This is a genomic window from Sphingobacterium humi, from assembly GCF_009768885.1.
In the GTDB taxonomy this organism is placed as follows: Bacteria; Bacteroidota; Bacteroidia; order Sphingobacteriales; family Sphingobacteriaceae; genus Sphingobacterium; species Sphingobacterium humi.
In genome coordinates, this window is the sequence record NZ_WSQA01000005.1 from 115,343 (window position 1) to 173,013 (window position 57,671).

The window sequence follows — 57,671 nt, forward strand, 5'->3', positions numbered from 1 at the left end:
GCTCATCGGTCAGCACTGCAACATTTTCGTCTTCTTCTTCGTGTTCGTCCGTTGTTGTTTCTGCTTCCGTTCCGTGATTATGCCCATCGCCCTCTTTATGATTATTTGTACAGGCGTTGAAAGCAAAGAATGCTACGAGGACAAGAATGCCAAAAACTATATTATTTATGATACGTTTCATATATTGTATTATTTGCTGATTAATGAATGGATAAGCGTTACAGCCTCATTGATTTGCTGTATGCTCTTTAAATAATTAAGCTGAATATCGGTAGTTGTCTGCAAGGCAAATAGGTACTCCACATAAGAAATATCTCCGGTACTGTACCCCAGCTTTGCAGCATTGATAATCTCATCAGCATTGGGAAGTGCCTGCTCCTTGAAATAGGTAAACTGCGCTACATATTGTTCGTATTGTTTCAAGGCGTTTGCCAATTCCGTTTTAAGCTGTTGTTCCTGCCATTGCGCATTTAATTCCAATGATTGTTTCTTGTAATCAAGCGAGCGAATTTTTGCTTTGGTGGTTGTAAAAATGGGGATTGTAATACCTACATCAACAAAACTAAACCGCTGTCCTCTGCCATAAAATTGCTCTACACCATTTTTACTGTGCATTCCTATCAGCGATATGTTATTATAGCCGAACGTAAAATCAGGCAGGCTGTTTGCCCGTTCCAATTTCTTGTTCTGTTCGGCAATTTTCGCCTCTTGGTACAATAGCTGGATGCTCGGATGATTTGCAACAGCCGAACTGTCAATGAAAGAACTTAACAGCAATGGTGTATAATCCGGTTGAGGTTCTATTAAGAAATCTTCCTGTGTCTGCATCAGATTTTTAAGGCTTTGATAGGCGTTCTGCCTTAAAACCTCGTTCTGTTGATACAAAAGACTTATTTCCCCTTTCTTGGTAGTTGCAGTATTAACGTCTAATTTACCTATATCTCCCGTTTTATACCGGAGTTCCGCAACACGGATAAAGTCTACATAAATACTATCAAGATACTTTAAAACCGAAGCATTATGCTCCAAATATTCCAACTGATAATAATAGGTTCTTACCTGTTTTTTCAGTTCGTTTTCTGTCAGAGCCTTCGCCCACTGCTGACCTTTTACCTGCTCTTTGACAAGATTTTTCTTTGCCCCAAAGAGTGTCGGAAAGGGAATGGTCTGTGAAATTTGGAAACCGTCATTATATTCAAATCCCTCATTATTCCCGTATTGGAAGTTTACATCGGTCTTCGGTAGTTCATACGCCGTCTTGCTAAGGCTTTGGGCAGATTGAATATCCATATTTTTGGAACGTAGCTGAGGGTTGTTCTCCATAGCTATTTCGATAGCTCTATCTACATTTACCGGATTTTGTGCCTTACTGTTTTGAGAAAAGCCTAAGAACGCAAACAGCAACAATAGTGGTGTTATGGCTTTCATCTTATTATTTTTTGTAGGCTTGTGATTTCTCATAAATACAAGGTATAGCAAAGGCAGTACGAACAGTGTCAATGCTGTTGCTGAAATCAATCCGCCGATAACCACCGTTGCTAATGGTTTCTGCACTTCTGCACCTGCACTTGTACTCAATGCCATTGGTAAAAAACCTAAACTTGCTACCGATGCTGTCATCAATACTGGTCTTAGCCTTGTTTTGGCTCCCTCGATAATCCTCGGGATAATCTCGTTCCAGCCCTCTTTTTCCAATCTGTTGAATGTGGAAATCAGTACAATCCCGTTCAGAACGGCGACACCGAACAGGGCGATAAACCCAACACCTGCCGATATACTGAAGGGCATATCCCTCAACAAAAGGGCAAACACGCCTCCAATGGCACTCATCGGGATAGCTGTATAAACCAAAACGGCTTCCTTGAACGAATGGAACGTGAAATACAGTAGGATAAAAATCAGAAGTAGTGCGATAGGCACTGCAATCAATAATCTGTCGGTAGCTTTTTGGAGGTTCTCGAACTGACCGCCATAGGTAAAATAGTAACCTGTCGGGAGTTTAACCTGTTCCGCCAATTTATCCTGAATTTCATTGACAACACTTGCTACATCACGCCCCTGCACATTGAAGCCCACATATATCCTGCGTTTACCGTCTTCACGGCTGATTTGTGCGGGACCTAATTTGTAGTCGATGTTGGCAACCTGCGAAAGCGGAACCTGCTCTCCGTTCGGAAGCGGAATAAACAGATTACTTACATCCTCGATGGAACTGCGGTGTGCTTCATCAAGCCGTACGACCAAATCAAACCTACGTTCGTTTTCATACACTACGCCTGCTGATTTACCTGCAAACGCTGTACTGACAATATCGTTTATCTCCTGTACATTCAAGCCATAGTTGGCTATTCGGGTACGGTCGTATTCGATATTGATTTGGGGAAGACCTGCTATCCGTTCTACCTGCGGAGCGGTCGCACCTTCTACCGTTTGGATAATGGCATTCGCTTTATTGGCATAAATCAACAGGCTGTCAAGGTTCTCCCCGAATATCTTCACGGCTACATCCTGCCTGATACCTGTCATCAGTTCATTGAACCGCATCTGTATCGGCTGGTTAGCTTCAAAGAATACACCCGGAATAACTTCGAGTTTCTCCATCATTTCATTGGAAAGCTCATCATACGATTTCTTTTTTTTCCATTCGTCCTGCGGTTTCAGTATAATCATCAGGTCGGTAGCTTCCGGAGGCATCGGGTCGGTCGGTACTTCGGCAGCACCTGTCTTGCCTACGACCATTTTTACTTCGTCAAATTCCTTGATTATTTTAGATGCCTGCATAGAGGTTTCCACGCTTTGGCTTAACGATGTTCCCTGTGGGAGGATACAGTGGAAAGCAAAATCGCCCTCGCCTAATTTTGGCAGGAACTCTCCGCCCATCCGTGAAAATAGAAATATACTTATGGTAAACAGTCCAACGGCAACCGCAATAACCACATATTTTATCCGAATGGCTTTTTCTAACAAAGGCTTATAAACCCCTTGAAGATAGTCCATCATTTTGTCTGAAAAATTCCTTTTGGTAATCGGTTTCTTAGACAGACACAAGGCACTCATCATCGGGATATAGGTAAAGGACAAAATCAATGCTCCCAAAATGGCAAAACTTACGGTCTGTGCCATTGGCGTAAACATTTTCCCCTCTATACCGACCAAAGTAAGGATAGGGATATACACGATAAGGATAATAATTTCTCCAAACGCCGCACTTGTACGGATTTTTCTTGCAGATTCATACACTTCCTCGTCCATTTCTGTCTGCGTAAGTTTCTGTGTGGATTTCCGTAAGCCCAAATGGTGCATTGTGGCTTCAACAACAATCAGCGAACCGTCCACTATCAATCCGAAATCAATAGCTCCCAAACTCATCAGGTTGGCACTTACGCCAAATAACCTCATCATTCCCAATGCAAAAAGCATTGATAACGGTATAGCTGATGCGACGATTAAACCTGCCCTGAAATTCCCTAAGAAAATAATCAATACAAATATTACGATTAATGCACCTTCAATTAGGTTTTTTTCGACAGTACTTATCGCTCTATCTATCAGGTTCATTCTATCCAAATAGGGTTCTATGACCACATCATCAGGTAGAGATTGTTGGATAACCGGTATTTTTTCTTTGATGTTTTTTACGACCGTGGCGGTGTTTTCTCCCTTGAGCATCATTACAATACCTCCCACAGCATCTACTTCGCCGTTATAGGTCATTGCTCCGTATCGGGTAGCGTGACCAAACTGTACTTTTGCTACATCTTTGATGAATACCGGAACACTTTCCGTATTTTTAACAACAATATTACCTACATCTTCCAGTGAAGTGACTAAACCAATTCCCCGAATGAAGTATGCATTGGGTTTCTTATCAATATAAGCGCCCCCCGTATTTTGGTTGTTGTTTTCGAGTGCAGTAAAAATATCGGAGATACTGACGTCCATCGCTTTGATGCGGTTAGGGTCAACGGATACCTCGTATTGTTTGAGCAGACCGCCGAAACTATTAACTTCTGCAATTCCCGGAGTACCGTAAAGTTGTCTGGCGACAATCCAATCCTGCATTGTCCGTAAATCCATTGCGGAATATTTGTCTTCACTGCCTTCTTTGGGATGAAGAATATATTGGTACACTTCGCCAAGACCTGTACTGACAGGAGCAAGTTCAGGTGTTCCAATCCCGTCAGGTATCTGGTCTTGTGCTTCTTTCAGCTGTTGGCTTACTAACTGTCGTGCAAAATAAATATCGACATTATCTTGAAAGACAACGGTTACAACAGATAATCCAAATCTTGAAACACTTCTTATCTCTTCTACTTTTGGAAGATTAACGATACTTTGCTCTACGGGAAATGTTACTAATTGTTCTACTTCTTGTCCTGCCAATGTAGGCGACAGGGTAATAATCTGAACCTGATTGTTTGTAATGTCAGGTTGGGCATCAATGGGGATTTGCTTGGCACTCCATACCCCCCAAATGATGAGAAACAAGGTCATCAATCCTATAATGAACTTATTCTTTATAGAGAATTTTATAATACTATTTAACACTTCTATTGTGATTAATGATGAATAATTAATGATAAATTGCAATGATTATGAATACGAGAAATACGAAGTATGACCCAAAACATTCAGCTTGTTGCTGTACGCAAAAAGCTATAATCATTAAAACATTAAAAATTATGCATTAATCTTTGGCGGTTGCCAAATTCCCCCCAGATAGTGGGATATAAAGGTACATTTATAATAAACTTTAGGCTTAGAAAGGTCAAAAGTCTTCGCCTTAACTAAGCTGTATACATTCCATTGAAGCACTATACCTGAAACTATTCCACAACAACCGCATAAACAAAATGGACTGCACATATCAGTTGTTTCCTGATGGTCGTGGCTTCCTTGATGGGTTAATTCTTCCGAATGGTTATGGTTTTGAAAGTTGTCCTTTTCATACATATCGGTACACGGCATTAAAAATACCGTCATCATATAAATTGCCAATATGGAGTAAAAGACTTTCATATTCTTTTGCAAAGTTAGTAAAAAAGTAATGCAATGGCATTGCATTGTTTATTGCAATCGTCTCTTTTTCTTCTTCATCCGTTTAGCAAATGTTTCTTCTTTATAATCCACGCCTTGTGCATCAGGTAAAAGGCTGAATAATCCTATATCGAAATTCTGAGAATGTTCCTGTGGGATAAACTCAAAAAGGTCTTTCGTTGGTTGGTTGTCTATTGTATTCGTTTTGGAAAGAGGGTTATCCTGTGTTTTCAGTTCGGGTTTGTTGCCGTTGTTCCACCAATCGTTAAAAACATTTGCAGACAGGTTTCTGTCTAACTGTGAACCATTCCATACACTACGGCTCTCGTGGTCAGTGAAAGTTACTCCGTAAATCCGTCCGTTGTCGTTTCTGCGAACAATCGTATTAATACCGTGTTCGGTCAATTGTTTTCTAAATTCTATTTCGTTGCTTGTCGTGTGCATAGCCAATTCAACAGTATTCTTTAAAACTGACCTTACAGGATTGGTTTTCATTTTCTCTTTTGACTGTTCAAAATGCTTTTGTAGTTGTGCAACTCCTGCGTCTTTTCCGAAAAGCGATGCCTTAAACGGATTGCTTGCCTTGTTTCCGTTTTCGTCCACTGCCACATAGACCAATCCGTTTACCGGCTGACCGTTCCGCTCGCCTTTGACTTCTTCCGCTGTGATGTTGAACAGCGACAATAAAGCATTATAGCTTCCCATAGTCGGAAAGCTGTAATACTTCGGCAAATGCCGTACTACCGAAGCAATCTGACTTTTGATGTCGCCTTTGTGGTAATCCACAGGTTTGAAAACTTTGTTGGCTTGTTTCTGCTCCTGCTCGGTTGCTTTGTGCAGGTTGTATTTCGTTTCAAAATCCCGACAGATTGCCATTGAACGTGGGTGGTCGTAATCATCGGGGATTTTCTTACCGTCAATGCCTACACAGGTCGAAACGATATGGATATGCATTCGGTCAATGTCCGTATGTTTGAAAACAATATAAGGCTGATTTCCGTAGCCCATACGTTCCATATATTCCTGTGCCATTTCCGTAAACTGCTCATCGCTTACCTCGTCTTTCGGGTCTGGGTTCAATGAAATATGCCGTACCGTTTTTTCTGTTTTGATGTTTGCAGACAAATACGGCTCAAAACATTTATTGAAATACGCTACGGAATACCTGCCGTCCATTGTGTCGGGTATTTTGTTCAGCAACAAAACCGCTCCGTTTTCCCTGTCCACTTTCTGCTGATTGTACAAAATCGCTCCGTACATATTGCTTCCCTTTCCGATTTTTGCAATCATAATTTTACTCTTTATGTAGATATTGCTTTTCAAATCTGTCGGTAAGAATTAAAACCTTTAGCAACAGTTCTTTCATTTTTGCGGTCTGTTTTTCCAATTTATAGAGATATGCAGATGCTTTTTTCTCCGAAAAATTGGCGTTCAATAGCCTTACAATCTGATTGTAATTGGTTGCTATTCCTCGAAACTGACTGAAAAATTTGGTCAGTCCTGCGTGGTATTCTACCGCATTCATATCAATTTTTACGGTCTTTACGGTCTTTTGAAAGATGCAAGCCGTAATGAAATGTGCCTTTACACTTATCCCCGATTGGTCAAAGAGGGCAAGGAACTTGGCGTTTTCCTCTGCATTCAGGTTAATAGAATACCGATGTACGGCAGGGTCATTCTTCGGTTTTCTCCCTGTTTTCCTAATTTGTTTACTGTTCTTTTCTTCCATAATAAATCCATTTCTAATGTTAAACAAAACTGCGACTTCGGAGCGGTTTTCAGCTCCCTGCAAGGGCAAGTGCTTTTGAGTGCCGAAATTCATTTCGAGTACCTCAAAAGATAACTTGCTCTGAACAGGGGTTCAGAAAAATCCGTTTTGCAAACGGATTAGGGTTAGCCGAAAAAATCAACCGTTTCTATTACAAAGTTCGGTAAGAGTGTTTGAATAACAGCTATTTATAAACACGACAATAAACGCCAAATAGTGCCACTGAATGCCCCCTTATGGCAGATTTGGACTGCTTTTATTTCCTTTGTATATGGTTAGCTGGCTGATTGGTTATACCCTTAATGAAGTAACTAAACAGCATAAATTTAGATAGCAAATCAGCGTGAGTGATTGCTGGAAATCCACTGGCTTTTTAGCTAATGAAAAATATGTAGGTACATAGATAGTTGCATCTGTCCAATGATATGTATAACTAATTGTTCATCTAACCAAACAACTAATTTGAAACAATATTAAAAACGATAGATATGATACACGAAGAAAACAAAAAACAGCAACCCAAAACAGAGGATTTTTCTATTGAAAATTTCCTAACTGATGAAAAGAAGCAACCATTCACGGAACAACAGGTAGTAACACATCGGGAAGACTTTGCCAAACCCGAAGTAGATGAGGAAGCTATTATGCGTGTAATGGCAGGCGAAGAACCTTCGGAAACTGAAACGCAACATACAAAAATACCTGCGAGTAATACAAAAAAGATGATTTATAAGCCAAAGAAGCTGACCAAAGAGGATTACTACGGACAGTTCTTTAAAATTCCGAACAGTACAGCAAGCAGGGGGAAATCGGTCTATGTACGGCAGGAACACCACGAAACATTTAACAGGCTCACCAATATTATGGGCATCGACAAACTGACGATTTATGCGTATCTGGACAATATTATCGAATACCACTTTCAGGAGTTTGGTGAATTGATTAGGGAAATCTACAACGAGAAACACAAACCGTTATTCTAATAAATATACGTGGTGGGTGGTACGTTCTCTCTCCTAAAATTATTTTCCAAAACAAAAAAACAGAAAAAAAAGAAAGCCATTCAAACAAGGCGGACAGGCGTTAAAACCAAAAGGAAACGGAATAAGTCCCGAAGGGTGGCAGGGCAACAAAAAAACTCGGCGAAGCCACCTTATCTGCCCTGCCATTATGCCGTAGTCTTTTGGTTGGGCGGTGCGGTGGGTGTCCGCCTTATCTTTGCTACCTTTTGTTCTTTTTTTAATCCCATTCTAATATAATGAAAGGGTACAAAAAACACGTGTGGGCTAACGATGGGGTGTTTTTGGTATGCTTTCCCTTATCCGTACAAAACTTTTTAAATGTGAAGGGGCTTTGCGAGGAAAATTTAAAGTGTTTTGAGGATTGCTTTCCATTTACATTGTGCCAATACGAGCCAAATACTGCCACATAAAGCCAAAGGAAAAAATACATTCCCTTGTGTTCTATATTGGGGGAAATTTTGAAACTATGGCACAAAAAGCAACAACCGACAAGGAGCGGAAAGAGAAAGTACAAATCAAGGAAGAAGAGCGTAGCCCTTTGATGCAGGTTGATAAGCAGGGCGACCCGATTTCCAATTTCATCGCCAATTTTAAACGCCAGTTCAGGGAAACAAAAGGCTTAATAAATTGGAACAGGCTGTTCGGTGGCAGACGTGCCGAACAGCCAAAACAGCCTGCCCAGCCCGAAAGCGTAATTGGTGCTACAAAAACGGTTATGCGTTCGGATTTCAAAAACGATGAAAAAAGCCAGACTGTACAGCCTAACAAAAAGCCTGCCTTGAGAATGGACAATACAGTCAAAACACAACAGGCTCGCCCGAAAAACAATAAACCAAAACTGGGATTTTAATACCGCATTTGGCAACTGTACGCCAAATACCGCCATCAGATGCAACATTAGGATGACCTATGTAAATAGCTTTTATTTTCGAGGTTTAAATGATGCAGATATGGAAATAACAGTTTTAGACATTCAGATTTTAAAAGCACTGAACAGGGAAGTTAAGGAAGTTTCTTTATTGATTAAGGAAATGACCGCACCCTACAAGGCATTGCAACAGGCAACGAAATGGCTCGACCAGCAGGAAGCCTGCCAACTGCTGAACATCAGCAAACGAACATTGCAGACGTACAGGGCAAAAGGCATTCTTGGGGCAACGCAAATCAATCGGAAGACGTATTTCAGATTATCCGAAGTGGAATTACTGATGCAGGGAGAGCGACCATTAAAAAAGCAGAAGAAATGAAACAGATTGGAGATTCAAACGAAGATATGTTTGCACTGCTCGAAGCTGTGGTAGGCATCAAAAATGAACTGCTGTATATCAGGGAATATTTCCACCCACTTTTAAAAGGGGAAATCTACCTGTCAGGCGAACAGGTCTGCGAGATGCTTCACATCAGTAAACGGACACTGCAACAGTACAGAGATGACGGACTGATACCGTTTATTAAACTCGAACGGAAAATCCTTTTCCGTGAAAGCGATATTATCAAGGTATTGGAAGATAACTATCAGCGTTAGCCGTTAAAAAAAAGAATGCTCTGAAACTGTAACCGTATCGGTCAATTAAACAAACAGCCCACCGCTTAAAAAACGGTGGGCTGTGCTGTTTCAAGGAACTATGATATAAGTTACAGGCTTGCCACAAAAGACTGTTCCATACCCTTAAATTTATGCGATACCTTCTGCATATCCTTACCAACTTTCTCGTTGAGAATTTTGGCGTAAATCTGTGTGGTGGCAATATTCTTATGCCCTAACATTTTGCTTAAACTTTCGAGCGGAACACCCTCACTTAAAAATAAAGTGGCAAAGGTATGGCGTGCCAAATGAAAGGTTACTTTCTTTTCTTTTAGGCAGTCAATCAATTGGGATATACGCTTTAAACTATCATTGCAAACTGTATTTGATGGTACAGGAAATACCTTTCCGTCCTTTGTAAATCCTGCATATTTCTCAATAATCATTTTCGCTATATCCAAGAGCATCACATTTGATGATGTAGCCGTTTTCTTCCTGCGTACAATAATCCACTGGTTGCCGTCAAAGAAATCCTGAAGATTGCTGTTTCTAAGCCCTTTCATATCGGAATAGGAAAGCCCTGTAAAGCAACTGAAAACAAACAGGTCTTTAACCAATTCGTCTTTCTTTTTCTCGCAGTTGAACGTTACGAGCTGTTCCAATTCGTTCCGCAACAGATAGCCACGGTCTTTGTCCTTTTTGGTATTCTTGTACTCGCTGAACGGATTAAAGGCAAGATGCTTTCTGCTCATTGCCAATCGGCAGAGCGTGGTAAATCCAATCATATACAGCCAAATGGTGTTGTGTGTCAAACCTTGGTCGTCACGCAGGTAATAATCAAATTCCTGCACAAAATCAGAAGTAAGGTCGTTGAATGATAAGTCAGGGTAGCCGTATTTTGTCAGTGCAAAATTACGCAGGTGCTTTAAAAGTATTTTGTACTTACTGCGTGTGCCATTTACCCGAAGTCCGCTGTTTACCTTTTTTTCATAATCGGAAAGGAACTGTTCATAGAACTTGAAAAAAGTCAGTTCTCCGCTTTCCATACCGAGAAAGGCGTTTTTAAGTTTGGCACTGTTTACAACCCCCTCGTTTTTTAAGATTTTGGAATAGCATTCCTCGATACCCAAACGGATTTTATCAAGTTTGCCGTTTACCTCTTGTGCTTCTCGGCTCTTGCCCAAAACCCTGCCGTACTTCAAATCCCAATTTGTTGCGGAAATATCCAGTTTAGTACTGAATGCAGACTGCTTGCCGTTTACAGTAATCCTGCACATAACCGTAACCTTTCCGTTTTTCTTCGGAGCATTCTTTTTAAGGTAGAACAATACCTTAAATGTTGATTTTTTTGTCGTTTCCATACTCACAATTCTTAATGATAAAATTAAACTTATGTGAGCTACGGAACAATATGAAAAATTATGCAGAAAGCTGAAATACAGTATTTTATTAGGGTTATTTTCTGTTTTCAAAAGTAACGTTTTAGTAACCTTACTTTTGCCAAACCTCGCTTTTTACTGCTTTTTACCTCATTACCAAAAAATCATAAAACGGCTGTAAAGTCTTTATTTACAACCGCTTTGCCTGTTTCTAATCTTTGATGTATTTTTACTGAAAATTTATTTTATATAAAGCTAAATTAAGCGCGCTTCCAGCGCATGATATACAGCATTTCTTCTTGTTCTTTGTCGGCTTCAATACGAATCTGCCATTCCATTTCCTGCTCGCTGAGCTGGAGGATGTCATACTCGGCAACAGCAACCAGGTTGTCTTCAGCAATGTTTTCCAAACGGATTAAGGTGTTGTCGCGCAACTCCCAGGCGAAACTTCCTTTTTCTTGTTCTTCACAGTTCCCGTCTTGCTGGATGTAGAACTGATCTTCACCGGTTTGATCGGCATGGAATTGATAATAGGTCTTACCTTCGCAGTCGGGATGAAAATCTTCTTGCATACTATCGCCTATTTGAGCACCCCGAAAGGAGAGGTGCCACTTACCCAATAGGTAGTTGTAAAGCTTGTTCTCTGTCATCATGCTCGATTAGAAGTTTGGTTTTAACAAGTACTTATCGTAGAACCTAAAGATATGCTCAGTAGCTTCTTCCGCGGTATCGACCATGCGGTAGAGCATTAAATCTTCCTCACTTATGTATTTATTATGCAGCATGGTGCCTTTGATCCATTCGAAAAGGCCATGCCAATACTCCGAACCTACCAATACAATCGGGAAGCGGGCAATCTTGCCGGTTTGGATGAGGGTAATGGCTTCAAACAATTCGTCCATGGTGCCAAACCCGCCAGGCAATACAATGTATCCTTGGGAGTATTTCATAAACATCACCTTGCGCACAAAGAAGTAGTTGAATTCTAATAGCTTGTCGCGGTCGATGTACTTGTTGTGGAACTGCTCGTGCGGTAATTCGATATTTAACCCTACGGACTTACCACCGGCGGTATAGGCGCCTTTGTTGGCGGCTTCCATAATGCCGGGGCCTCCACCTGAGATAACACCGTAGCCACGCTCGGCCAACAGGCGGGCGATCTCTACGGTCATCTGGTAATACTTATGCTCGTCGGGGGTTCTTGCAGACCCGAAGATGGATACACAAGGGCCAATTTTTGCTAATTTCTCAAAGCCATCTACAAACTCGGACATGATCTTAAAGATCTGCCAGGAGTCTTTTACTTTTATTTCCTGCCAGGTTTTATTGGCAAAGGAGTTTCTGATTTCGTCGTCTTTTGTCATACTGTTTTGTTAATGGTAACTAAGCCCTAAAAGCCGTCACTTTAATCGTAATATAAGATTTATCCCGAATATTATGGAAAATAAGTTACGGAAACTTTAAAAAAATAAGAGCTAAAGTAGCGACCTGATTTTGAATTTTGTTGGGCAATAGCTACATTTAGTAAATTAAACCTAACAGATCAAACAACTAAACCTCACATGAATAGAAGAAAATTTATCAGTTCTGCTGCATTAGGAGCAGCTGCATTTAGCATCATGCCGCGCCATGTGCTCGGAGGGCCTGGCTTTATTGCCCCCAGCGATCGGATTAACCTAGGATATATTGGCGTTGGAAAACAAGTGGGCACCCTGTTGAATGGTTTGATGGGGCAACCCGAAACCATGGTGCTGGCCGCCGCAGATGTGGATAGCAGCAAACTGAATAGGTTTTTGGACAAAGCCAATAAAAAGAATGCCGAGAAATCGGGTCATCAGGTGCAAGGGTATAAGGATTATCGGGAATTGTTGGAACGCAAAGATATTGATGCGGTGGTGGTGGCTTCGCCTGACCATTGGCATGCTCTGCATGTAATACATGCCGCCAAAGCAGGCAAGGATATCTATTGTGAGAAACCATTATCGTTAACCATCGATGAGGGCCGCGCTATGGTCAATGCCACCCGAAAATACAAACGGGTATTGCAGACAGGCAGTATGCAACGCTCTTTTTATAACTTCCGCCAAGCGGTTGACTTGATTCGTAATGGTTATATCGGCGATATAAAAGAGATTAATGTTCATGTTGGGGAGCCTGTAAAGGAATGTGATTTGCCTTGGCTGGAAGCTCCGGCGCATTTGGATTGGGACATGTGGGTGGGGCCATCGCTATACCGTGGTTATCATCCGGTATTAAGTCCATTAGTAGATAGTAAGGAATGGGCCATGTGGCGCTTATATCATGGTTTTGGTGGTGGCTATATCACCGACTGGGGAGCACATATGTTTGATATTGTACAATGGGCGTTGGATATGGATGATTCCGGTCCGGTTTCTTTTACCCCTCCAGAGACAGCAAATGCCAAAGAAGGCTTGTATTTCACCTATAAAAACGGCATAAAGGTACATCACAGAAGCTGGGGCAAGAATAATGCGATTCAGTTTTTAGGAACGGAGGGTAAGATTGAGGTGTCGCGGGAATTGCTGGCATCGGATAAGGCCGATTTACCGAAGCTACAGATTGCCGAAAAGGATCGTAAAATCTATTATTCGGAAAACCATTATAAGGACTTTATCGATGCGATTAAAAAACGCTCGAAGCCTATTTGTGATGTCGAGGTAGGCCATCGTACGGCTTCTGTATGCAATGCGGCAAATATCGCCTATCAATTGCAGAAACCCTTGAAATGGGACCCTAGGAAAGAGCAGTTTGATAATGCCTATGCCAATAACCTTAAAACCAGACCTTATCGCGGTTCCTGGAATTACATGGATTTCTAGATAAAGGCGTATACTTTATTAAAAATATAGGCTTGCGGTTGTATGTTTAAGTTTACAACCGCATTTTTTTGCTTTATATTTTCGTAATTTTGGCGAATGAATTTTTCATCAAAACTTTTAGAACAGGCTGTAGAAGAATTTGGAAAGCTGCCGGGCGTGGGAAAGAAAACCGCATTGCGCTTAGTATTGCATTTGTTAAAGCAATCCGATGCCGATGTGTCGCGCTTTACCCAATCCTTGGATCGCTTGAAGAGCGATATTAAGTATTGCAAAACCTGTTTTAATATTGCCGATCTGGAAGTTTGTGAAATCTGTAGCTCGCCGAAGCGCGATCATAGCTTGATATGTGTCGTAGAGGATACCCGCGATGTGATGGCCATTGAAAATACCAATCAATTCAATGGGGTATATCATGTGCTGGGTGGCTTGATTTCCCCCATGGAAGGGGTAGGGCCCGCCGATTTAAAGATTGAAGGCTTAATCGAACGCTTGCGCAACACGGAAGTAAAAGAGGTGATCTTAGCCTTGAGTGCAACCATGGAAGGGGATACGACCATCTTCTACCTCTACCGCAAGCTGCGGGAATTTCAAGTGCAGATCAGTACGATTGCACGCGGAATTTCTTTCGGGGGCGAACTGGAATATGTGGATGAGATTACCCTTGGCCGCTCCATCGCGACCCGCGTTCCGTACGAACGTAATGTGGGTTAACGCGTTTTCATCTTCCCGATAATCCAATAGAATCCTACTCCACATAAGATCAGGGTACTTCCTGTAACCCACCACAGGGTGTTATAGCCAAAGTGATCGGCTAGGTAAGTGCCGATATAAGCCGCGAAAATATTGGCAAAGGCGAAGGACAGGGAGTTTAATCCCATGTAGGCGCCTTGGTTATTTTTTCCTGCCCGCTGTATCGCCACGGTGGCTGTAAATGGAAGGGTGAGCATTTCTCCGGTAGACAGCAGGAACATCGCACAGAATAGCCAGAAGATACCGAAATCCAGGTTTAACATCAGGTAAGAGAATCCGGAAATTGCCGTTCCCCACAGCATAATCTGCCTAACACTGAAGCGGTGCTCTACCAAATGCACCAATACCATTTCAAAGAGAACAATCACAAATCCGCTGAAGCCCAATAATAAACCGATTTGACTCGTTTCCAAAGCATGCACTTCCTTATAGAAGAGGGATAGGGTGCCTAATAACTGGAAAAATGCCATGGAAAAGAAACAACATATAATACTGAAGATGATGAATAAGCCATCGGTATAGGCATTCTTTTCTGGTTGGGAAGGTTCTTCCAGGGATTTGGTATGGACGGCTTGTAAGTCTGTTTTCGGACTTCTATTGCGGAAGAAGTAAACAAACACGATAGCAGCACCTGCGGCACCGATTGCATTGCCGTAGAATATCCAGTCGTAAGAAAATCCAGCTAAAAACCCGCCTAAGGCTGGTCCGATGGAAAAGCCTAGGTTAACCGCCATCCGGTTTAAGGAATAGGCACGGGTGATGTTCTCAGGTTTTGCATAGCGTGCAACCGATACCGAGTTGGCAGGTCGGAAAACATCAGCTACCAAGGATAAAGCAAAGATCATAAAGGCTAAGCCTTCAAAGGTCTTGAAGTTAGGCAGGATCAGGAAGAGCGGAATAACACCTATTAAACTCCATACCTGCACATGGTAGTTTCCGAGTTTATCTGTTAGCCAGCCCCCAAGCCAGGAGCCGCAAACGGCACCCAAGCCAAAGCAGCCGAGTACAATACCGATCTGGGGCTTCGTAAAATGCAACTCCGACGACATATAGATCCCTAAAAAAGGAATAACCATAGAACCTGTACGGTTAATTAACATAACCAATGCAAGCAGCCAAGCGGCTGGCGACAGACCTTTGTAAGAATTAATGTAGATTCGGAGTAATGCTTTCAATATAGATGATGTTTATGTCGTATTATGCGTAAGATTTTCGATCGAGGGAGGCGTCAATCACGTAATTGTGAGCGACAAACTTTTTCGTGCCTTTTTGTTTATCGAAGATAAAGTCGACCCGACCCAGGTTCACGCCTGAGCGTCCGGTTTGATTTACCAAGGTGATTTGATTATCGAGGTTCATTACTTCCGTAGGTTTATCTAAGAAAGTATGCGTATGGCCACCGATGATTAAGTCGATGTACCTGGAGTTTTTAGCAAGCAAGAGGTCTGAAACCTTCTCTGTGTCATAAGCGTAGCCAATATGAGAAAGGCAGCAGATTAAGTCGCATTTCAATTCTTTCTTAAGGAAAGGCGTGAGGCGATTGGCTGTTTCTATAGGGTCGGAGATCGTCATCCCTTCATAGCTTTTCGGATCAACTAGCCCATTGAGGTCTACACCTACACCGAATACCCCAATTTTGACACCCTGCTTCTGGAAAACAACATAATCTTTGGTTTTGCCTTCCAGCACCGTGCCTTTAAAATTATAATTCGAAGTGATAAACGGGAAGTTTGCCTTATCAAAATGTTTCAATAGACCTGTTAAGCCATTGTCGAACTCATGGTTGCCGAAAGTGCCGGCATCATAACCTAGCTTCGACATCAGTTCTAACTCAACGCGTCCATCGAAGACATTGAAATAGGGCGTGCCCTGGAACATATCTCCCGCGTCAAAAAGAAGGACGTTGCGTTCTTCGGCTCTAATCTTATTGATTAAGGTACTTCGGCGGGCGACACCGCCTAAACCTTGAAAACGAGAACCATCCATCGGAAAAGGCTCAATACGACTATGTACATCGTTTGTGTGCAGAATGCTCAGCTTTACCTGACTTGCTTTTCCAAAACCATCCATGGGTAAAGTGCTTAAGCCGGCCGTGGCACCTAGTGCCATCAACTGCTTGAGGAATCCTCTTCTATTCACTGATTTTAACTCTTCCATCTAATGCTGATTCAACTTTTTTACCTGCTTTTGTTAAAGATTCTACATAGCTGATGAGGGCTTCGCGCACGCGCTCCGGGCTGGTGAAGGCGTGTACGGGGTTGCTGAGGCCTTCAACAAGGTCGCCACCATTAGCGACAAAATCGTAGGTCGCTAATTTGTAAGTCTTATTGGGATCGATCGCTTTGCCGTCGATTTTAAAATCAACCAGCTTCTTGTCTTTGATGATGATGCTGCTATTCCCGATCGGTTGGCCGTTTGTTTTCGCAATAAAGTGTGCCAAGGTCATCACATCGGAGCCTTTTAGCTCCAGGATGCAGATGTAATTCTCAAAAGGCATCAACTCGAAAATAGTGCGAACCGTTACATCGCCTTGCTTTATGCTGCTGCGGATACCGTCTTTTGTGGCCATGGAGAAAGAAACCTCCGGGTCAATCTGGCGGCCAATCTGCAATAGCGCATCCACGAAGAAGTTGCTGAGCAGGGTTTCTGGGAGATTCCGATTATGAATCATAGGTGCTGCAGCAGTACCTATTACCCTGTTCATTTCTTGGTCGAGCTTTACTTTAAAGGGTTCGATGTAATTTTTGATGCTGCTATCTTCAGCGATTGTGCTGTCGATGGCAATCATTTGTTTGTTATTGACTGCTGCTTGGTAATACGAGGATTTACACGAAGCAGTCAGTAGCAGGCTGGAAAACAACAGAAGGTTAACCACCCTTAGCTTAAATACTCCCATAGCGTGAAATTAATACGCAAAGGTATTAAGATTGGCGTAGAATAAGAATTTATGCAGATTTAAAATCGCGGAAATGATAAAATATTAATCTTCTAGTGACGGGAATTTAATGGAGGAACGAGGAAAGGCTTAGAAATCAATTGTTTTCTCCCATTTTAAGCTTGTCTTCAAAGTAGCGTTCAATAAAATACCTGGAAAGCCCTAATACCGGACCGTTTTCACCGAGCTGTGAGACATGAAGTTCGCAGTTCTTGGAAATCTTACCCATGCTGTAGGTCTGGATCTGTTGCTGAATAGGGTTGGTGATTAAGGATGCGGCATTCGCGAAGGTTCCGGCAAGGATAATGCATTCAGGGTTTAACACTTGCAGGAATTGCGCAATGGCCTTGCCTAGCTGAGAGCTGATATCCGATATTAATTCGATGGCGTATTGATCTCCGTCTGCGGCAGCACGTAGGATGTCGGTAGGGCGGAGGTCTTGGTCTTCAAACATATTCGTAATCAAGGTCGGGATGCCATTGGCAATGTCGGCTTTCGCGCGTTTCACCAGGGCAGTTCCGGAGGCTACCGTTTCCAGGCAACCACGTTTTCCGCAATAGCAGAGTTCGCCATCTTCCACAAAGCTGATATGTCCCATTTCTCCGGCGAAGCCATTTTTGCCGAGGAAAAGTTTTCCATTGGCGATAATACCTAAAGAAACTCCCCAATCCATTAAGATCACCAGACCATCGGCTCTGTTTCGCATGAGCCCGAAGTTCATTTCGGCGACCGATGCAATATTGATGTCGTTAGAGATTAAGATTGTTTTTCCGAATGCTTCCTCCAGGTGCTGTTGCAGGTTGAAGTTAGGTTCGTAAAAGAAGGTGTAGTTTTCCCCGTTGTCCTTATTAATAAGACCGGGCATCGAGATGGATAATCCGGATATTTGATTCCAGTCAATTTTCTCATCGCTTACATATTTTTTTACCAGATCAATAAAGGCAGGGAGGTTGCTTAAGTCACGACTTAAGCTCAAGGGATAGCGTTTTCCTTTTCCTAAGAAATTACAATTATTATCGATATAGTTTATTTTAAGGCCAAAGCGGTCCATTTCTATACATAATACACGAAAAAGTTCATCGCGCAATTCGTATAAGTTAGGTTTTCTTCCGCCGATCGATTCTCCACGTTCATGTTGAGTGATTAGGTTTTGGTCTAATAACTCAATGAGTAAGCTGTTTAAGGTGGGGAAGCTGAGGTCAAGGCTTGTCATTAATTCATTTACAGAAGCCTTGCCTTTTTCGTAAACAGCTTGTAACACCTTAAATTTCTTTTTTGCTGTTCGCGCTAGTTTTAGATTTTTATTCGTTGGATTAATAAATAGTTTTTCAACTGAATTCATTGTATTTTTTGCTAAATATAGGATGGGTATTTATAGTATACGCCCTCACGTTGCTTAATATAGGTTGTAATATTAATGATTTAAATTATAAAAATAGTTATATAATAATATTTTAATCATTATCAGGTGAGTAGTTTTTGATTCAAATATAAGTAAAAATTAAACGAGTTTAAGTCTTATAAATTTAAAAATAACATATTTGTTTCTTAATATGAAAATATTAAGCATAAAGCCAGTTCTGTTTTCTTGCTTAGATTTGATTTCATTCTTTAACTTTGTTAATAATTGTGTCAATAATACGGATTAAATATTAATTCCTACGGATAAAAATGAATATTTGAGCAATGAAATTAATCTCAGTTTAATATTTTTAAAATATTGACAGGGTTTATTGTTTTCAACGCGGGAAGAGTTACGTTGAATGGGAATTGTAATATTATCAGGATAATCGGATATAAAAGTCTTTTTTAGAATGCTAAATGCAAAAAAGCCCGGGAACACCGGGCTTTATGGTAGCTTTTATAGCCTAATTATTTTTTGTCAATTTTGTATAATTTTCCTGCGTCTGTAACGGCGTATAGGGCGCCATCCTTACTTTGGATAATATCGCGGAAGCGTTGGCCTTCGGAAAGTAATAATCTTTCTTCACCTACCACCTTATTGTTTTCAATGACCAATCTGGCGATATGGGTGCTGCTTAAACCGGCAATAAATAGGTTGTTTTTCCATTCCGGTACATTGCTGCCGGTGTAGAAAGTCATACCGCTAGGCGATAATACCGGATCCCAATAGTAAACAGGTTGTTCCAATCCTTCTTTTTGTTGTAGTGGAGGATTTCCTACCGGCCCACCTTTGTATTCAATACCGTAAGTAATGGTTGGCCATCCGTAATTCGTTCCGGCTTTAATGAGGTTGATCTCATCACCACCACGTGGGCCGAATTCTGAATCCCATAAATCACCGGTTTCCGGATGGAAGGCCAAGCCTTGCACATTACGGTGACCGTAGCTATAGATTTCAGGTTTTGCATCGCCTTTTCCTTCAAACGGATTTCCAGCAACCGGTTTTCCATCTTTCGTTATGCGAAGGATTTTTCCTAATGCAGAATTGAGCTGCTGTGCTTGCGGGCGGGTTTCCAAATCGGAGCGCTCACCGGTTGATACAAATAGATTTCCAGCCTTATCGAATAAGATGCGTCCACCGAAGTGCAGATTTCCAGCATAGGACGGAAGCGCTTGATAGATCACTGTAGATCCTTCTAAGGATTTCTCATCTGCAGAAAGGGTCGCTTTGGCTACGGCTGTATGGTTTTTGCCATCAGCTGTAGGTTCTGAAAACGTATAATATACCGTTCTGTTTGAGGCGAAATCAGGGTCGATGGTAATGCCTAGTAAACCACCTTGACCATCTGTTGCTGGTTTTAGGGCACCGTTAATAGGCTCGCCGAGCTTTCCTGCAGCCAGGTCCATTAAACGTAATGTACCGTTCTTCTCCGTGATCAGGAGTTTGCCGTTCGGCAATTCCACGATTCCCCAAGGCTGTTTAAGGCCTTCGGCAATCACTTTGCCCTCAAAGGGGGTGTTTGTTTTTACGCCTGCAATGCGGGTTTGCCCCTCGAAAGCAGGTTTGTAGTCTGTATTGGCTTTATTCTTTTCTACGGGAGGCAGCTTGGTCGTGTCTTGTGTAGTGCTATCCTGCGGGTTATTTGCCGCAGAGTTTGCTCCATTACAAGCCATGAAGCTCGTCGTGACAGCGCAGAAAAGAATTTTTGAAAGATGTTTATTCATGTGTAATGTGTTTATATGGGTTTAGTTGAATTCAGGTCTCTTCGGGAAATTGGCCACATGCGCATATTTAGGGCCCATGCTAATGATGGCTTCCTTCCAAAGGTCTTCTCCGTCGGTAATAAAGGCCAAGTCGATATTAAAAGAGTTGTGTACCGCCCAAGAGTTAAGCTTTATTTCTTCGTTCAGCTGTCCCGGCGACCAGCCTGAATAGCCTAAGAATAATTTTACCTCTTCGGATCCTATTTCCTCCTCCTTTAGCAATTCTTTCAGTTTTTCAAAGTCGCCACCCCAATACAGGTCGTCTTGAATATGATTGCCACTTAATAGCTTGTCATAGGCTTTATGCACAAAGAACAGCGCGTCTCCCTCTACGGGGCCGCCGAAATACAAAGGGATATCCACATTTTCCATGCCATCGAGTACATCAGAGAGGTACAGCACAGAGCGGTGGTTCAATATTAAGCCGACGGTTCCACTTTCTTCTTCGTGTTCACAAAGCAAGACAACCGAGCGCTCAAAATTCTGATCCAGCATAAAGGGTTCTGAGAGTATTAAGCTTCCGCGTTTTGGTATGAATTCGTTGAACATAAGTATGAACCTGTTAGTCTATCAAATTTATATAATATTGTTGTAAATCGTATAAAAAGGTCAATTATTTTCTGTAATGAAGCCTTAAAAGCTAGAGAATTGGTTAAGTTTGTATGAAATAATTTGTCACTATGTCTATTCAACACACCGCCATAGCGGCCATTCGGCAAGACTATGCGCTAAGCAGTTTAAGCGAGCTGGACGTTTTGGGAAATCCCCTAAATCAGTTTGAGAAATGGTTTAATGAAGCTATCCGTAGCGAAGTTGTGGAAGTGAATGCGATGGTCCTTTCGACTGTCTCCAGCGACCTGCAACCTTCCTCGCGGATTGTGTTGTTGAAAGACCTGAGTGCTGCAGGTTTTAGTTTCTTCACGAATTACGATAGCCGTAAGGGTGCCGAGATGTTGGAAAATCCGAAGGTCAGCTGCTTGTTCTTCTGGCCTGAATTACAACGTCAGGTTCGCATCGAAGGGGAGGTGTCGCGCCTTCCGGAGGCCGATTCGGATGAGTATTTCGCTTCTCGTCCGCGCGGTTCGCAGATAGGGGCGGTGGCATCGGCGCAGAGCCAGGTGTTGCCCGATCGGCGTACCTTGGAGGAGCGTGTTGAAGCCTTAACTGCCGCCTTTGGCGATGGGCCCATTCCACGTCCTCAACATTGGGGAGGCTATTTGCTGAGTCCACATCGTATGGAGTTTTGGCAAGGCCGCAGCAGTCGTTTGCACGACCGCATTGTGTATTTAAAAAATCAGGAAGACTGGACCATTAAACGAATTTCCCCTTAAGCAATGATAGAAAAAATCTATTCCAGCCTGGAAAAACACATCCATCCCGATGCGGTACAGTCCCTGGAAACCAGCGGGCTGCAACCGGCCATCTACCTAAACCCGCAGTATCTGAAACAAGTATGTTATTTCCTTCGGGATACCGAGGGTTATTATTTCGATTTCCTAGCCGATATTGCTGCGGTTGATTATTATCCCGAGCCTTATTTCGAGCTGGTGTATCACCTCACGTCCATTCCCTATCAACAGCAGTTGGTTTTAAAAGTGAAACTGGAGAACAATCGTTCCTCGGAAGAGCTGCCGACGGCGCCTTCGGTTTCCGAGGTTTGGCGAACAGCTGATTGGCATGAACGAGAGGCTTTTGATTTAATGGGGATTTATTTTGAAGGGCATCCTGATCTACGTCGCATTTTAATGCCCGACGATTGGCAAGGCTATCCCTTACGGAAAGATTATCAGGATCCGGAAACCTATCATGGTATTTCAGTAAAGTAACATGGGCAACGAAAAGTATCAAGCCGGTCTCGCGCAATACCGGGAAAAAATAGCCGCTGTTTCCGCGCAGGAAATGGTCATCAATATGGGGCCACAGCACCCCTCCACGCATGGTGTATTGCGTTTAGAGCTGATCACCGACGGGGAAATTGTTAAAGAAATTATTCCGCATTTGGGCTATCTGCATCGCTGTTTTGATAAGCATGCCGAATCCATAAATTATACCAAGAGCATTCCCTTTACCGATCGCCTCGACTACCTGGCATCGATGAACAATAGCCATGCCTTTGTGATGGGCGTCGAGCGGATGCTGGGTTTGGATCAAAAGATCCCCAAGCGGGTTGAATATATTCGGGTGTTGGTCTGCGAATTGAATCGCATCGCCTCCCACCTTATTGCCATCGGTACCTATGGTATCGATATTGGCGCTTTTACGCCTTTTATGTGGTGCTTCCGCGATCGGGAACATATCATGAATATGCTGGAATGGGCTTCCGGCTCTAGGATGTTGTATAATTACATCTGGATTGGTGGCTTGTTCTACGATGTGCCCGTGCAGTTTGAGGAACGCTGTAAAGAGTTTATCCATTATTTCAAACCCAAGTTGGTAGAGCTGGATGAGCTCCTTTCCAATAATCAGATCTTTATTTCCCGTACCGCCAATATTGGTGTATTGCCTGCCGATGTCGCTATTAATTACGGTTGTTCCGGACCTATGCTTCGCGCATCCGGTATTAAATGGGATTTGCGCCGCGTCGATGGCTACTCGGTATACCCCGAGCTGGATTTCGATATCCCGGTTGGAAAAGGGGAGATGGGAAGCCTTGGCGACTGCTGGGATCGCTATCAAGTGCGCGTCGAAGAAGTGAAGCAATCAGTGAAAATTATCGAGCAATGCTTAGATCGTTTGCTAAGTGATTATAAGCGGACGGTTGATTTTGATCCGCGCGCTTTAGTGCCGAAAAAGGTCAATTTAAAAGCACAGGATTATTATGTGCGTGCTGAAAATCCAAAAGGCGAGCTCGGGTTTTATTTTGTGACTGCCGATAAAACAGATGTTCCGAAACGGGTAAAGGCCAGAGGGCCAAGCTTTAATAACTTGTCGGTATTGCCGGAGTTAGGCAAAGGGGTATTGATTGCAGATTTGATAGCCATCCTGGGTTCCATCGATATTGTGCTTGGTGAGGTCGATAGGTAAATAAAACACGCAAAAAAACGCAAAAAAGATTAGGACTTATTAGTTTTATTCCTATCTTTGCTGTCTCATAATTTAAGTTTATAATTGGTTAATAGTTAGGGTTGCAATTGCCAGATTGCAACCCTTTCTCTTTTTATGCGTGTTTATGACGGATGTTGATTGTCCCTTTCCCTTACTTTGCTAGCTTCCTTTTTCTGATATGATTATTTTATAAGCTAATTATCTCCTTTTTTTATTCCCTATATGAGCCCACTTGAAAGGGGCTTGATACGGGTGTGAAAGGGGAGTGAAAGGGGTGAGAAAGGGGGATGTGAGATAGGAGGTATGAGCATGTCGTGACGTCATCGTTTTTGTCGCCGTTTTGTCATCGTTTTGATATCGTTTTGTCATGGTGAGCGGAGTCGAACCACGAACGACTGGTACGTCAGTGCAATCATTAATATTAATACCTCTGCTTTTCAGTTTAAAAAAGTATGATTAATAAACGTGCTAAATGTTGTTGATCATATTGATGCACTAATCGTTCGCTTCCGGTACCAATGACATGTTTGTGGAAAGCGCTGTAAATAAGGTTGTTATATATTTTGGTTTGTATTGACGTACCAATCGTTCGACTCCGCTACCAATGACATGTTTTTGTAACGGGCTGTTAATAAGATTGTTAGGTATTGCTGATTGTATTGACGTACCAGTCGTTCGACTCCGCTCACGATGACAGCACCATGATAAAACGGTGACAAAACCGTGGTAAACTGATGATAAACTGATGACAAAAGGGTCCCAGCTAACGACGACAGCACGATGATCGCATTAAAAAATGCCTTGGCATTTTACATCCAAGGCATTTCATTTTAATATTTTTCTTTAACCCCTTTTACTGTTTTTTGAATTTGGCATACGCATCCAAAATATAAGCGGTTAAATCTTCTTTGCGGGCCTGTTTAACAAACTCATAGCTAGGTCTGTATTTATCTTTAAATAAGGCCAGTTGATCATTTGGGAGTTTTATTAAGGACAAAATCAGCTCATTGGTAAATACGCGATCAACCATGCGTTGTTCTTGTTCCAGTTCCAACACGCGGATGCTGTTGCGGGCAATCTTGGCTTCTTTGCCAAATAGGCGCGAAGGAGAGATGCGTAAGCCACCTCTGGTTTTACTGGTTTCTACCGCCTGACTATTGTTTTTCGCTTTGGCGATTTCCATGTTTAAGCGGCTGTCGGTCATTCTGCTTACGGTTACTTCATCGATACGGATGATGCTCTTATCGCGAATCAGGTAGATTCGTGACACGCCATCCTGGTATACGAAAGCGGTATCTCGCTCGTAGCCTTTGGCGTGCAGCACCAGGTAATCATTTTTCTGGCCGGGAATGGTAAAACTACCATCGGCATTACTACGTACAGATTTCTTGTTTTGCAGGTTCTCAATTAATACATCAGACAGGCGTTGGCTGCTTTGCAGATCGAAAACCAGGCCTTTTATTTCCTGGGCGGAACCATACATCCAGCTGCCTAACAACAACAGGGTACAGATGAGGATATGTTTGCTATTTTTCATTGCTATTTTGATTTCCAGACGTTATTTTCCGGATTGCTATCGGGATATACCTGATCTGGGTCTATTTTTACGGTACTTAGTTTCTCTGTGCTATTTAACAAAAAGCGCCAGCTTTGGTTTCTTTCCCAGATTTCTGCAGGCAATTTATGTCTTATTTTCTTTCCTGAAACAGTGGTTGCTTCAACTACAACAGGCATGGCCATTTTTTGCAGGTTGCTAATGCTGATGATGGCTCCTTTTGTAGGATCCAAATCCGGATAATGTACATCGAAAATCGCCTGATCCAATTGCCAGTTATTTAAAAACCAGCCGCGCCAAAACCAAGCTAAGTTTTCGCCGGTTTCATTCTCCATCGTGCGGAAGAAATCATCCGGTTGTGGGTGTTTATAGGCCCAGTATTCAATGTACTTCTTGAAGGCAGCATCAAATCGCTCGGCACCTAATACTTCATCGCGTAACATATGAAGCGCATAAGCAGGCTTGTAATAGGCCAATACACCAATATTTCTTTCCTTCATGCCTTGAGGGCTACTCATAATGGGTTCCAATTTAGGGTCCATGAGCACCGGAGTCATGGCGTTCTTGCTGCCCATCGAGCGGTTGTATTCGCCCTTGTTAAAGGCTTCGGTAGATAGGTCGTTAATGAAGGTATTAAAGCCTTCATCCATCCAGGCATGGAGTCTTTCGTTGGATCCGACGATCATAGGGAACCAAATATGGCCAAACTCATGGTCTGTTACGCCCCATAGGTTAGCGGCTTTGGCGCGGTGGCCACAGAACACAATGCCGGGGTATTCCATACCGCCTACATTGGAGGCCACATTAACGGCAACCGGGTAGGGGTATTCCATCCATTTTTTGGAATAATATTCAATGGATGCTTTGGTATATTCGGTCGACCTCTCCCAGGCATTACCACCGTTACTTTCTTTGGGGTAAGCCGATAGGGCCAAAGCTTTTTTCCCGCTAGGCAGGTTTATCTTTGCGCCATCGAGAATGAAGGCTTTGGAAGATGCCCAAGCGACGTCGCGGGCGTTCTCCAAGCGATACTTCCAGGTTATGGTATTCTTTTGGGGGCGTGAGTTTGCTTGGGTCACCTCGCCCTCCGAACGAATAAGAACCGTATTATCGCTATTCATAGCCTTATTATAGCGTTCTAACTGATCTTTTGTCCACACCTCCTGCGGGTTCAATAGCTCGCCACCCATCACCACGATGTGGTTGGCCGGCGCGGTAATTTCCACATTGAAATCGCCGTATTCCATGTAGAATTCCCCTGGTCCGGTGTAGGGAAGGCTGTTCCAGCCCATGATATCGTCATAAACAGCCAGCTTAGGATACCATTGCGCAATGGCATAGATATTTCCGTTTTGGGTTTTCAGCACTCCGGTACGATCGGCACCGTATTCAGGAACCGTATAAGCGAAATCCATGCTGAATTCGGTTTTTCCCCCATTGGCAGCAAGAGGAGTAGGCAGATCGATACGCATCCGCGTATCATTTACCTGGTGTTTTAAGGCTTTGCCCCCTTTATCGACCACTTGGCTCAGCGTATAGCCTCCATTAAAGGCGGTTGCGGCCGAACCGTAGCGACTATTGGTTAAAGGCACGGTGGCCTGGCCGATGGAAGCCTGGTTGAATAAATTTTGCTCGACCTGCAGCCAGATAAAATCAAGCTGATCCGGACTGTTATTGGTGTATTGGATTTTTACCGTTCCTTTTACTTGGTTGGTCTGGTCGTCTAAGCTTACTTTAATGTCGTAGCTGGCGGCGTTCTGCCAATATTGATGCCCCGGTTTGCCGGAAGCAGATCGGTAGGGATTGCCGAAATGGGTGTAGAACTGAGGGTTAAAAGCCTCTTTATAATCGTATACACTTTCTTTGCTTTGCGCATAAGTTTCGCTGATGCCTTGGAAACTTAAACACAGTCCCGCTAAGGCAATAGCCATCATTGAAGTTTTCTTCATATTAGAGTTTATTTTGGTATTCCTGTTCATCAAATCCGACGATAATTCCTTTCGGCGATTCGATAAGCGGGCGTTTAATCATGCTGTTGTTAGCCAGTAAAACGGTATTTGCCGATTTGGCATCGGTAACTTGTGCCTGTTCTTCCGGACTTAATTTACGCCAGGTTGTTCCTTTTTTGTTCAGTAGTTGCTCCCAGGAAACTTCCTTTTCCCATTCTTCTAATTTCGCGAGTTGGGCAGGTTCTTTTTTATAATCGTGGAAGACATATTCCTTCTTATTTTCGTTTAACCAATCCAATGCTTTTTTTACACTGTTGCAATTCTTGATGCCATATACTTGTAACATAGGTTTTCCTGTTTTTTGGATAAAGATATTAAATCCTGCCTAATGCCTTTGTAAAATACTGTTAATTTTAGGTCATTTGGCGCTAATCATGGGCATAGCCGCTTTTTTTTTAGAAGCAAACTTCCCGAGGACAGAGGCATGCTGTTGATTTTAACGGCATTTCTCCGGCTGAATTTTAGTTAGTGTAATTTTTACACTATATTTTTTCGATTGATAATTATTCGCTATCTTTAGAGCCTATAAACAAATACTTAGAACAGATAAACTATGAGCCTAAAAGATTTCAAAGGTGTTTTAACAGGAGATCAAGTACAAGAGTTATTTGAGATCGCTAAAAGAGAGAAGTTTGCTTTACCAGCGGTAAACATTATTGGCACAAACTCGATCAATGCTGTGATGGAAACGGCAAAAGCAGTTAATTCACCTGTCATTATTCAGTTATCGAATGGCGGAGCACAGTTTTATGCAGGGAAGTCCTTAAATAATGATGGCTTGCAAGCTTGCATTTTAGGCGCTGTGTCAGCTGCTCAACACGTACATTTATTAGCAGAGCACTACGGTGTTGCTGTTATTTTACATACAGACCACGCTGCCAAGAAATTGTTGCCATGGATTGATGGTTTATTGGATGCTGGCGAGAAGTTTTTTGCGCAACATGGTAAGCCTTTGTTCTCCTCGCATATGCTTGACTTATCTGAAGAGCCTATTGAAGAGAATATTGAGATTTCTAAGAAATATTTAGAGCGCATGAAACCACTAGGTATGACTGTAGAAATTGAACTAGGTGTAACTGGTGGAGAAGAAGATGGCGTAGATAATTCCGATGTAGATAGCTCTAAATTATATACCCAGCCGGAAGAAGTGGCTTATGCTTTTGAAGAACTATCTAAAGTTTCTGATAAGTTTACCGTTGCTGCAGCCTTTGGTAATGTGCATGGTGTTTATAAACCAGGGAACGTGAAGTTGCAACCGGTAATTTTGCATAACTCGCAAGAGTATATCCGTGAGAAATTCAACTTGAAAGAAGAGAAACCTGTAAACTTTGTATTCCATGGTGGTTCAGGCTCTTCGCCAGAAGAAATTACCGAAGCAATTTCTTACGGTGCTATTAAAATGAACATCGATACAGATATGCAATGGGCATTCTGGGATGGCGTGCGTGCATACGAAGCGAAGAACCACGACTACTTGCAAGCACAGATCGGTAACCCAGAAGGTGCTGATTCGCCAAATAAAAAATACTACGACCCACGTGTTTGGTTAAGAAAAGGAGAGGAAGCTTTCGTTACGCGTTTAAAACAAGCGTTCGAAGAGCTGAATGCCATTGATATCAACAACAAACTCTAAGCAAAGCGTTTGTCATATAATATGGAAAGGCGAGGATCATCCTCGCCTTTCTCATTTTGGTGTCAAATGAATCCTATCAAGAATATTCTTGTCGATAATCACATTTTTATTGCTAAATAATTCCTAATATTACTTCAAAGGGAAGGAGCTATGTATAAAGATCGTTTTATAAATTATCTGCAATTTGAGAAACGCTATTCGGAGCATACCCTCTTGGCCTATGAGAAAGAGATTCAGCAATTGCTGGATTTTATGGAAAAGGAAGGATGTGCTTTTTCCGACGCTGACTATCGGTTTTTACGGTATTATTTTTCGAGCTTAAAGGAATCGGGTTTGGAAGCCAGTACGGTTAATCGGGCCATCTCCTCGATTAAATCCTACTATAAGTTTCTGCAACGCGAAGGCTTGCACAGCGCCAATCCGATGGGTTTGATTAAAGCCTTAAAGATGCCCAAGAAACTGCCGACGGTGGTGGAAAAGGACAAATTGGTGAACCTGTTGGAAACCTTGGAGAAACAGGAGCAGAGCTTTATGGATTTACGCGATTTTATTGTGTTGGAGCTTCTTTTTGGAACCGGTATCCGTTTGGCGGAATTATTAAAAATTAAGGACATTGATGTTGACTTTTATAATAAAAAAATACTTATATTCGGAAAAAGGAGCAAAGAACGTTTCGTTCCTATTCACGCCAATTTAGCTGCCGAGTTGAAAAGGTATATGTTAGAAAAAAAACAACAGGGTTTTCAAAACATAATACCCGAATTAATCGTTAGCAAAGTAGGGAAGCCTGCCTATCCCAAACTAATCTATAAGATTGTAACCCGGTATCTAGGGCTGATTACTTCGCAACAAAAAAGAAGTCCTCACGTACTTAGACATACCTTCGCTACAGCTTTATTAGACAATGGGGCAGATTTGAATGCGATAAAAGAATTATTAGGTCACGCTGGGTTGTCCGCAACGCAAGTATATACGCATAACTCAGCAGAACGTTTGAAATCAATTTATAAACAAGCCCATCCAAAGGCTTAAAAAAGGAGGAAAAATGAACATTACAGTGCAATCTATTAAATTTAATGCAGACCAAAAGTTAATTGAGTTCATTAAGAAGAGAACCGAGAAGTTGAATCAGTTTTTGGACAACATTATCGAAGGTGTTTGCTACCTCAGGTTGGAAAATGTTGATGACGAAGCGAACAAGGTAGTCGAGTTGAAATTTAATGTTCCTGGAAATCAGATGTTTGCCAAAGGACAGGCAAAGAGCTTTGAAGAAGCAACAGATATTGCTATTGAGTCAATCAGGCGCCAGATTAATAAGCACAAAACAAAAACCCGAACTAATGTCAGTAACCACAAGGAAATTTTAAATCAAGAAGAAGAATTCTAAGAAAATAACAGATATAGAAGGAAAAGCTGCCCTCCCGGGGCAGCTTTTTTTATGTAAAGCGCTAAAGTTCTAATTTGTAGCGAAATAACTATAGCAACTGTGGCCTTAATTGCTTTATCTATAAGAAATTCTAGGTAACTTTAGGTTAAGGATAAACCTCCGTCTCATGTCGCTAGATAAACTCAAAATTCTGGAATCACTGATTAAAACAGTGGATGGTAGAACCATCATGCAAAATTGTGACTTTTGTATGTGGTTGGATGAATTGGCTTCCCCCTTTGAGATTACCCATAAACTGGAAAAGATGCTTCATTTAGAAGGCTTAACCACCGCACCTTTCCAACCCAATGGGATGCTGATTCGTTATAAACAACAAACTGTCCATCTGCACAATATCGAAGAGAGCATCGATCTGGATCAATTTCTTTATTTTCTGAACGAGTTATTACATCCGGCTTATGAAATCCGCTTTTGGAATGGTTCCTTAGGCATGAATACCCTAGCCTTTATTCCCTTGGAGCGCGAATTATGGGATGCTTTGGAAGAAAATATGGGCATTTGTCCGGTGAATGGCGAGTTTTCACGCCTGAATAGGGGGGCGCATCTGTTTCAATTGGACGAGCTGACCAGCATTCAGCTGTTAGATAATTACACGAAATTTAAAGGAAATTTATAGCTTTTTTACAGTGGATTTATGACTTTTATTAAAAAATTAGCTTATAATTCCTCCTGAAAAACAGAGTTAAAACCTTTAAAATTAGCTTGTTGTAATATTGTTGGAATGGCGAGTTACTTTCTTCAACTTATTTATTTGGAATCAATCTTATTATTATTTAGATTTGTTCCAGATTAAAAGAAGGTACATGATTTGTCCATTAGCAAACGTTGAGGAAGTTTTTCAAACCGATTATGCATCGGTTTTTCAATGTAGTCGTAGAAATTGTTATTGGTTAGAGTTCCAGGGGAACACGACATCTTTTACTGTTCGTGATTTCTTAGCATTTAAAAAGAAGATTGATGACGTAGACGTGGAACGGATGTTGGTGAATGCGGCGCGTACCTTTGATTATGAAATTATTATGCCTTTTCGTACCGAGCGTTGTTTTATCCTATCGGTAGAAGAAGTTCTTCAACTTCGGGAGGTTTTAGCCGGTGCTAAATTTATGATTGAGCTGAACAGCGAAATCAAGAAGTGCCTGCAAATTGGAGCCGTTATGGCTTATTAGTCTTAGCTGTAATTATACTAGTTCTAAATTAACTAGCTTTTAAGTGGTTAATTTAGACTGAATTTGTATAGCAGAAAATTAACATTATTTTCTTATTAACACCGTATCTTTGTGTTATAGCAAAAGGGTAGTCAATCTATCTTTTCGCTTCACACTTAAATATATATTGTTATGAAAGATCTATTGAAATTAAAAACATCTATCTCTGAAGAGATTGAAAACATATTAAATGAACAAGTAAAAATCGAAGGACATGCATCCGCTTTATACCTAGCGATGTCAGCATGGTGTGATGATCAAGGTTTAGATAATGCAGCTTCATTCTTCGCGAAACAATCTGACGAAGAGCGTACGCACATGTTGAAAATCTTCAACTACATTTCTAACCGTGGTGGTCGTTCAATTTCTCCGGAAATCACCAATGTTCCTGTAGATTTTGATTCCTTCCGTGGCGTATTCGAGCAAACTTTAGAACAAGAAATGTTTGTGACGGAGCAGTTTAACAAAATTGCTGAGAAATGTTTTAAAGTGAAAGATTTCGTAACGTTCAACTTTATCCAATGGTTCTTGGCCGAGCAAGTAGAAGAAGAATACGTAGCTCGTCGTATCCTAGAATTATTTGATGTTATTGGAGAAGAAGGTACTGGACGCTGGGAAATCGATCGTCATTTGGTAAAAGTGACCTTTGACGGCGAATAAGTTTAGTAAGAATTAAAAAAAAGGGGCTAAAATATAATTTTTAGCCCCTTTTTTTATACAAAAATTTTAAGTTCCTACGTTTTAATGTTAAATTTCATTTGTTGAGAATTAATAAGTTTAAATCACGTTTTTAGGATCTTAATCTTGCGGTACCTGAATTACTTTTTGACCCTGGTGTTTTTATGCCTTACGTCCTTGCTGCGGCTCTCCGCACAGGAACAGCTGCGAAGCATAGAAGGCTTAGTGGTCGATTCGGTGGGCATGGGGCTTAAAGGGGTTTCGGTGCGCTTAAGCAGTGCCAAGGATACCTTGGTGGTAACCACCAATAATGATGGATTCTACAAGATCAACAAAATTAAAGGCGAATCGTTCAGCATTACCTACAGCATGCTGGGCTACCAAATTGTGAAGAAAGGCTTTCCCAGCAATACCTTTATTCGCCAAATCATCGCGCCTAAGATCACCTTATTTCCACAAGCAAACGTGATTCCCGAAGTGCGGGTAATGAAATATATTCCCATGCAGCACAAAGGGGATACCATTCAATTCAATATGCGAGCATTTTCCTTTCCGCCCCGATCTTTGTTGGAGGAAGCCCTGAAAAGTTTGCCGGGATTCCAGGTACTGCGTGATGGTACCACCTTTTATAATGGGCAAATGATTAGTAGTGTCCAAGTTGATGGCCGTAAATTCTTCGGTGGTGATTTATTGACCGCCACGCGAAACCTACCATCGGAATTTGTGAAGCAAATTGAAGTGATTAATTATTACGGGGATGTTTCAGAGGAAAAAGGAATTAAGAATAATGATCCCGAGAAGATCATTAATATCATTTTGGAGGATAATAAGAAGAAAATAACCTTTGGCCAGGGCACGCTAGGTGGCGGAACGCGAGAACGGTATTTGGGAAGCGTGGGGATCAATAAGTTTAACGATGGACAGGAACTATCGGTCGTGGGTTCTTTAAACAATACCAATACCAGTTTATTTGCGTTTGGCTCTCCGAATGGCGCTGGAGGACGTAGTACCGCCTTGGGGGAGTTTGGTGATTATGCCGACCAATCGGATGGCTTGAATAAACTGGGTTCCTTAGGCATCAGTTTCTCCGACAACTGGGGGAAGAATGTGCAAATATCAGGAGGGTATAACTTCCAGAATAAACAAAATATTACGGAAGGTAATTCCTTACTGACTTCTTCCTATTCCAGTTATAAAATCCATAAGACGGAGGAGTTTATGACCATTAGCGATGATAACTTCCATAAGCTTTATTTTGAAATCAATAGTAAGTTTAAGAATAACGATGTCTTGAAGATTTCGCCGACGGTAACCTACAATAGAAATGGGAATTCAAACAATAAATACAGTATCCTAAGGAACTATAAGGTACGGGAGAGCGGACGTTATCGTGATAGTTCCGTGAATACCAATCCTACGGCCGATGTGCTGATGTTTTATTCGAAGTATTTCCAGAAGCCCGGGCGTAAATTAGTAGGTGAATTCCGGGTGAATTTCCAAACCCTAGATAAGGATGAACGGGTTACGGAGAACTACGTTATCGTGGACTCCTCCACGATTAACCCTTCGATCAGTCGGTTTGAACAAGAGCAAATCGTAGATGCTCGGAACGAATTAAATACGATTAAATCTTCTGTGTCCTATGTAGAGCCTTTCTTTAAACACAGCTTATTGGAAGTGTCTTATGATGTGGATATCACGGATATTGAAGCCAAGCGGGTGGTGCGCAAGCGTCCCTTTGAATTTATTGATTCCCTGGGGGTTGATTATGCCTACCAGTATAAAAGCTTTAAAACAGGTTTAAATTATCAGTATGAACCCAACAACAGGTTTCGGGTAAATTTAGGCTTTGCTGTGCAGCCCTTAAGTCTGGAAGGAAAGGTGAAAGGGGATACCCTAAACTACAGCTATAATAATGTGAATTTAATCCCGACAACGAATGTGCGCTATAAGGTCAACGATGAGTTGGACCTGCAGTTGAGTTATATGGGAAAGAATAATCAGCCTAATTTCTTGCACATTTCTCCGGTTCGGGACAACTCGAATTCGCGGAATATTATCGTCGGAAATCCATCCTTAAAGGCGGAGTTTTACAATAAGGTTTCGACCAGTCTTCGGAAGTTTGTGACCAGCAGGGCGCAGTATTTCGAGACCAGCTTGGCCTATACGTTTATAAACAATAAGATTGTAAGTTCAAAGAAATCCTTATCGAATGAAACGACGGTGCAGGAAACATCCTATGAAAATACGAATGGCTACTACGATGTGCGCTGGAACTATTTGTTCAATACACCGGTATTTAGCGATGCTTTCCAATTGGATTTATCGGGCGATGTGGAATATTATAATAATCTGTCCTTTGTGAACGGTTCGAGAAACACCACCAAGCAATTGCTGTTCAACCAGAACCTTCAATTTCGCTATAATTGGAACGAGTATTTTGAATCGGTTTTCAATTCGAATTATTTCTTAAATCAGGCCACTTATCAATTGCCATATAAAAATCAATTATCGGCACATTCCTTCTTGTTGAGCCTGGGAGGTAAAGGCTATTTAGGAAGCAATTTTGTGATGGGTGCAGAGATGTCGCAGAAGTTTTATAAAGGTTATGTGAGCGAATTAAGTGATATTAACCCAAGTATTATCAATGCTTATTTAGAGTATACTTTCTTAAAAAACAACCTGGCATTGATTCGTTTACAATGTTTTGACCTGTTGGATCAAAACAAAAACGTAGGGGTTATGACCGAATATGTTGGGAATGATGTTTTTGAAACGCGTAATAACCGTTTAGGCAGGTACTTGATGCTGACCCTGAATGTGCGCTTACAGTCTTATCCGAAGAAAAAATAATGAAAGCTATCGTAATTACAGAACCGGGTGGCCCGGAGGTGTTGAAACTGCAAGAGCGGGCCTTGCCCCAAGTTGGACAGAATGAGGTGTTGATTGAGGTAAAAGCAGCAGGGATCAATCGGCCTGATATTTTTCAACGGAAGGGGAATTATCCGGCACCAGCCGATGCAGTAGCCGATATACCGGGATTGGAAGTTGCGGGTATCATTCGCGAATTAGGAAGTGAGGTGACGCAATGGAAGCTGGGCGATGAGGTGATGGCCTTAGTTTCTGGCGGTGGTTATGCGGAATATGTGAATGCAGCAGCTGCCCTGTGTTTGCCGAAGCCAACGACATTGAGTTTTGCACAGGCTGCTAGCTTGCCGGAAACCTTATTTACGGTATGGCATAATGTTTTTCAACGTGGGCAATTAAAGGCTGGGGAGAATTTCTTGGTTCATGGTGGCGCCGGAGGAATCGGCATTACGGCCATCCAATTGGGGAAATTGTTCGGCGCAAAGGTATATACCACGGTAGGTTCTGCAGCGAAAGGGGCCAAGCTATTGGAATTAGGGGCTACGGCCATTGTCAATTATAAAGAGGAAGATTTTGAAGAAGCACTAAAACCAATCGGGATGGATGTTGTTTTAGATGCAATTGGAGGTGATTATTTCGAGAAGAATATACAGATTCTAAATCCAGATGGCCGCCTGGTTTATATTAATGCGGTGGCTGGGGCTAAGGTAGGTTTAAACCTGATGAAACTGATGCAAAAGCGGATTCAGATTACGGGATCGACTTTGCGTGCACGCGATTTAGCGTTTAAAGCAGCTTTAACCGCATCTATTTTTCAGGAGGTATGGCCTTTATTAGCCGATGGTTCCTTTATACCCCAGGTAAGTAAAACCTTTCCTTTGCATGAGGCTGCTGCCGCACATCAGCAAATGGAAGAACCTGAACATTTCGGAAAAATAATATTGATTACAGATAGCTAAATACTTTTAGCAGGCGTGAATCCTCGAAATATTACTATCTTTAGTGCTGAATAACCAACGAAAACACATGATAATAAAATTTCTCGGTACGGTTTGCCTCCTTGCGGCAACCGTATTTAGCGCCTTCGCACAGAAAATTGGGAAAGTCGATCGACCGATTGATCTGGTGAGTACCTTAGTCGGCACGCAATCCACTTATTTTTTATCCAGCGGTAATACCTATCCGGCCATTGCCATGCCTTGGGGCATGAACTTTTGGTCGCCCCAAACGGGTAAAATGGGCGACGGCTGGATGTATACTTATACGGCAGAGAAAATTAGAGGAATTAAACAGACCCATCAACCATCCCCATGGATGAATGATTACGGCCAGTTTTCTATTATGGCCATGGTGGATAATAAGACCTTCGATCAGGATAAGCGAGCGAGTTATTTTTCGCATAAAGCCGAACAGGCAAAACCGCATTATTATTCGGTGTATTTAGCCGATTATGATACCAAAGTGGAGGTGACACCGACAGAACGGGCTTCCTATTTTCGGTTTACTTTTCCTAAAACAGATGCTGCCTATGTATTGTTAGATGCTTTTGATAAAGGATCTATGGTAGAGGTTATTCCACAGCAGCAAAAGATTGTAGGCTATAGCACCAAAAACAGTGGGGGAGTGCCAGATAACTTTAAGAATTATTTCGTCTTGCAGTTCGACCGCCCTTTGGCCGCCATTGCTACTTTCGCTGATTCTTCCTTAAAGGATGGTCGTTATCTGGTGAAAGCGGATCATGTGGGTGCCTTAGTGGGTTTTAAAACGGCGAAGGCCGGAGAACAAGTGTTGGTTAAGGTAGCTTCCTCCTTTATCAGTTCGGCACAAGCTGAGCTGAATCTGAATGAATTAGCGGGGGTAAGTTTCGATGCGCAAGTGAAAAAAGGAGAAGAACGTTGGAATCAGGAATTATCCAGAATTCAAATTGAAGGCGGAACAATCGATCAGATGCGTATTTTTTATTCCTGCCTTTACCGCTCTTTGCTGTTTCCGCGTATGTTTTATGAGATCGATGCACAAGGACAGGTGCAACATTATTCGCCTTATAATGGGGAAGTACGTCCGGGATATATGTTTACCGATACAGGATTTTGGGATACCTTCCGCAGCCTATTTCCGTTTTTGAACCTGATGTACCCGGATGTGAATGAAAAGATCCAGGAAGGCCTTGCAAATGCCTATCGTGAAGGTGGATGGTTGCCTGAATGGGCAAGCCCGGGCTATAGAAATATTATGGTGGGCAATAACTCGGCATCTATTGTGGCAGATGCCTGGGTAAAAGGCGTACATTCCAAAGATATTGAAACCTTATATGAAGCCCTTAAAAAGGGAGCTAATCAGGAAGGGCCGATGACCGCTGTAGGCCGTGCGGGGGCTTCTTATTATAATGAATTGGGCTATGTGCCTTACGATGTTAAGATTCATGAAAATGTGGCCCGTTCGCTGGAATATGCTTACGACGATTTCACCATCTATCAATTGGCGAAGGCCTTAAATAAACCGCAGGCCGATCAGGACTTCTATAAGCAACGTTCGTTCAATTATCAGAAGTTGTTTGATCCGGCAAGTGGCCTGATGCGTGGAAAGTTGAAAAATGGAAATTGGGCGCATCCCTTTAATCCGTACAAATGGGGCGATGCCTTTACCGAAGGCAACAGCTGGCATTATAGCTGGTCGGTTTTTCAGGATGTGGAAGGCTTGGCTAAATTGATGGGAGGCCATCAAGCCATGGAAATAAAGTTAGATTCTATTTTTCATCTTCCACCTGTTTTCGACGATTCTTATTATGGTTTTCCAATTCATGAGATCCGGGAAATGCAGATCGCTAATATGGGACAATATGCCCATGGGAATCAGCCTATTCAGCACATGATTTACCTGTATAACCATGTAGGAGCACCCTGGAAGGCACAATACTGGCTTCGCGAAACAATGAACCGGATGTATTCGCCAAATCCGGACGGCTATTGTGGGGATGAAGATAACGGACAGACCTCGGCTTGGTATGTATTTTCAGCTATGGGATTCTATCCTGTTACTCCAGCGACGGATGAATATGTGCTAGGATCGCCCATCTTTGATAAGGTGACGATCCATTTGGCCAATGGCAAAAAGATACTGCTGGAAACAAACGATAATTCAGATGAAAACCGCTATATCCAACGCTTACGCATCAATGGGAAGAATTACAGTAAAAACTATATAAAGCATAGCGAATTGATGAAAGGTGCGCATTTACGTTTTGATATGGGATCAAGCCCGAATAAGCAGCGCGGAACCTTAAAAAGTGACCTGCCTTATTCTTTAAGCTTAGCCGAAGAGAAATAGGGGTAAAACCTGTTTAAAAATACACCCGCGCGAGTGGGTGTATTTTTTTTATTAGCAATCTGTTGCGTTTTTAATTAGAAAAAAAATATTGTAATATTGAATGACAATAGCGATTCATATCTTCTACAGAAATTGATTAACAATTCTACGAAAAACACCTATCATGCAGGCGAATGAGCAAAGCATATGGCTTCAGCAATTAAAGCTTGGGAATACCGAAGCTTTATCGGCTATCTATCGCTTTTATGCTGATCAGGTTTATGCCGTTGCTTATTCCTTTTTAAAAGATGAAGGCTGGAGCCAGGATGTGGTGCAAGATGTGTTTTGGAAATTCTGGGAAACACGCGAACGCGTAGATCCGCAGGCAAATCTTTGGAACCTTTTGTTTGTGATGAGCAAACACCGCTCCTTAAACAAACTTCGGGAAATAAAGAATGCAAAGGCTAGTTTCGATCGCTTATTGCTCAATTGTAAAAATAAACAGGCCGCACAACAGGAATTTGTTTATGAAAAAGAACTTATCGGATGTATTGAACGTGCGAAAAAGAGCTTTACCACCCAACAGCTCTTGGTGTTTGAGCTTTGTAAAATCAATGGGTTAACCTATGCTGAGGCTGGTGAAAAACTTAATATCGCTCCGAATACGGTAAAGAATCACATGGTTCAATCTTTAAAAATATTAAGAAAACACCTGAAGAATGCAGGATACTTATCCTTTTTCCTCCTTATTCTAAAATAATTTAATTTTTATCTAGTCCTATCCCCAGGTTGCTGTGTTCTTAAGCCAAAGACCAATACCTGAATTATGGAAAGGAACCACCTAAAAGACCAACTCAATAAGTATTTCCGGAATGAACTGGAGCTGGATGAGTTGAAAGCCTTTTTAACGGAAATCGACAACCTGTCGGATGCCGAGTTGGCCGAATGGTTAGATCAAGAGACTTTTGATAGCTTGGAACATGCTAAACTGGATAGCTTGGCCAAAGCTGCGATGGAAGAAAAGCTTTTAGCTAAAGCGCAAGCACAGGCAAGGCCAGTACCACAGCTTTCAGGAAAGCGTCGAATGTTGCCTTGGGCTGCACTGGCTGCGGCTGTACTCTTGTTTGCTCTGTTTTATGGACTTTACCAGAATAGGGTTAAGCAAACTGACCTAGTACAAGAGCATGCGTTGCTGAATGAGATCAACTTAAACGAAGCAGCTCCACTTATCAAGTTTAAAGACGGTAATATTTTGGAATTGGATAGCAACCAAAGCTATCAACAAGCGCAAATGCAATTCGATGTTGACTCAGCGGGCTTGGTTTCTTATAAAGCCAGTAAACAGGCCGAGCAGCAGGTATTGACCTTCTCTTCGCCCAAAGGTAAAGTATCGAGTATTCAACTTTCCGATGGGACGCTGGTTTGGCTAAATAGTGCCAGTACCATTTCCTTTCGTCCTAATTTTGATAGCAAACAAAGACAGGTTCACTTAACTGGTGAGGCTTACTTTGAGGTGGCTCCTAATAAAGATAGACCATTCTTGGTGCAAACTAAGCAATCGACAACTCAAGTTTTAGGAACGGGCTTTAATATCGCCAGCTATCCTAATGAACAACATACCGTAACCCTGATGCATGGTTCCATCCAGATGCATACCGATAAAGGGGATTTATTGCTAAAACCAAACCAACAAGCGTCCATAACTTCGGATGGAAAGATTGCGACCCGCAACGTCGATACCGATCAAGTATTGGCCTGGAAAGAAGGCGATTTTATTTTCCGAGATAACAGCATCCAGGAAATCATGAGCAGCTTACAGCAATGGTATGATATCGATGAGGTTGTTTTCGAAGGGAAATCCAGTGAGCTGTTTACCGGGTCGATTAAGCGAAGCAAGAGGCTATCCCAATTGCTGAAGCAATTGGAATTAATATCCAGCATGAAATTCCGCATTGCAGAAAGGAGGGTGTATGTCCAATTAAACTAAGCCTAAATACCATCAGATAACACAATTCTATTTTTGAATTTATTGATATAACCAATATACCTTAATGAAAAGTAATACCCACATTTACCGTATTCCATGGCGGCTGATGCGCAAAAAATGGCGCCATAGTTTGCTCATGTTCTCCGTAGTGATATGTTACACTTTGTTTTCAGCATTTTCTTACGGTCAACGCATAACCTTTACTTATAAAAATGTAAGCTTAGAACAGGTATTGAATCATATTAAGAAGAGTACAGGCTACGACTTCTTATACAATTCCAAGCTTATTCCGAACAACAAACGGATTACCCTATCGGTGAAAGATGCCGATCTGGAATCTGTATTGGACCAATGTTTAGCACCTTTTCAGCTGAGTTATGAAATTCAGGATAAAACGGTTTTAATCCGTCCTGCGGCTAAGCAAGCTAGTGCAAACCAACCCTCTATTATGACTGCCCAAACGCAGCAGAGCGTGCAAGGGACAGTGAAAGATGCACAAGGGCAACCTATTCAGAATGTCACGGTTCGCATCAAAGGAACCTCTATTCAAACGAAAACAGACCAGCAAGGGAATTTCCAATTGACGTTTCCTGCAGGCGGAGGTTCGACGGTAGAATTTACCTCCATCGGATTTGCCACTCAGGAACGTCCTGTAAGCACGGCGGCCATGCAGATTATTCTGGAAGCGGCTACAGACGAAATTGATGAAGTGGTGGTGGTTGGATATGGTGCGCAAAAGAAAATCCATGTAACTGGATCTGTCGCTCAGATTAACCAAGAGGAATTAACCCGTGCACCGATGACCAACGTATCGAATATGTTGACCGGTAAACTTCCGGGTTTAATTTCCCGTCAAACTTCAGGCTTGCCCGGTAGCGACCAGGCAAATATGACCATCCGTGGTTTTGGAACCTTTAATGATTCTTCGCCTTTACTTTTGGTTGATGGCGTGGAGCGCCCCTTCAATAATATCGATCCGAGTGATATCGAGAGTGTCACGATTCTGAAAGACGCGGCAGCAGCCGCAGTTTACGGGGTGAAGGCCGCCCATGGTGTTATCTTGGTGAAGACTAAAAGAGGCTCCGCCAATGACGATGTCACCATTCGCTATAACAATAGCTTTTCCTTTTCGAATAACACGCGTTTTCCAGAATTTTTAAATGGCGTAGATTATGCCAAATGGCATAACCGCGCTCGGGAATTGGATGGCTCAAACGGCTATTTTTCCGATGAGGACATCGAGAAAATCAAAAATGGTGATCCCGATGGAAAACTTGGAAATACAGATTGGTTAGGCCTACTCTTTAAAGACTACGGCTTAAACAAACAACACAATATATCTGCCTATGGGGGCAATCAAAAAACACAATATTATATCTCCGCAGGTTTAATGGATCAAGATGGTATTGTGCCGAATGCGAGTTTTAAACGCTATAATGTGCGCTCTAATGTGGATGTGAATATTCGTAATGAGGTGAAATTAGCCATTAACGTAGCTGGCCGCAAAGAGGATATTGCTCACCCTGGTTTTGCAATCGCCCCTAATAATGGCTATAATCCGATAACCCAGGCAATTCGCGCCTTACCTATCATTCCGGATACTTACAACGATATTCCTACAGCCACAGGATCTAGTGCCAGTACCTGGAATCCGATAATGGCGGCTAATGAATCCGGATTCAATAAAAATAACCGCTATGTATTCGAGAGTTCTCTCGATCTTTCCTACGAAATCCCCTATATAGATGGCTTACGGGCTTCGATTTTCGGAAACTATGACCATAACTTCACGGAGAATCGCAATTTCTTACAGTCTTACTACCTCAATAAATACAATGTTGCAACAGGACAGTATGTTCGTGCGCGTGCAGATGGTACCTCGGAACTTTCATCCCTGTTTCAGGGATCTTCCAATGGTGCTTTGATGACGGTACGTCCAACTTTGCAGTATGATACGAAGATCAATAACCACAGCATAGGCGCCTTATTCCTGTATGAATACCGCCAAACCCGTGGTTCGAGCTTTCAAGCTAGCCGACGTGATTTTCTAATCAACGATATTCCTGAACTTTCCTTCGCACAGGAAGATGTTGCGAATTCCATACGAGGCAGTAGCACACAAACCAAGATTGCCGGTTATGTAGGTCGTTTTAACTATGGCTATGCCGATAAATACCTGGCGGAGTTTTCTTTCCGTTACGATGGGTCTTATAAATTCCATACGGATCATCGTTGGGGATTTTTCCCATCGCTTTCCTTAGGTTGGGTGTTATCGAAAGAGAACTTCTTCCAATCGGATAAAGTGGATTACTTAAAACTACGGATGTCCGCCGGGGAGTTGGGTAAAGATAATTTAGAAGCCTTCCTGTATAAAAGCTTCTTTGCTTTTACCACAACGCCAGTGTATGCTTTCGGAACCTCTCCTTTAGCAAACTATGCCCTTTATGCCACCAACTCGGTGCCTTCCTTTGACCTGACTTGGGAGAAAACCCGCGTCATCAATGCAGGAGCGGAGGCTACCTTGTTTAATGGGAAATTAAATGCAGAATTCGATGTATTCTATAAGTACACCTACGATATTTTACAGGGAATCGCGGGTGTTTACCCACCATCGATTTCTAATAATTACCGCACCTTAGAGAACTCGGGAGAAGTGAGTGCACGCGGATTTGAGCTTGCCCTAACGCATAGCAATCGGATTAATGATTTTGGTTATTCCATCAAAGGAAACCTCTCTTGGGCAAGAAATAAGGTGTTGAAACGCACGCAGTCTGAAAATGTACCCTCCTGGCAAAATATTATTGGCCAGCCTTTAGGTGGTGTATATGGTTTTGAAGCATTGGGATTATACCAAACGCAAGAGCAAATCGATAACCGTCCGACAGGACCTGGAGGGGTACAACGCCTAGGCGATTTAATGTACAATGATTATAACGGAGATGGTAAAATAGACACTTATGACCAAGTGCGTATCGCCCGTTCAGCAACTCCGGAAATGATGTTTGCCTTAGCACCAGATTTCTCTTGGAAGAACCTCCATTTTGGTTTCCAATTGCAAGGGGCTGCCATCAGTAATGTATTGATATCCGGGCTGTATCCGAATGGTACCATGGATCAGACAGAGTTTGCCAGAGCCTTCTATGGTGGTGGTAATGCGCCATATTATTTGGTGGAAGGATCTTGGACACCAGAAAATACAAACGCTAAATATCCGCGTCTTGGAGAAGCCTGGAATGGTAATAACGGCTGGACCAGTAGCTGGTGGGTATATAATGGTGCTTATTTGCGCTTGAGACAGGCTTATTTAGCCTATTCATTACCTAAGCAGGTGATCGAGAAGCTTCGCTTTAAAGAGGTAAAATTATCGGTTTCCGGAAATAATCTATTCACTTTCGATTATTTGAAATACATGGATCCGGAAATGCCAAGCAACAACAATGGCTATTACCCTCAACAGCGCACAATTAACTTTGGTATTGACGTAAGCTTTTAATGTTATGAAAAAACTATTTTGTTTAAGCCTTATTTGCGCCGCCTTAATGCAATCATGCTCCTTGGAAGTCGATCCATTGGATCGCTATTCCGATGTAGTAGCCTGGCGCAATGAAAAGAACATGGATATGTATGTTAAAGGCTTCTATGCTGGCTTAAGAGATAAATCAGATATCTATACGAATACCTTTTCCGATGCCTTGTCGGATATCTTTAAGTACAGTGTAAACAACCTAAATGGAAGTACTTTCCAAAATAAAACCCTCTTGCAGGAGAATTACATTACCGCCGGTAATGGTGTTTTAAGTGAGTGGGGGAATTATGGCCGTATCAAGGCTCTGAATGAGTTTTTATTCAATGTGGATGAGAAAGCAGCAGGAATTGATGAAGCGGCTCGCGCCATCCGTAAAGCGGAAGTTCGCTTTCTACGGGCCTACTTGTATTATCGCATGATTCGTAATCATGGCGGTATTATCTTGCGCCTAGAAAACTCCGGTCAGGATGGGGGCTTAGATAATGAGAAGGATGCGGTAAAAGCACGGATCTCTGAAGCCGAGAGTTGGGATTTTGTGATCAAAGAATTACAGGAAGTCGCCACAGCCTTGAAAGGACACACCTGGCCGGCCGCTGATTTTGGCCGCATAACGGAAGGTGCGGCTCAAGCCTTATTATCACGGGCAGCTTTGTATGCGAAGAATTACGCTGTCGTTATTCAAGCAGGCAAGCGCGTGGAGGAGTTGGGCTATACCTTAGATCCAAGCTATGCCAATGTATTTAAGAATGCACAGAGCAAGGAAGTTATCTTGCCGGTTCAGTTTGAGGCACCGGATTATGTGCACTATGTAGACCGTTACTTTGGACCATCAGGCGATGTGCCGAATCGTGGAGGTTGGGGTGGACCTACGGAAGAGTTAGTGTCGCAATACCAGATTAAGGAAGGTGCTGCTTTCGTAGATTTCAATTGGAATAATCCTGCACATAAAGCGAATCCTTATGTCAATCGGGAGCCTCGTTTTTATGCTTCTATTCTGTATCATGGTGCTGCTTGGAATAAGCGGACGATTGAAGTTAATGCTGGCGGCAAGGATGCTTTTGCGACCTACGATCAGAATGCCGATATCCCAGGCAATATAACGGGCTATTTCATGCGGAAATTCCTAACGGAAAGCAATCCGGATGTTGATTTAGGATCGGCAAGCTATTGGGTGGAACTGCGCCTGGCCGAGGTTTATTTAAATATGGCCGAGGCTTATGCGCAGACGAATGATTTTACCAATGCCTACAGCTACCTGAATAAAATCAGAACCCGTGCAGGTGTTGCTAATCGCACGGTAGGTTCTACCTTGACCGTATTTATGGATTATCTATCCAAAGAGCGCATGGTAGAATTGGCTTTCGAGGGCTTCCGCTATTGGGATTTACGACGCTGGAAAAAAGCCGTCGATGTTATACATGGGAAAAGAGCAACAGGGGTAAAAGTAACCTTGCAGAATGGAACAGCAGTTTTTGATCGGGTTACCATCGAAACAAACAACCGTTATTTCCCGGATAAATACTATTTGATTCCTATTCCGCAAGGCGAGCTCGCCAATAATTCCGCGGCATTACAAAACGAAAAATGGTAATATGAAAACGCTTCAACACTATATAATCATAGCACTCTTCGGGCTGTTTAGTTTCAGCAGCTGTACGCAGCAAGAGGTGAAATTTAACAGCGAAAATGCGAAGTTTCAAGCTATACAGATTCAAAAATTTGACTATCAAAATAGCCGGGGATCCGGGAATATTTACAAAGGGGAGTACAACAAAACCGGGGATACGGTCTATTTTCATGTGACTTATTATCCGGATGAAACGGCACCTTCTTTTACCGACTGGCAGATTCAAGCAACCTTGGCTTCAGGGGTCATGGTGCAACCATCGCTAAGCTCCATTCAAGATCTTAGCCAACCTAAGTCCTACGAAATTACAGCATCTGATGGCGTGGCGAAAAAACAAGTCGTATTGAAGCTGCTGATTTATGAGATTGAGTATGGCGACTTGGAACATGGATTCGGAAGATACAGCAAGCTTTTTGAAAAGAAAGCAGCTGATCTTGGGTTAACTGCCGATTACCAACGGAATATGGCCGTGTCCGGCGATTATTTAATTGTATCCAATGGCGTAAATAATCTATTGGTATATGATAAACGCACCGGTGCGAAGAAGGATGTGGTGATTCCAAAGCCTGCCAATTTTAATATTTGGAGTGTCTTTGCCGATGAGGATGGCGTATTACTGGCCAGCAACAATGCAAACTTCTCGGCTACTTCGCTTGGAACCGTATCGATTTATCGTTGGAAAGATGGGTTGGATAAACAACCGGAATTGTTCCATCAGTTTACGTCGGCAGGAATTAGCCTTTCAGGTGCAGGCTTTATTTCAAATGCTGCCGTTAAAGGATCGACGGCAAAAGATGCCAGCATCATGTTCGATGTAGATGGCCGCGGGCGTGCTGAGAACAAAGCAATCCGCGTAGCGATAGCGAATGGCAAAGCAGATCCGACTTTGGATGTCTTCAACAAGCCGGTAACTTCGGTATGGAATGGTAAAGTAGTGCCAATGTCTAGCACAAGTCGCATTCCTTTCGTTGGGGCCATGCTCGGGTTCCCACCAAGCATGGGCGTGCAAAGCAATGCCGGAATAGGCATGTTTACTGTAGATCCAGCGAAGTCCAACTTTCTGAATATGATTATTGCAGGATTGCATTATTTCGAATTTAATCATGCCAAGTACTTGGCGGTTGCTACTTCAAATTGGCCTGGCGATTATCGCTTGTTGATCTTTAACATGGATGATTTGAGTTTAGTGAGCAGTACAAAAGCGAATGCGGCTGAATTTGAAGCCTTTAATCCATTTAGTGAAGATTTATTATTTAAAAATGTTGCATCCGCCGGTGATGTCACGGTACAGGTTCAACCAGATGGAAAGACAGCCTTGGTTTATGTACTTGCCGCAAATGCAGGCATAGCGGCCTATGAATTAACCATAATTGGAGGAAAATAAGATGAAGAAAACGATAGTAAAGAGTTTATGTTTTTTAGGGGTATTAGTTTACCTGATGCAAGGATCTTCTTGCTCAGCAAGCAATCGCTTAGAAAATGAATCCGATAGTACGAAAGAGGAAGTCACGGTGAAGCCAAAATACTTATGGTTTGATGCTGAAGCTAATTTCGAACGCTTTTCGAATAAAGACTCTATTATTTATTATGTAAAAAAAGCAAAAGATGTAGGCTTTACGGATATTGTGGTCGATGTAAAACCTATTTATGGCAAAGCACTTTATAAGTCTAAGCTGATTCCTGAGCTTACGCAAGTAGGTAATTTTTCCAGAACCATTGATTGGGATTACCTGCAATTCTTTATCGATCAAGCGAAGGCGAATAAGCTACGCGTCACGGTGTCAACCACCTTTTTCCCAGCAGGAAATCCGGTCAACCAATCCGGATTGGTATACGAAGATGCTAAATGGGATGGAAAGACAGGTATTGAATACCTGCCAACCAACGAGTTGAAGGACATCCGACATGATAAAACTAAGGTTGCCGCATTCCTAAATCCATTGGATCCGCAGGTGCGTACATTCGTTATGGATATGGTGAAGGAAATTGTAACGAATTACGATGTTCAAGGCTATATCTTAGATTACTGCCGCTTTTCCGGGATAGAGACCGAGTTTTCTGAAACTACACGTAAGGCCTTTGAAACCTATATAGGGGAGAAGGTTCCTAATTATCCAAGAGATATCTTCTATTATGAAAATAACCAACGTGTGGAAGGGAGATTTGCCAAAAAATGGTACGAGTTCCGTGCTATGGTCATTCATGATTACGTGAAGGAAATCAAAGAAACAGCGAAGCGCATCAAACCAGATATTCATATCGAATACTGGGCTGCTTCTTGGTACAACGCGTTATACGCCAATGGGCAAAATTGGGCAAGTAAGAAGTATGATACCCATGCAGAACACAGCTGGGCAACAGAAAATTATAAGAATGCTGGATTTGCAGAGCATCTTGATGCCTTCCAGATCGGAACCTACCTTACCAAGATTTACGGAAAGAATGATCCGGAAAGTATTGAGTATGGCTTAGCCCGCGGAAAGCGACTGCTAAAAGGCGATTGTAAGCTCTATGGCTCTATCTATGCGCTTAACCATAAGGATAACATTGAGCAAGCCGTAGACCTTTGTTTAAAGGAATCTGAAGGCTTAATGGTCTTTGATATTGTTCAGGTCATCGGTTTCAATCAATGGGATGCGATAAAGCGTGGAATTGAAAAATCAGGGTTCTAAACCTAAACCACTATATGTAAAAAGGGGATAACCGATGTTATCCCCTTTCTTTTTGATAAATTTCTTTTTCATTTTTTGGACGCAGCTTGCCCACACAACCCGATGTAATTGGTAAAAAGAAATGCGATTTACCTACTAAAAGTCGTCGTCTTCGTCGTCGAAGTCGTCATAGCCTCCACCGATAGAATCGATTTCATCTAATTCGAAACCATCTTCATCATCATAGATGTCATCAGAATCATCGTCTGGGCCGTTGAAGTTGTACACTTGTTCTTCAACCATTACATCATTTTCAATTTCTTGCATTGTCGCCATTTTGTTAATTATGATATTGTAACTTTATCTTTAGTATCGTAAAATTATAGAAGAAATTTTAATTCAAAAATATTTTTTAAAAATTATTTAAACATGTAATAATCTTCTATTATCCAAATTTTATTCAACAATTTCCCCAATGCTATTTTCCTCTGCTACAATGTCTTTCAGTTGCGGTAGATCTTTCATGCTACGTAAACCAAAATGCTGCATAAACTCAAAACTCGTTGCATAAAGTAGGGGTTTTCCGATACTATCTGCTTTCCCTACAATACTGATCATGCCCTTGTCCAATAGCCTTTGCATGGTATAGTCACAATTTACACCCCGAATCTGTTCCACCTCCAATTTGGTAATCGGTTGGCGGTAGGCGATAATCGCAAGGGTTTCCAAACCCGCTTGTGACAGTTTCCTTTTTTCCTTGTGTAATTGCAGTTGATTAATCGCCGGATGGTAACTAGGTTTTGTTAGAAACTGAAATTGCTCGTTGATATCGTGCAATTCAAAAACCTGATCATCGGCGGCATATTTCTCTCTAATTTTCGCGACGAATTCTTCCAACTCCTGCTTGCTGATTTCAATGGCCATAGCATCTTGCAATACCACGCGTAAATCGTTCAGCGCGATGCCATCGCTAGAGGCGAAAATGATGGCTTCAATATTTAATAGGATCTCTTTCAAAGCAGGGGTTTAATAGTTTATCACTTGCTCTTCCATATCTTGCGGAAGGGTTCTGAACTGATAGGTTTGCGTTCTTAGCTGCGGTTCAAAGCCAGCTTCGGAAATCGCATCCTGAATAGATTTGGAGGTAAAGCGGTGTGGTGCACCTGCTGCCGATACCACATTCTCCTCAATCATGATGGATCCAAAGTCGTTTGCACCGGCATGTAAACACAGCTGCGCTGTTTGTTTACCTACGGTTAACCAGGAAGCTTGAATATTCTTTACGTTAGGCAACATGATGCGACTTAAGGCAATCATGCGGACATATTCGTCGGAAGTTACATTATTGGTGATGCCACGCAGGCGTTTTAGCAAGGTGCCATCATCCTGGAATGGCCATGGAATAAAGGCCACAAAACCATATGCATCGTCAGGTTTTTCATCCTGCACTTCCCGAATCCATACCAAGTGCTCAAAACGCTCCTCAATGGTTTCAATATGGCCGAACATCATGGTGGCCGATGTTGGCAGGTTTATTTTGTGGGCAGCCCGCATTACATCCAACCATTCTTGGCCGCCACATTTTCCTTTGGAAATCAGGCGTCGCACGCGGTCGTTCAATATTTCAGCACCAGCACCCGGCAGCGAGTCGAGTCCGGCTTCTTTAAGGGCAGTCAATACTTCCAAGTGGCTGAGGCCTTCCAACTTAGCCACATGGGCTATTTCCGGCGGCCCTAATGAGTGTAACTTTAAACTTGGGTACAATTCCTTCAGCTGCTTAAATAAATTGCTGTAGAAGGCGAGCCCCAGGTCTGGGTGGTGTCCACCTTGAAGTAAGAGTTGGTCGCCTCCAAATTTAAAGGTCTCCTCAATCTTCACTTTATAGGTTTCGATATCGGTAATATAACTATCGTCGTGGCCGGGTCTGCGGAAGAAGTTACAGAATTTGCAATTGGCAATACACACGTTGGTGGTATTCACATTGCGGTCAATTTGCCAAGTTACTTTGCCATGGGGCACTTGCTTCTTGCGAAGTTCATTGGCCACATAGGCTAAATCGGCAGTAGGGGCATGTTCATACAAAAAAACACCTTCCTCTTTACTGAGGAACTCAAAGTTTAATGCCCGTTCTAATAAGCTGTTCACATTCATCACTAACAAAGATACGTAGCTTTTTATGAAATCAAAAGAAGAACCTAAACAGCCCTATAGGAATCTATTTCTGCTTATTTTTTTACAGGTTGGTAACTTTCTCTTAATAAATAGTTGCCTTAAATTTCATAAATTTATAAAACACTAAGGAGGTTACCATGCGACCGGAAACAATTCATATTGAACGTACTTACCCCATTTCCATTGCCGACCTTTGGCGCGCGCTGACGACCAAAGAAAACATGAAGGAGTGGTTTTTCGAGATTCCAGACTTTACGATGGAAATAGGGGGCGAATTCCAGTTTTTCAGGCATCAGAAACAACAGAACCTGTTGCACAAGTGTCAGGTCATAGATGTGGTGCCCAAGCAGCTTTTTAAGTTTGCATGGCGCCATCCGCGACAAACTGGCGAGTCTTCCATTGTTACGTGGCGATTAATTCCCCGAGGCGAGGCGACCACCTTACACCTGACTCATGAAGGCTTAGAGAACTTTAAGGGCGCAGGCGAACAGTATTCCCAGGAAAGTTTTGAGAACGGTTGGAATTATCTTCTTGGCGAAACCCTCAGTAAGTTTCTCGACAAACAGAAAGTTTCCAGCTGAGCCGACAGCAGTAGCCTACCGGTTCCTATGAATAATTTATAAATTATTTGTAGTACTCCTTTTTTTTCCTTTAAATTTAACGATTTGTAAACCTAAGCAGCTCAAAATTTAAGCGGAATAAACATCCTTTATGAAGAAGATCCTTTCCAGTTTATATGTTCAAGTAATTATTGCCATTGTTATTGGTATTCTTTGCGGGATTTTTTACCCCGATTTTGCAGTCAAGATGAAGCCCCTAGGGGATGGCTTTATCAAACTTATTAAAATGGTCATCGCACCATTAATCTTCAGCTCCATTGTGATTGGCATCGCTGGGATGCAGGATATTAAAAAAGTAGGTAAAATAGGCCTCACCGCCATTATCTATTTTGAAATCATGACCACAGTGGCCTTGCTTATCGGATTGGTCTTCGTGAACTGGATTCAACCGGGCACCGGCATGAATATCGATCCAGCCTCTTTGGATCCATCGGCGGTATCCGAGTATGTATCCAAGTCCAAAGAGCAGGATTCCATCATGGACTTTATCATAGGCATTATTCCAAGCAATGTCATTGCAGCTGTAGCCTCCGATAACCTCTTGCAGGTATTGGTATTTGCTGTGCTGTTTGGTGTGGGCTTAACCAAGATAGGTGAGAAGGCTGCACAACCTGTTTTAAATGTCTTAGATTCCTTTCTAAAAGGCTTATTCGCCGTTATTAAAATCATTATGTACTTGGCACCTATTGGTGCTATGGGCGCCATGGGCTTTACCATCGGAAAGTATGGTATCGAAGCCTTGTCTTCTTTGGGCATGCTGATGTTGAGTTTTTACCTCACATGTGTCATCTTTATCTTAGTGGTCATTGGGGCGGTTCTGCATTTTTATGTCAAAGTCAATATTTTTAAATTCTTAACCTACATCAAGGAGGAACTATTAATTGTGTTGGGAACCTCCTCTTCAGAATCGGCCCTTCCCGGCATTATGAAGAAACTGGAAGATGCAGGCTGTTCAAAACCCATAGTAGGATTGGTTATTCCAACGGGCTATTCCTTTAACCTGGATGGCACCTGTATATACCTAACGATGGCTGCCGTTTTTATTTCGCAGGCTTTAAATATGCACCTTAGCTTAGAACAAGAAATAACCCTGTTACTGGTGCTTTTATTAACGTCCAAAGGAGCTGCCGGAGTAACCGGTAGTGGCTTTGTCACCTTAGCAGCCACCCTGCCCGTAGTAGGGCATATACCGGTGGAAGCAGTCGGTATCATCCTGGGAATCGACCGTTTTATGAGTGAAGCACGTGCGCTAACCAATATTATTGGCAATGGTGCTGCCACCTTAGTGGTTGCTAAATATGAAAAAGGATTAGATCAGGAGAAGCTACAGGAAAAATTAGGCTAAAAAAATCAAGGGGTAATACTTTCGTACTACCCCTTTTTTTATAAAGTTATTTCTTTTTTGTTGTTAGCATCGCTGCTATCTTAAAAATAACCTTATTTGTACTATATATAACGGCAGTGTTAAGCGAATATTGTGTAAGTATTAAAATAAATTAAAAAATATTTTAAGGCCTATTTTAGACCCATTTATAATTTTGCATCGATTAAACCGTTTTTAAAAAGGACTGTCTTATTTGGAAAATGACGAAAGAACGAATGAAAAAAAACTATTTTAACAGAGCATTACTGTTATTCAATACCTTTAAAAATCGAAAGTTAACCCAAGATGATTTGGAGGTTGCTGAAGATAAAGCCAAGCATTTAGGCGCAAAAACCAATGAGTTTTCGCTCTTGCTGGATATGGTAAAAGATACGTTTGCCGGTCGTTATAAAATGAATAAATGGAATATGTCCGTCATCATCGCGACAATAGCCTATGTGGTATCACCAATCGATGCTATTCCGGATTTAATTCCTGTATTAGGATGGGTAGATGATGCTTCCATTGTGGGTTATGCCATTGCCAAATTAGCGGATGAAATCGAACGCTATCGAAAATTTAAACAATTGAAATCAACAGAGCTATTATAAATCATAGAATGATTATATAGTGAGCTAGCCAGATAGGCTAGCTTTTTTTTGTCCTTAATTTTTAGTAGCATTGATCATGAACCGGAAGACCTTTATTAGTTTGTTTTGTTTGCTAGGCAGTTTTGTTGGAGCGCTCGCGCAAGATTATACCGCCACGCTCGATGCGCTTATCCAGCAGTATTATCCCCATGCAGATCATCCGGGCATATCGTTGCAAGTCATGCATACCGCTAAGCCCGAGCGGCTATACCAACGGACAGTAGGCCTAGCCGAATTGGTAAAGCAGGAAAAAATTCTACCGCAGAGTAATTTCCGATTGGCATCCGTTAGTAAGCAATTTACGGCTTATGCCATCTATTTGCTGCAGCAAGAGGGCAAGTTATCATTTACTGATCCCTTAGCAAAGTACTTTCCGACCTTAAAAGGCAAGGCGCGTAAGGTGCAGATCCTCGATTTGCTAAACCATACTTCCGGATTAAAGGACTACGAGGATGAAATCCCAATCCAACAAACCGAACAGCTGTCCGATGCAGATGTGCTCCGATTGATTCAACCCTATTCTGAGGCTTATGCCAAGCAGAAGTACTTCAAATACAGCAATACGGCTTATTGTTTATTAAGCTTAATTGTCGAGCAGTGCAGCCAACAATCCTATGCAGCTTTTATGCATAATCGTGTATTTCAAGCTCTTGGCATGCCCCACACCCAAGTCAAGGAGGCGAACGCTGTAATAAGCAGCCGTGCTTATGGTTATCATTTATCCGGTGGTGAATTTGTCTTTGCCGATCAAAGCATCACCTCAGCAACTAAAGGTGATGGTGGGGTATATTCCTCTGCTAAAGATTATGGGGTATGGGCTGCACATATTATCCAATCCTATATGCAAAAAGAGGCCTATTATCAGTATTTGCAGCAAGGCAGTAAAGTAAGCCCAGTTATAACGTATGCATTGGGATGGTTTATGATGAAAGATCAGCAGGGTAGGACTTGCCTGATCCATTCCGGCGAGAGTACCGGCTTTCATAATATCGTATGTATTCAGCCGGAAACAGGATTAATCATCAGCTTATTCAGCAATCGGGATGATCAGCAGATCAGTCCTTTCTTTGAAGGGGTATTAGCCGCATTGGATATCCAACCGCAAGGTATGGAAGGAAAAGACTTGTTTCAATGGCTCAGTGCAGCCTATGCCCATCAAATAAAACAGCAGCAGCAATAAGCTGCTGCTCGCTAAAAAATGCTGTAAGCCGCTATTTTATCGATATAGCGAAACTCGTTATCTTTTTGAGTTTACTACTAGCAGCCGATGTAAATTCATAAGTATCATTGAAAGCTATAGTTTCTTTCGCAAAACGCATGCTGCCCATGGCGGAAGCAAACTTACCGTGTGTAATAATAACTTCTAAATTCAGCGCGTTTGCTTTCGAAAAAGTTGCAGTTCCCAAAAAAGCAAGAACCTCCGCAATACCGTTTAGCGTTTTGTTGCCCACCATTTCCCACACGATATCGGGATGGAAAAATTCCGCCATTTCTTTGCTGTCGGCATTGGCAAAAGCGATATTGAGGTCGCGGATCATTCGTCGCCGCGGGGCATTGTCGCAATCTTTGGGAACAGTGATTTTCATAAACTTATTGGTTTTCGAGAATTTCTTTTAAATTTTGAAGGCCTGCTTGGAAGTCTTTGTTCATATCAAAAAATAAACCCATCACATTCCAAGGGTAGGGCATTTCCCCATCAATGGCCCATAGCACTTTCGTTTGGTTGTTTCCCGCATCTGTCAGCAGCATATACGATTTATTCGCATGATCCGAACCCGTGAAATATAAGTCCATATCCACGCGATTTCCTGGATCGATGTTGGTAATAACTTGTTTGCCATCACCCACTTTCTTGCTCTTCCAGGTATAGACAAAACCTACTGTCCCGTCGGTGCCTTCATAAGCGCGGGTAATTGCCGGATCCTGCCGCGACCAGTTGTCAAACTTATGCTGGTTCTTAATGTATTTCACATAGTCAAAAACTTCTTGCTTGGGTTTGTTAATTAATATTTCCCCACCGGCATGGAAGGCTTTCGGAAGAATAAGCCCTAAAATCAATACCAAGCCAACTAGACCCAGTACGATAAATAAAACATACTTTAAAAATTTCATAGGATGAATAAGATTGGTTTAATTTGTTTGTTGAAGTAAGTTGAGCAGCTGTCGAACGGTGTTTACATTGCGACCTGTTGCCTTTACTTGAAGTTTTTTCTCAAAAAAAGCATTACTAAGTTTCGCCTGAGCCGCCCCATTTGGTAAGTGAAAATAACTGTGTCTACCCTTTACCTGGAACTCCTCTGGAAGATAGGCCTGCGGTTCCAGGCTATCGCGCAATTCCTGCTGCGGTTCCTCCGATAAAAAGGTAATAAACACCCGGTTGCCTGGTAAGTCGGCCGAGAAAGGGTTGCTGTCATAAGCCTTTTGTAATTCAGCTTCATCATAGGCAAAAGCGGTAACAGCCAATTGAAAATGCGTCTGAATCAAATCCTCCACCTTTTGGCGGACTTGTTCTTTATCCAGATCACTATTCAATAAAATATTACCGCTTTGTATATACGTCTGTACGTTTTGAAATCCATGTTTCCCCAAGATGTTCTTGAGTTCAGCCATTTTAATCAGGTTCTTTCCTGAAACATTTACGGCGCGTAAAAAGACAACAAAACGGTTCATATCTTTTATTTTTGCTTAACGAGCTCAACGCGTCTGTTTTTGGCTTTATTGGCTTCCGAGTCATTCGCCACTAAAGGACGCTCTGCACCAAAACCGCTCGCTTTTAAACGGCTTTTGTCGATACCTGCTTTTACTAAGGCCGATACTACGGTATTCGCACGTTCTTCAGATAGCTTTTTATTATGCGCGGCATCGCCTGTATTATCGGTATGTCCTTCCACGGCAAGCTTTAAAGCCGCATCGCCTTGTAATACTTTGGCGATTTCAGCAACCACATCCTGCCCATCCGTTTTTAAGCTGGCTTTATCGGTGTCAAAATTAATGTATAAGATCGCCTTTCCTTTTTCTGCTATATCTTTAGCAATGCTGCTCGATGTTATTTTTTGAATGGTTTGGGTCAAGGGCTTTTCTTGTACGATTTGAATCGCACCACTTTCATTCGATTTTACTTCCATTTGGATGTAAATATCACCGTCGGCACGACGAATGATATACGATTTAATAGGGTTGTTATATACGTCTAAGGAGCCGTCGTCTCCTTTGTAGGCAGCATTATCATCGTAATATTTCGTTTGCGTAGCATCCAACTTGCCTTCGAATAATTTAACACCTCCAGCCGTCAAAATCGCATCTTCGTAACTTTTATTCAGGTAATGGTTGCTAATTTCAACCTGACTCTGCTGATCCGGGTGAATATAGCTGCGAAATACTTTTCCTTCTTTGGCTTGCAAGCTACCATCGGGCATCGCAATATATAACACATCAAAGGCTTTCACTTTAGGGCTATTGATGTATTTACTGCCCTCAGGTGCCGTAAAGAAGGGGAATTCCCCTAAATCAACGGTTGATATTTGAATTGTGTTGATGTCCAAGGTGCTACCTTCTGTTTCAGGAATTGATGCCGTACTATCGATGGTCTCAACAATGGTATCTGTAGGTTGTTTGCTTTCTTGTTGGGCATTATTGCAAGAGCTCAGGATAGAAGCGGCCAATAAGCCTGTTATAAAAATTCTTCTCATAGGTACATTAGTGCTGTTTACGACTAAAGATAAAAAAATTAAGAAGGATTTAATAGTTAGGCTGAGGTTTGAAGCGCCGCAATATCAATTTTTTTCATCCGCATTAAAGCCGCTCCCGCATCCGGATTCTCTTGTAGGATTTTGCCAATCTGTTGGGGCACAATTTGCCAAGATATACCATAAGGATCCTTACACCAACCACATTGGCTTTCTTCACCATTGGCCGTCATCTGTTCCCAATAATAGTCTATCTCCGCCTGGTCTTTGCAGGTAATGGTCATCGAAACGCCTTCATTAAAGCTAAAGTCCTGCGGCACGCCGCTGTCCATGGCGGCAAGTGTAACAGCCTGCGCCTGAAATTGCGCATGCATCACCTGTCCTTTGGTTTCTCCATCCGGGTAGGGAAGGACGCCCTGCGATTCAAAATCTTTAAATACGCGGCTATAGAAGTTTAGTGCTTCCTGACAATTGCCTTGTTGCTCGCCACAGAACATAAACGTAGGTACAATCGCTTGGTTATTTACATTGGCTAATTCGCCCAGATACAGCTGCCAGTTGAAGCCATATTTATCAACCACCCAACCGTAATGGGCACTCCATGGATAGGCCTGTAAAGGCATCATAACGGTACCTCCATCGAGTAACTGCTGCCAAATGCGATCGATATCTTCTTTATCTTCAAATATTGGCATAAAAGAAATGGAAGGATTAGGTTTAAAAATCGGTCCCCCATTAATTCCAATAAAGTCCACACCCATAATAGATGCTTCAACCACTATCGGACTGGATTTATAGATGGAACTATTCGGGAAAATTTCCGTGTAATATTCAAAAGCCTCCAGGGCTTGATTGTCAAACCACAGGGAAGGGATAATCTGATTTTTCATAATCGACTTTTTTATGCGTTGATAAAACTGATGGAGTAGGATGATTTCTTCCATAACGAGCATGTAAACTAATCTTGTTTTTCTGGCGATGTTGCTTGTAATACCAAGGTATTGCCTGCCGGATCTTGGATCCATGTAGATGATGGCAGTGCGGCTTCGAAGTCTGCGGCCGCTTTTACCTCATTTACGGCGAGGTAGGCTTTAGCCTGCTCCAATTGTGCGGTTTGCAAAGCAAAACCAAAGCTGGCCTGTGTAATCCAGCTGGCGGCATAAACGGCTAGTTTATGTTCCGCCAGTTGGATGGTAAAGCGTTTAAAACGTTCATGATC

At 42.2% G+C, this 57,671-nt stretch carries 54 protein-coding genes (2 of these 54 running past the window's edge); 28 read left to right on the plus strand and 26 right to left on the minus strand.

The annotated features are described in order from the left end of the window. The 5 genes from GQF63_RS08270 to mobA form a co-directional block, all read right to left on the minus strand. On the minus strand, positions 1-181 hold the start of the coding sequence (locus GQF63_RS08270) for an efflux RND transporter periplasmic adaptor subunit (protein WP_160368760.1). 1,085 nt of this gene lie to the left of the window's left edge; only the first 181 of its 1,266 coding nucleotides appear in the window; it begins with the start codon at positions 179-181; its stop codon lies beyond the left edge, outside the window. An 8-nt stretch (positions 182-189) separates the two neighbouring features. Then, complete coding sequence (locus GQF63_RS08275) at positions 190-4,548, minus strand: CusA/CzcA family heavy metal efflux RND transporter (protein ID WP_160368761.1); 4,359 nt, start codon at positions 4,546-4,548, stop codon at positions 190-192. Between the two features lie 132 nt (positions 4,549-4,680). Next, positions 4,681-5,064: a DUF6660 family protein gene (locus tag GQF63_RS19950; RefSeq protein WP_032132266.1), complete on the minus strand. Its 384-nt coding sequence runs from the start codon at positions 5,062-5,064 to the stop codon at positions 4,681-4,683. 3 nt (positions 5,065-5,067) lie between these two features. Then, positions 5,068-6,327 (minus strand): conjugal transfer protein MobB, encoded by a 1,260-nt coding sequence (mobB, locus tag GQF63_RS08280; protein ID WP_160368762.1) that lies wholly within the window; start codon positions 6,325-6,327, stop codon positions 5,068-5,070. A gap of 4 nt (positions 6,328-6,331) precedes the next feature. Further along, positions 6,332-6,766 carry a conjugal transfer protein MobA gene (mobA, locus tag GQF63_RS08285; RefSeq protein ID WP_013597184.1) on the minus strand — a complete coding sequence of 145 codons (435 nt, stop codon included), beginning with the start codon at positions 6,764-6,766 and terminating at the stop codon, positions 6,332-6,334. Between the two features lie 527 nt (positions 6,767-7,293). Here mobA and GQF63_RS08290 point away from each other — a divergent pair. From GQF63_RS08290 to GQF63_RS08305, 4 genes are all read left to right on the plus strand, one after another. Continuing rightward, positions 7,294-7,788: a DUF3408 domain-containing protein gene (locus tag GQF63_RS08290; protein ID WP_160368763.1), complete on the plus strand. Its 495-nt coding sequence runs from the start codon at positions 7,294-7,296 to the stop codon at positions 7,786-7,788. Between the two features lie 505 nt (positions 7,789-8,293). Continuing rightward, the gene (locus tag GQF63_RS08295; protein WP_059333860.1) at positions 8,294-8,677 is read left to right on the plus strand and encodes a hypothetical protein; all 384 of its coding nucleotides are present in this window, start codon (positions 8,294-8,296) and stop codon (positions 8,675-8,677) included. A 100-nt stretch (positions 8,678-8,777) separates the two neighbouring features. After that, a complete protein-coding gene (locus GQF63_RS08300; protein WP_082691723.1) occupies positions 8,778-9,074 on the plus strand; it encodes a helix-turn-helix domain-containing protein in 297 nt (98 codons plus the stop codon). Next, the gene (locus GQF63_RS08305; RefSeq protein ID WP_099366021.1) at positions 9,071-9,352 is read left to right on the plus strand and encodes a helix-turn-helix domain-containing protein; all 282 of its coding nucleotides are present in this window, start codon (positions 9,071-9,073) and stop codon (positions 9,350-9,352) included. Before GQF63_RS08300 ends, GQF63_RS08305 begins: the two co-directional genes overlap by 4 nt. A 110-nt stretch (positions 9,353-9,462) precedes the next feature. Here GQF63_RS08305 and GQF63_RS08310 read toward each other — a convergent pair whose 3' ends face one another. The 3 genes from GQF63_RS08310 to GQF63_RS08320 form a co-directional block, all read right to left on the minus strand. Further along, the gene (locus tag GQF63_RS08310; protein ID WP_099366020.1) at positions 9,463-10,713 is read right to left on the minus strand and encodes a site-specific integrase; all 1,251 of its coding nucleotides are present in this window, start codon (positions 10,711-10,713) and stop codon (positions 9,463-9,465) included. A 278-nt stretch (positions 10,714-10,991) separates the two neighbouring features. Further along, a complete protein-coding gene (locus tag GQF63_RS08315) occupies positions 10,992-11,384 on the minus strand; it encodes a lipocalin-like domain-containing protein (RefSeq protein ID WP_160368764.1) in 393 nt (130 codons plus the stop codon). Between the two features lie 6 nt (positions 11,385-11,390). Further along, positions 11,391-12,095, minus strand: a complete 705-nt coding sequence (locus GQF63_RS08320) for an LOG family protein (protein WP_160368765.1) — start codon at positions 12,093-12,095, stop codon at positions 11,391-11,393. A gap of 198 nt (positions 12,096-12,293) precedes the next feature. Here GQF63_RS08320 and GQF63_RS08325 point away from each other — a divergent pair, with 198 nt between their 5' ends. Both GQF63_RS08325 and recR read left to right on the plus strand, forming a co-directional pair. After that, positions 12,294-13,571 carry a Gfo/Idh/MocA family protein gene (locus GQF63_RS08325; protein ID WP_160368766.1) on the plus strand — a complete coding sequence of 426 codons (1,278 nt, stop codon included), beginning with the start codon at positions 12,294-12,296 and terminating at the stop codon, positions 13,569-13,571. A gap of 96 nt (positions 13,572-13,667) precedes the next feature. Continuing rightward, positions 13,668-14,282 (plus strand): recombination mediator RecR, encoded by a 615-nt coding sequence (gene recR / locus GQF63_RS08330; protein WP_160368767.1) that lies wholly within the window; start codon positions 13,668-13,670, stop codon positions 14,280-14,282. On the opposite strand, the gene GQF63_RS08335 is transcribed toward recR, so the two are convergent. The 6 genes from GQF63_RS08335 to GQF63_RS08360 form a co-directional block, all read right to left on the minus strand. Beyond that, a complete protein-coding gene (locus tag GQF63_RS08335) occupies positions 14,279-15,496 on the minus strand; it encodes an MFS transporter (RefSeq protein WP_160368768.1) in 1,218 nt (405 codons plus the stop codon). The genes recR and GQF63_RS08335 overlap by 4 nt on opposite strands. A 22-nt stretch (positions 15,497-15,518) precedes the next feature. Continuing rightward, positions 15,519-16,478: a bifunctional metallophosphatase/5'-nucleotidase gene (locus GQF63_RS08340; protein ID WP_160368769.1), complete on the minus strand. Its 960-nt coding sequence runs from the start codon at positions 16,476-16,478 to the stop codon at positions 15,519-15,521. Beyond that, the gene (locus GQF63_RS08345; RefSeq protein ID WP_160368770.1) at positions 16,453-17,217 is read right to left on the minus strand and encodes a 5'-nucleotidase C-terminal domain-containing protein; all 765 of its coding nucleotides are present in this window, start codon (positions 17,215-17,217) and stop codon (positions 16,453-16,455) included. Before GQF63_RS08345 ends, GQF63_RS08340 begins: the two co-directional genes overlap by 26 nt. Positions 17,218-17,353: 136 nt before the next feature. Beyond that, the gene (locus GQF63_RS08350) at positions 17,354-18,598 is read right to left on the minus strand and encodes an ROK family protein (RefSeq protein ID WP_160368771.1); all 1,245 of its coding nucleotides are present in this window, start codon (positions 18,596-18,598) and stop codon (positions 17,354-17,356) included. A gap of 530 nt (positions 18,599-19,128) precedes the next feature. After that, complete coding sequence (locus GQF63_RS08355) at positions 19,129-20,385, minus strand: PQQ-dependent sugar dehydrogenase (RefSeq protein WP_246163409.1); 1,257 nt, start codon at positions 20,383-20,385, stop codon at positions 19,129-19,131. Positions 20,386-20,406: 21 nt separating this feature from the next. Continuing rightward, positions 20,407-20,973, minus strand: coding sequence for a YqgE/AlgH family protein (locus GQF63_RS08360; protein WP_160368772.1), 567 nt, complete (start codon positions 20,971-20,973; stop codon positions 20,407-20,409). Positions 20,974-21,104: 131 nt separating this feature from the next. Between GQF63_RS08360 and pdxH the strand changes: the two genes are divergently transcribed. The 3 genes from pdxH to GQF63_RS08375 are packed head-to-tail and all read left to right on the plus strand — an operon-like array spanning position 21,105 to position 23,448. Further along, the gene (gene pdxH / locus GQF63_RS08365; protein WP_160368773.1) at positions 21,105-21,755 is read left to right on the plus strand and encodes a pyridoxamine 5'-phosphate oxidase; all 651 of its coding nucleotides are present in this window, start codon (positions 21,105-21,107) and stop codon (positions 21,753-21,755) included. 3 nt (positions 21,756-21,758) lie between these two features. After that, positions 21,759-22,250 carry an NADH-quinone oxidoreductase subunit C gene (locus tag GQF63_RS08370; RefSeq protein ID WP_160368774.1) on the plus strand — a complete coding sequence of 164 codons (492 nt, stop codon included), beginning with the start codon at positions 21,759-21,761 and terminating at the stop codon, positions 22,248-22,250. Between the two features lies 1 nt (position 22,251). After that, complete coding sequence (locus GQF63_RS08375) at positions 22,252-23,448, plus strand: NADH-quinone oxidoreductase subunit D (RefSeq protein ID WP_160368775.1); 1,197 nt, start codon at positions 22,252-22,254, stop codon at positions 23,446-23,448. A gap of 874 nt (positions 23,449-24,322) precedes the next feature. On the opposite strand, the gene GQF63_RS08380 is transcribed toward GQF63_RS08375, so the two are convergent. Genes GQF63_RS08380 through GQF63_RS08390 form a run of 3 tightly spaced genes read right to left on the minus strand, consistent with a single transcriptional unit; the run spans position 24,323 to position 27,319 of the window. After that, on the minus strand, positions 24,323-25,006 hold the full coding sequence (locus GQF63_RS08380) for a hypothetical protein (protein WP_160368776.1): 684 nt from the start codon (positions 25,004-25,006) through the stop codon (positions 24,323-24,325). A gap of 2 nt (positions 25,007-25,008) precedes the next feature. After that, a complete protein-coding gene (locus tag GQF63_RS08385) occupies positions 25,009-26,973 on the minus strand; it encodes a M1 family metallopeptidase (RefSeq protein ID WP_160368777.1) in 1,965 nt (654 codons plus the stop codon). A gap of 1 nt (position 26,974) precedes the next feature. Next, the gene (locus tag GQF63_RS08390) at positions 26,975-27,319 is read right to left on the minus strand and encodes a Spx/MgsR family RNA polymerase-binding regulatory protein (RefSeq protein ID WP_160368778.1); all 345 of its coding nucleotides are present in this window, start codon (positions 27,317-27,319) and stop codon (positions 26,975-26,977) included. A gap of 267 nt (positions 27,320-27,586) precedes the next feature. Between GQF63_RS08390 and fbaA the strand changes: the two genes are divergently transcribed. The 15 genes from fbaA (at position 27,587) to GQF63_RS08465 (ending at position 47,982) form a co-directional block, all read left to right on the plus strand. Beyond that, positions 27,587-28,666, plus strand: coding sequence for a class II fructose-bisphosphate aldolase (gene fbaA, locus GQF63_RS08395; protein WP_160368779.1), 1,080 nt, complete (start codon positions 27,587-27,589; stop codon positions 28,664-28,666). A 150-nt stretch (positions 28,667-28,816) separates the two neighbouring features. Continuing rightward, a complete protein-coding gene (locus tag GQF63_RS08400; RefSeq protein WP_160368780.1) occupies positions 28,817-29,698 on the plus strand; it encodes a tyrosine-type recombinase/integrase in 882 nt (293 codons plus the stop codon). A 13-nt stretch (positions 29,699-29,711) separates the two neighbouring features. Next, complete coding sequence (locus tag GQF63_RS08405; protein WP_160368781.1) at positions 29,712-30,053, plus strand: HPF/RaiA family ribosome-associated protein; 342 nt, start codon at positions 29,712-29,714, stop codon at positions 30,051-30,053. A gap of 166 nt (positions 30,054-30,219) precedes the next feature. Further along, entirely contained in the window at positions 30,220-30,729 is a 510-nt protein-coding gene (locus tag GQF63_RS08410; protein WP_160368782.1) for a hypothetical protein, read from the plus strand. Positions 30,730-30,916: 187 nt separating this feature from the next. Further along, positions 30,917-31,279 (plus strand): hypothetical protein, encoded by a 363-nt coding sequence (locus tag GQF63_RS08415; protein ID WP_160368783.1) that lies wholly within the window; start codon positions 30,917-30,919, stop codon positions 31,277-31,279. 171 nt (positions 31,280-31,450) lie between these two features. After that, positions 31,451-31,978: a ferritin gene (locus GQF63_RS08420; protein WP_160368784.1), complete on the plus strand. Its 528-nt coding sequence runs from the start codon at positions 31,451-31,453 to the stop codon at positions 31,976-31,978. A gap of 144 nt (positions 31,979-32,122) precedes the next feature. Continuing rightward, the gene (locus tag GQF63_RS08425; protein WP_246163412.1) at positions 32,123-34,849 is read left to right on the plus strand and encodes a TonB-dependent receptor; all 2,727 of its coding nucleotides are present in this window, start codon (positions 32,123-32,125) and stop codon (positions 34,847-34,849) included. Continuing rightward, on the plus strand, positions 34,849-35,823 hold the full coding sequence (locus GQF63_RS08430) for an NAD(P)H-quinone oxidoreductase (protein ID WP_160368785.1): 975 nt from the start codon (positions 34,849-34,851) through the stop codon (positions 35,821-35,823). Before GQF63_RS08425 ends, GQF63_RS08430 begins: the two co-directional genes overlap by 1 nt. Positions 35,824-35,890: 67 nt before the next feature. After that, the gene (locus GQF63_RS08435) at positions 35,891-38,191 is read left to right on the plus strand and encodes a GH92 family glycosyl hydrolase (RefSeq protein WP_160368786.1); all 2,301 of its coding nucleotides are present in this window, start codon (positions 35,891-35,893) and stop codon (positions 38,189-38,191) included. Between the two features lie 163 nt (positions 38,192-38,354). After that, positions 38,355-38,930, plus strand: a complete 576-nt coding sequence (locus tag GQF63_RS08440) for a sigma-70 family RNA polymerase sigma factor (protein ID WP_160368787.1) — start codon at positions 38,355-38,357, stop codon at positions 38,928-38,930. Positions 38,931-38,996: 66 nt separating this feature from the next. Next, positions 38,997-40,157: a FecR family protein gene (locus GQF63_RS08445; protein ID WP_160368788.1), complete on the plus strand. Its 1,161-nt coding sequence runs from the start codon at positions 38,997-38,999 to the stop codon at positions 40,155-40,157. Positions 40,158-40,221: 64 nt separating this feature from the next. Beyond that, the gene (locus GQF63_RS08450) at positions 40,222-43,650 is read left to right on the plus strand and encodes a TonB-dependent receptor (RefSeq protein ID WP_160368789.1); all 3,429 of its coding nucleotides are present in this window, start codon (positions 40,222-40,224) and stop codon (positions 43,648-43,650) included. 4 nt (positions 43,651-43,654) lie between these two features. Continuing rightward, positions 43,655-45,274: a RagB/SusD family nutrient uptake outer membrane protein gene (locus GQF63_RS08455; protein ID WP_160368790.1), complete on the plus strand. Its 1,620-nt coding sequence runs from the start codon at positions 43,655-43,657 to the stop codon at positions 45,272-45,274. A gap of 1 nt (position 45,275) precedes the next feature. Continuing rightward, entirely contained in the window at positions 45,276-46,694 is a 1,419-nt protein-coding gene (locus GQF63_RS08460) for a DUF5018 domain-containing protein (protein ID WP_160368791.1), read from the plus strand. A gap of 1 nt (position 46,695) precedes the next feature. After that, positions 46,696-47,982 carry a family 10 glycosylhydrolase gene (locus GQF63_RS08465; protein WP_212592507.1) on the plus strand — a complete coding sequence of 429 codons (1,287 nt, stop codon included), beginning with the start codon at positions 46,696-46,698 and terminating at the stop codon, positions 47,980-47,982. A 135-nt stretch (positions 47,983-48,117) separates the two neighbouring features. Here GQF63_RS08465 and GQF63_RS08470 read toward each other — a convergent pair whose 3' ends face one another. The 3 genes from GQF63_RS08470 to mqnC form a co-directional block, all read right to left on the minus strand. Further along, positions 48,118-48,297, minus strand: a complete 180-nt coding sequence (locus GQF63_RS08470) for a hypothetical protein (RefSeq protein ID WP_160368792.1) — start codon at positions 48,295-48,297, stop codon at positions 48,118-48,120. A 120-nt stretch (positions 48,298-48,417) separates the two neighbouring features. Then, the gene (gene scpB / locus GQF63_RS08475) at positions 48,418-48,978 is read right to left on the minus strand and encodes an SMC-Scp complex subunit ScpB (protein WP_160368793.1); all 561 of its coding nucleotides are present in this window, start codon (positions 48,976-48,978) and stop codon (positions 48,418-48,420) included. Between the two features lie 9 nt (positions 48,979-48,987). Next, a complete protein-coding gene (gene mqnC, locus GQF63_RS08480; RefSeq protein ID WP_160368941.1) occupies positions 48,988-50,112 on the minus strand; it encodes a cyclic dehypoxanthinyl futalosine synthase in 1,125 nt (374 codons plus the stop codon). 158 nt (positions 50,113-50,270) lie between these two features. Between mqnC and GQF63_RS08485 the strand changes: the two genes are divergently transcribed. From GQF63_RS08485 to GQF63_RS08500, 4 genes are all read left to right on the plus strand, one after another. Further along, the gene (locus tag GQF63_RS08485) at positions 50,271-50,714 is read left to right on the plus strand and encodes an SRPBCC family protein (RefSeq protein WP_160368794.1); all 444 of its coding nucleotides are present in this window, start codon (positions 50,271-50,273) and stop codon (positions 50,712-50,714) included. Between the two features lie 130 nt (positions 50,715-50,844). Then, the gene (locus tag GQF63_RS08490; RefSeq protein ID WP_160368795.1) at positions 50,845-52,098 is read left to right on the plus strand and encodes a dicarboxylate/amino acid:cation symporter; all 1,254 of its coding nucleotides are present in this window, start codon (positions 50,845-50,847) and stop codon (positions 52,096-52,098) included. Between the two features lie 254 nt (positions 52,099-52,352). Further along, positions 52,353-52,727, plus strand: a complete 375-nt coding sequence (locus GQF63_RS08495; protein ID WP_160368796.1) for a YkvA family protein — start codon at positions 52,353-52,355, stop codon at positions 52,725-52,727. 76 nt (positions 52,728-52,803) lie between these two features. Beyond that, positions 52,804-53,946, plus strand: coding sequence for a serine hydrolase domain-containing protein (locus GQF63_RS08500; RefSeq protein ID WP_160368797.1), 1,143 nt, complete (start codon positions 52,804-52,806; stop codon positions 53,944-53,946). Positions 53,947-53,977: 31 nt separating this feature from the next. Here the strand turns inward: GQF63_RS08500 and GQF63_RS08505 are convergent, their stop codons facing one another. The 6 genes in view from GQF63_RS08505 to GQF63_RS08530 are tightly spaced (at most 56 nt apart) and all read right to left on the minus strand, a layout consistent with a single transcriptional unit that may run on beyond the window. After that, on the minus strand, positions 53,978-54,352 hold the full coding sequence (locus GQF63_RS08505) for a nuclear transport factor 2 family protein (RefSeq protein ID WP_160368798.1): 375 nt from the start codon (positions 54,350-54,352) through the stop codon (positions 53,978-53,980). A 4-nt stretch (positions 54,353-54,356) separates the two neighbouring features. After that, entirely contained in the window at positions 54,357-54,878 is a 522-nt protein-coding gene (locus GQF63_RS08510; protein ID WP_160368799.1) for an SRPBCC family protein, read from the minus strand. Between the two features lie 18 nt (positions 54,879-54,896). Then, the gene (locus GQF63_RS08515) at positions 54,897-55,436 is read right to left on the minus strand and encodes a DUF1697 domain-containing protein (RefSeq protein ID WP_160368800.1); all 540 of its coding nucleotides are present in this window, start codon (positions 55,434-55,436) and stop codon (positions 54,897-54,899) included. 5 nt (positions 55,437-55,441) lie between these two features. Beyond that, entirely contained in the window at positions 55,442-56,455 is a 1,014-nt protein-coding gene (locus GQF63_RS08520) for an OmpA family protein (protein ID WP_160368801.1), read from the minus strand. A gap of 56 nt (positions 56,456-56,511) precedes the next feature. Beyond that, entirely contained in the window at positions 56,512-57,396 is an 885-nt protein-coding gene (locus tag GQF63_RS08525) for a VOC family protein (protein ID WP_160368802.1), read from the minus strand. Between the two features lie 14 nt (positions 57,397-57,410). Next, positions 57,411-57,671, minus strand: the 3' portion of a protein-coding gene (locus GQF63_RS08530; protein WP_160368803.1) for a hypothetical protein. 123 nt of this gene lie beyond the right edge of the window; the window shows 261 of its 384 coding nt (coding positions 124-384); its start codon lies off the right edge, out of view; it ends in the stop codon at positions 57,411-57,413.

Excerpts from the sequence above, each read along its gene's own strand:
- GQF63_RS08405 (WP_160368781.1), top strand. The coding sequence starts at position 29,712 with ATGAACATTACAGTGCAATCTATTAAATTTAATGCAGACCAAAAGTTA.
- GQF63_RS08350 (WP_160368771.1), bottom strand. The coding sequence starts at position 18,598 with ATGAATTCAGTTGAAAAACTATTTATTAATCCAACGAATAAAAATCTA.
- GQF63_RS08290 (WP_160368763.1), top strand. The coding sequence starts at position 7,294 with ATGATACACGAAGAAAACAAAAAACAGCAACCCAAAACAGAGGATTTT.
- GQF63_RS08345 (WP_160368770.1), bottom strand. The coding sequence starts at position 17,217 with ATGGGAGTATTTAAGCTAAGGGTGGTTAACCTTCTGTTGTTTTCCAGC.
- GQF63_RS08385 (WP_160368777.1), bottom strand. The coding sequence starts at position 26,973 with ATGAAGAAAACTTCAATGATGGCTATTGCCTTAGCGGGACTGTGTTTA.
- GQF63_RS08515 (WP_160368800.1), bottom strand. The coding sequence starts at position 55,436 with ATGAACCGTTTTGTTGTCTTTTTACGCGCCGTAAATGTTTCAGGAAAG.
- GQF63_RS08400 (WP_160368780.1), top strand. The coding sequence starts at position 28,817 with ATGTATAAAGATCGTTTTATAAATTATCTGCAATTTGAGAAACGCTAT.
- GQF63_RS08300 (WP_082691723.1), top strand. The coding sequence starts at position 8,778 with ATGGAAATAACAGTTTTAGACATTCAGATTTTAAAAGCACTGAACAGG.
- GQF63_RS08315 (WP_160368764.1), bottom strand. The coding sequence starts at position 11,384 with ATGATGACAGAGAACAAGCTTTACAACTACCTATTGGGTAAGTGGCAC.
- GQF63_RS08510 (WP_160368799.1), bottom strand. The coding sequence starts at position 54,878 with ATGAAATTTTTAAAGTATGTTTTATTTATCGTACTGGGTCTAGTTGGC.
- GQF63_RS19950 (WP_032132266.1), bottom strand. The coding sequence starts at position 5,064 with ATGCAATGCCATTGCATTACTTTTTTACTAACTTTGCAAAAGAATATG.
- mobA (WP_013597184.1), bottom strand. The coding sequence starts at position 6,766 with ATGGAAGAAAAGAACAGTAAACAAATTAGGAAAACAGGGAGAAAACCG.
- GQF63_RS08465 (WP_212592507.1), top strand. The coding sequence starts at position 46,696 with ATGAAGAAAACGATAGTAAAGAGTTTATGTTTTTTAGGGGTATTAGTT.
- mqnC (WP_160368941.1), bottom strand. The coding sequence starts at position 50,112 with ATGAATGTGAACAGCTTATTAGAACGGGCATTAAACTTTGAGTTCCTC.
- recR (WP_160368767.1), top strand. The coding sequence starts at position 13,668 with ATGAATTTTTCATCAAAACTTTTAGAACAGGCTGTAGAAGAATTTGGA.
- pdxH (WP_160368773.1), top strand. The coding sequence starts at position 21,105 with ATGTCTATTCAACACACCGCCATAGCGGCCATTCGGCAAGACTATGCG.
- GQF63_RS08310 (WP_099366020.1), bottom strand. The coding sequence starts at position 10,713 with ATGGAAACGACAAAAAAATCAACATTTAAGGTATTGTTCTACCTTAAA.
- GQF63_RS08435 (WP_160368786.1), top strand. The coding sequence starts at position 35,891 with ATGATAATAAAATTTCTCGGTACGGTTTGCCTCCTTGCGGCAACCGTA.
- GQF63_RS08390 (WP_160368778.1), bottom strand. The coding sequence starts at position 27,319 with ATGTTACAAGTATATGGCATCAAGAATTGCAACAGTGTAAAAAAAGCA.
- GQF63_RS08430 (WP_160368785.1), top strand. The coding sequence starts at position 34,849 with ATGAAAGCTATCGTAATTACAGAACCGGGTGGCCCGGAGGTGTTGAAA.
- GQF63_RS08420 (WP_160368784.1), top strand. The coding sequence starts at position 31,451 with ATGAAAGATCTATTGAAATTAAAAACATCTATCTCTGAAGAGATTGAA.
- GQF63_RS08440 (WP_160368787.1), top strand. The coding sequence starts at position 38,355 with ATGCAGGCGAATGAGCAAAGCATATGGCTTCAGCAATTAAAGCTTGGG.
- GQF63_RS08495 (WP_160368796.1), top strand. The coding sequence starts at position 52,353 with ATGAAAAAAAACTATTTTAACAGAGCATTACTGTTATTCAATACCTTT.
- GQF63_RS08340 (WP_160368769.1), bottom strand. The coding sequence starts at position 16,478 with ATGGAAGAGTTAAAATCAGTGAATAGAAGAGGATTCCTCAAGCAGTTG.
- GQF63_RS08370 (WP_160368774.1), top strand. The coding sequence starts at position 21,759 with ATGATAGAAAAAATCTATTCCAGCCTGGAAAAACACATCCATCCCGAT.
- GQF63_RS08375 (WP_160368775.1), top strand. The coding sequence starts at position 22,252 with ATGGGCAACGAAAAGTATCAAGCCGGTCTCGCGCAATACCGGGAAAAA.
- GQF63_RS08450 (WP_160368789.1), top strand. The coding sequence starts at position 40,222 with ATGAAAAGTAATACCCACATTTACCGTATTCCATGGCGGCTGATGCGC.
- GQF63_RS08410 (WP_160368782.1), top strand. The coding sequence starts at position 30,220 with ATGTCGCTAGATAAACTCAAAATTCTGGAATCACTGATTAAAACAGTG.
- GQF63_RS08455 (WP_160368790.1), top strand. The coding sequence starts at position 43,655 with ATGAAAAAACTATTTTGTTTAAGCCTTATTTGCGCCGCCTTAATGCAA.
- GQF63_RS08470 (WP_160368792.1), bottom strand. The coding sequence starts at position 48,297 with ATGGCGACAATGCAAGAAATTGAAAATGATGTAATGGTTGAAGAACAA.
- GQF63_RS08355 (WP_246163409.1), bottom strand. The coding sequence starts at position 20,385 with ATGAATAAACATCTTTCAAAAATTCTTTTCTGCGCTGTCACGACGAGC.
- GQF63_RS08415 (WP_160368783.1), top strand. The coding sequence starts at position 30,917 with ATGATTTGTCCATTAGCAAACGTTGAGGAAGTTTTTCAAACCGATTAT.
- GQF63_RS08500 (WP_160368797.1), top strand. The coding sequence starts at position 52,804 with ATGAACCGGAAGACCTTTATTAGTTTGTTTTGTTTGCTAGGCAGTTTT.
- GQF63_RS08490 (WP_160368795.1), top strand. The coding sequence starts at position 50,845 with ATGAAGAAGATCCTTTCCAGTTTATATGTTCAAGTAATTATTGCCATT.
- mobB (WP_160368762.1), bottom strand. The coding sequence starts at position 6,327 with ATGATTGCAAAAATCGGAAAGGGAAGCAATATGTACGGAGCGATTTTG.
- GQF63_RS08505 (WP_160368798.1), bottom strand. The coding sequence starts at position 54,352 with ATGAAAATCACTGTTCCCAAAGATTGCGACAATGCCCCGCGGCGACGA.
- GQF63_RS08460 (WP_160368791.1), top strand. The coding sequence starts at position 45,276 with ATGAAAACGCTTCAACACTATATAATCATAGCACTCTTCGGGCTGTTT.
- GQF63_RS08320 (WP_160368765.1), bottom strand. The coding sequence starts at position 12,095 with ATGACAAAAGACGACGAAATCAGAAACTCCTTTGCCAATAAAACCTGG.
- GQF63_RS08485 (WP_160368794.1), top strand. The coding sequence starts at position 50,271 with ATGCGACCGGAAACAATTCATATTGAACGTACTTACCCCATTTCCATT.
- GQF63_RS08380 (WP_160368776.1), bottom strand. The coding sequence starts at position 25,006 with ATGAAAAATAGCAAACATATCCTCATCTGTACCCTGTTGTTGTTAGGC.
- GQF63_RS08325 (WP_160368766.1), top strand. The coding sequence starts at position 12,294 with ATGAATAGAAGAAAATTTATCAGTTCTGCTGCATTAGGAGCAGCTGCA.
- GQF63_RS08525 (WP_160368802.1), bottom strand. The coding sequence starts at position 57,396 with ATGGAAGAAATCATCCTACTCCATCAGTTTTATCAACGCATAAAAAAG.
- GQF63_RS08445 (WP_160368788.1), top strand. The coding sequence starts at position 38,997 with ATGGAAAGGAACCACCTAAAAGACCAACTCAATAAGTATTTCCGGAAT.
- GQF63_RS08360 (WP_160368772.1), bottom strand. The coding sequence starts at position 20,973 with ATGTTCAACGAATTCATACCAAAACGCGGAAGCTTAATACTCTCAGAA.
- GQF63_RS08295 (WP_059333860.1), top strand. The coding sequence starts at position 8,294 with ATGGCACAAAAAGCAACAACCGACAAGGAGCGGAAAGAGAAAGTACAA.
- GQF63_RS08305 (WP_099366021.1), top strand. The coding sequence starts at position 9,071 with ATGAAACAGATTGGAGATTCAAACGAAGATATGTTTGCACTGCTCGAA.
- GQF63_RS08520 (WP_160368801.1), bottom strand. The coding sequence starts at position 56,455 with ATGAGAAGAATTTTTATAACAGGCTTATTGGCCGCTTCTATCCTGAGC.
- fbaA (WP_160368779.1), top strand. The coding sequence starts at position 27,587 with ATGAGCCTAAAAGATTTCAAAGGTGTTTTAACAGGAGATCAAGTACAA.